The organism is Cesiribacter sp. SM1 (assembly GCF_020178975.1).
Lineage (GTDB): Bacteria > Bacteroidota > Bacteroidia > Cytophagales > Cyclobacteriaceae > Cesiribacter.
In genome coordinates this window covers 171367-226866 of the sequence record NZ_JAHXBU010000043.1, presented here as the reverse complement: position 1 = coordinate 226866, position 55500 = coordinate 171367, and the positions used below count along the sequence as shown (strand labels likewise).

The following is a 55500-nucleotide window of genomic DNA, read 5'->3' as shown; positions in this document are numbered from 1 at the left end:
AGACACTTTTTTGACCTGCTTAAAAAACACAGGTGTTCACTTTGCCCGGAATAAGGTGTTCACTTTCGACGGAACGCTATGTCCAGTTTCACCGGAATACTATGTTCACTTTGGAGCGGAATATCCAGCAAATCTCTTCTAATGCTTCTATTGTATCGCTCTATATAAACATTTTGTCATGGATTACTAAGCTATGAGCACCAAGTGAATCCTTTTATCGAAGCACCAGTATTCTAGGCCATTATCTACCGCGCGGCTGCCATTTTATCATTGTCGGTAAACCTCTTAATTCATATTGGTATCCCAGTACCTGATCAGGCGCAGATCAGTTTCATATACAATGCTTGAAAAAGTTAGTATTCAGGCACGTTTAGTTTATAGACGTTTTCCCAAAAAGGTTGGGTGTCATAATCTTTTGGGCTATAACCAAATTCATCATTGAAATAATTATAAAAGTATTCACTTCTATTGTTATCTATTATGTACGTGGTGAAGTCTTCTAATGCTTCAATTAAGCTTTTTACCATTGGTTGCCGACGAACGGGATCTCCATCTTCATCGATATAACCACTTCTTAAAGCTTTATCTATTTTACCTCCATGATTCTCACGGTTTGGGCTATATGGCTTACCATATTCATAAGAAATTATATAAGAAGATATTACATCTTCAAAATTATTAAGATTATTCTTCACCTTGGCCAATTTTGATTGGAAGGCTTTAATTTCTGGTGAATTATTAGAATCTATTCCTTCAGGTTCTAAGGGTTTATCTTTAGAAGGTGTATTAATACCATTTGTGACTAATTTATTGTTAATATTTGATTTTGCAGCTTGATTACTAATTATTGGGAGTTCAGCAAAAGAGAAATAGCCCTCAATCCTGCCTTCTCTGACGATTATTTGTTCTTTATCTATTTTCTTTGCTGATACCAATTTGATGGAACGTGCATAAACTTCTCTGGAGCAAACGCTGGCTAGCATATCAATTGATAATAAACCGTTTTGATCGTAATTTTTTTCATCAAGAATACCATCGATAAAACAACGAGTAAAAAGACTATTGCTTAGATCATCAGGCATATAAGCTACTCTTTCAGTGGGTGATGCGTATATGCCAAATGTGCCCTCAGAGTCAATATGTAACTTTCTTCTAAGTTTACTAATACTGAAGGATTTGCTTAAAATCTTAGCACCAACAAAACAGGCGTCAAATACAATGATAGTTTTTTTTGCGTGCAACTTGTCAATGTATCCTTTTATTTTATTTGTTGAAACTCGCTCTTTAGGAAATACTAAATATGATGCTTGTTTAGAATCATCAAACTCACCATGTCCTGAAAAATAAAAGAAGAGTGTATCACTACTGTTGATTTGATATTCTTTTTGAAGGCGTTCAATAGTGTTATCTAAAATAATGTGAGAAAGTGGAACTTCATTTTTATAGGGAGATTGTATTTTAATGATATTCTTAGGGCTAAAGCCGCAATGTGAAATTAGGACCTTGTAAAGATCATCTACATCTTTTGAACAATAATGTAAACCTTCAGGGTCTTGATCATCTATTCCTATTAAAATTCCATATTTATTTCCTTGCCTCATCTGCTGCTTATATGTTTAACTTCTCAATAATTTCAATATATTAAGAAGTGGTTAAAAATCAATGATATGAAACTATGTAATTTAAATAGTTATCCTTGATTAAACTTTACTGATATAGAAAATATCTTATACTGAATTTACTACAAAAGTCGTCTATGTTTCCAGTATATGTGACTCATAGACCCTCTAGATTCAGCAGTTCTGTATGTCACATACAGGGGACAATAATAGATTATTTGGTTTTAAGTACAAATCAATTTTACCCATACCGTTAAAGTTCTAAACATACACCATTAAGATGGTGATGCCTTTTTCTATTTTGACTAATACGCTAGGTATATAAATTTTGATGATTGATAATTATTGAGTAAAGCATTGTATCCTTTATGCCTTTGCTGTACTCCGGATTATATGAAGTGGGTTGTGTATAATATACAGCAGCTGGATATGAACATGCATATAAACACATAGCTAATGAGACGGTTTTAGGGCCATAGGGTGCAAGTAAAGCATTTCTTCTTCCCTTATTGCATATGTTGAATATTTGATCAAAAGTATCAGCAACATTTCCAGAATCAATATATTTGATTTCTTGAGACCTAATCTCTCTTGCATGGTTAATACTTTCTAAGAATGACCAAGTACGCTGGTAAAATGGTGGGCCAGGAGGAAAAGGAAATAGAAACCGTCTGTCAGCAGATGTAAACTCATCTTTAAGTAAATCAGGCAGATTGAATGGCATAAAACCTAAGCCAATAATAGCAACTTCAACTTCAGATTCTGTATCTGAATAGTCAAATGTAGGAATGTGAGCCCATGGTGTAGGATCGGTGGAAAGATCGTTTTCAGCATATTCTTCAGGTGAAGTATGAAGAACTAAAAGGTTTTTGATTCTAGCTTGATATCTTTTAGTTAAGAACTTTATAATAGGAAAAAAAAATCTCTTTGGGAGGGTGCTTATATCAACAATTAAGTTGTAGTCATTACTTGGGAGAAAATTTTCTAAACTATTAGTAATAATATTCAATGGTTCGAGTAAAGTATGATTTTCTATTAATACTCCACAATCAAGTTTTTCTATTATTATAGAATTGCTTTTTACAAATTTCTCATGTGTAGGGGTAGTTATGGGATCAGTGATATTAAAAAAGAGCGCATGAGTAACTTTTCTCAATTCACAAAGCTTCACAATTCCGGCTGTACATCTTTGTTCTGTTGATAAGCAGCCTAAATATCTCCATTCTTGGATATCAAATTTAAGCAATATAGATTCTAGGTCTCCCCAAGGCTTAAAGCTCATACTTAATCGTTATCAGCAAAAGCGCTTATTCAAAAAGTGAATATTGTCCACCTTGCTTGAAATTATTTTTAGTATCGATTTTATTTGTCTTCAACTTTGATCCTATTACATATTTAGGAGGAGCAAAATCAGAAAAGGCCCCAGAGTCGAACAATATATTCTTAATATCTTCAATATTATTAAAATATATCGGCTCCTTAGTACGAATAGCAGGTATCTTAAAATATGGAGAGAATATCGGATTTAAGTAAAACTTTTGCCTTGATTTAGCACCCTTATTTTTTGGTGTATGTCTAAAAGTTAAAATATCACCATAATCGCATGCGTCTAGCAAAAAATCTTCTATTTCAGCATTTTCAGTTATAACTGAAATAGGTAGTGAAAATCCATTAGAGCCAGGATAAGACATTTTATCATCAGAGGTCAAGCGGTTATAAAAATATGTCCCAAGATAAATAACAAATTTTTTTCTCTTATGACCACCCGGCTGCTTTATTATATCTTCAACCCATCTTAAGGATGCTTCTAAAATAGCAATAGTTTGTATTGGTGCAGGAAAAGGGTAAAAAACTTTTTCATGATATTTGTTATATTGTATATCCTGCTGAGCTGCTTCCCAGACCTGTTGACATATACTAAGAAATCCTAAAAGGCTACCGCTACTAAGGTTTAGAATATCATCTACTCCTTCCCAAATAATTTGCTGGCGATTACGTGATGCTATTTGTATGAGTGCTTGTGCAGTTCTTTCTTTAACCCAATATTTTTTACTTTCCCAAGGATAGGGTCTTTCAGTTGGTGTTGAATCAACAATTTGTTCTTTACCTTTTTGTTTAGCCCAAGCCTCAGCAAGTTTGGCTGAAAAAGGATCCGTTTTGGACAGAGAAAGTAAAAATTTTTTCCAACTTGCTGGCCAGGATGAATCAAACTTAACAACTTTGTCCCTGTCTTTTTTAACTAACTTAAGTGCTCTTTCCCTTGCATCCATTCCTTTGCCAAAAAAGTATTCTAAACAGTTTGTTTTTGGTAGTTTAAAATCAGGCATTTTATTTTTAAGGCGCCTTTTGAAAATATCCTCAGCTAGCTTTGGAAATATATAAGATCTACTATTTTCCTTTCTTTTTAGAACATGTTCCAATGAGACAACAGTATAATTACGATACTGCTCCAAAACTGCACTAGTGCCAGCAACTTCTTGTTTTGAATACTTCCAGGCAAATGGGCGAGTGCCAATTTTGTAAGACACAGTTACATCTCTAATCGCGAGGAGTTTATAAATTATGGATTGGAAGTTTGTTCCTAAATTAGGTATTCTATCATTTAGCCAAACTAAATCTTCATATTGATCAAGTCTTACATATAGTTTAACGTCGTTTGCTAAGATACCACATTCTCTGAGGTGTTTAGCCAAGACTATTATGGGAATTCCTATTGATGTTTTGGAATTAATGATAGAAGAGTCAAGGAAGTCTTTATTGTAATTAAGATATGATCTATACTCTTGAAGCCTACTTTTTAATTTGTGCTTTAAATTATCCCAATCTTTTACATCATTTAGATAACCAAACCAGCACTCATCTTTGATCAGAACTTTAGTAAAGGCATCTTTATTTTCTTTAGATAGATTAATCCCAATTTCTTTGTCAAATCCTTCATGAAGTTCTTCAATAGAATTAATTATATCTCTAGTGATTGAATAATTTATGAAATCGCCAAAGAATACTGCCAATTCTGATAATTCATCTTGTACATTTTCACTTCTAATTGGTCGTTGGCCTAAATCTGCTATACTTGATCGTTGTAGGTTGATACCTGCTCCTATGAACTTTGAATATTCTTTAGGCACTGGAAAGTTGATACCTGATTCTTTATAAGCTCTTCTTATACTTGGCTTAAGTAGGTTTAGCATCATACTCTTGCCTGAACCAGGTAATCCACTTAGAACCACATTACCCGGCTGAAACAGGGCTAAAGAAGGGCCTACCATGACATCGCTAAAGAGTTGAACGAATTCATTGGCTCCAATAGATTCCCCTAAGTATAATTCATGAAATGGGTTGTGGAAATTCATATTATATGTCAGACCGGTTTTTTCTAGGAAATAGTCCCTTCCATTTGTCCGTATTTACATGGATTAGAGGAGATGTGTTATTTGGTGTATTGGTATACATTACTACCAAGGAACCTAAATTGAATTTCTTAAGTTTGTTCCTTTTCTTTTCACTTAACCCTTCTGTGACTTTATCTATTAATTCTGTTTGCAATTTTTCAATTTCAGATGGCTGATTTATATCCTCATTTTTTTCATGCCAACTAATAAACGCTGCACTAGGTAAAACAATCACTGGTTTAATTTTTAAATTTAAAGAAGTTTCCTCAAGAGATTTCAATTCACTTAGCCCCTTTTGACAAATTAGAAGAGGCACAAATAGTATCCTATTTTCGGGGAATGTTTCAGTTATAGATTTTATAATTGGTTTGCTTTGCTTTCCAGTGCCAACAAAATCCTCAAGAACTACTATATATTTAACTTTTCTCTGCTGTACATAATTTCTCCAGTTTTCAATGTCTCCACGGTGTGTTTGGCCAGTATTGCTATTAGACATTGCTTTCGTAGAGCGCCAGTCTGCTTTGATTTCATGAGATGAACTCAAGCTATTAACTTTATAAAAACTGTTAATACGCATACTGTCGCTTAGGCTAGTGTACCATACAGCTTTTAGATGTTCCTCTAGTTTTATCTGTAAATTTGGGTCATCACATTTTAGATTACTCTCTTCAAATATCCAGCGCTTTATAATAGAAAGATAGGCTGTTCTATTTAAAGAACTGATGCCCTCTTGATTAATATAGAAAACTTTAGCTGCTAACTTAAATAGCTTTTTTTTTAACTCATCATCATTGATATTATCAAGCCAATTAGTCAGTCTAAACTTGTACTCAGGATAATCGTATTTTGTGGGTTCATAGTCATTGTATAGATTATCTGCTAAGTAGTTTAATTGCCGGTACTGGCGAATAAGATCATTACCATTTTCATCTGCTGACCATTCTATTACTGCTACCTGTAAATTTGTCATAGTAAACCTAAATCGAATTTTTAATTACTGTAGCAATCCATTTTGACATAGGTGGGGGTACAGCATTACCAATCATCTTAAATTTTTGATGGATTGATCCTGAAAATTCAAAATTATCACTAAAGCCCTGTATTCTTGCAGCTTCTCTAACACTCATACCTCTATCTTCTTCTGGATGAATGAAATATTTTGGATTTCCGAAATTTGTATCTACTGTATAACTAGGTTCATCCCAACTCAACCTTCGATACTTTCCATTGAAGGTTCTACTCAAGTCGACACATTCATTTTTGTATTTCAAATATCCTTTCGCAACTAACTCATCAATATTCTCTGTTATAGCATCTCCATAACATTCCTTAAGAAGTGCGATTGGTACTGGGTCGGCATCTCCATGATCTCTTATCCTTACCTTTCTCCTAATTTTACTTATTTCCTCTAATAGCCTTTTTTCTGATTCACTTGTCTGACCAAACACTTCTGGAATTTGCCAGGATTTTACCGCTCTCAAACCGCCTCTTACATCACACAATTTTTGTCCTGGTTTCATCACTTCAGCAATTGCTCTGTCATCTTTTTTATCAAAAGGGATGAAATCATCTTTGGATGTCGCAGGTAAATTGTGAAGAATGGTTTTTAAACTCTTCGCCTTAATATTCTTGTTAGTGATTTTTAAATCAAAAAAGTTTTTGGTTGCAATCAAGATGACTCTTTTTCTTCGTTGACCCATTCCAAGTTTCAAAGCATCTAAAATCAGCGTTTCAACTTTGTAACCATTAGAATTCAGAATGCTCTCTACTTGATTCCAGTATTGTTTATGAGCGCCAGCAATTGACCCCATTACATTCTCTGAAATAAAAACTTTAGCATCAAGTTCTACTGCAATCTCAGCACCTCTTATAAGTAGAGAATTTCTTTTGTCATCAAGCTTTCTTTTGCCAATGGTGGAAAAGCCTTGACAGGGAGAGCCAGAAAGAACAATGTCAACCCCTTTTTTTGATTTCAGAGTATCATATATTTCCTTACTTAAGTCGATATTATATGCTGGACTAGATAAGTTAGACCTATATGTTTCAAGTGCTATAGGGTCAAAGTCATAGGATCCAATTCCCTGAAAACCTACCTCTTCAAACCCGGCATCCATGCCTCCGCATCCGCAAAAAAGGCTAATAAAAGTTTTCAAATTTTAAACTACTTGTAATTATTTTACTATGTGTCTTGAAAGTATATCTAGTATTTAGGATATAGCTTCTTATTCTGATTGTTCTAAGAAGAATTCAATTAATTACGCAAAGTAAATATTTTATTCAATTACACTCTAGAGTCTGGAAGCAGAAACACTTTTTTTGTTTTTGAATACCCTAGCATGTAATTAGTACTTCTGCACTCGCCTAAATTTATTATGAGAAAAGAGGCATTATCCATGGATTGTTCCGGCCTTAGAATCTCAGCGTAGCCATGGTATTCATCTGTTCAGTTAAGCAAGGCTATGGAGAGAAATTCCCTGTCTAGCAACTAAATTCTGGGGAGAATCACCTGTCAACGAAAAAGATCCATTTCCATATATATATGGCATACTCTAGTCGAAATCCGTCTTCTCATAATATTTAAAGCATTTCAATGAATCTAGGTTATATGAGATCAAATTTTCGTCTATATAATCAATATCTGGACACTCAATTTCTAATTTATCAAGTTTTATAGTCCCAAATTTCACAGACCAATCTGATTTCGCCAGAATATAGGATTGTTCAGCCAAAATTTCTTTATCAATATTCGCTATAGTATGATCTTTCTTTTGTATTTTCTTGCATAGAACCTTCGAAATTAAGGCATAGTTGACTATTCTGTATTGCTTGTTTATTTCCCAAGCTTTATGTGAACCTGCGCTAGACCTTACTACAATAAGATTTATAAATTTTAAGGCATCCATAGAGACTTTGAAACTGTTATTGACAATGTCTAATTTTTCAACATTTTCGAGGGAATCAAATGTTTCTATTTGTTTTTTTGCTTCCATTGTTCGGCTTTGTACTCTTTCTACTGTTCTTGCGCTATCAGGTGCAATAGTCGTTTTCACTTGTATTACAATGCAGGTTTTCTCTGATTCAGACAAAACCATCATATCAACTTCACTTTTATTATATAGAATGTTATTTTTAATACGCACACCATTGATATGTGAAAAAATGTAGTTGAGTTGGTTGATCAATGCTGGTTCAAGATGAGGAGAGACTTTCTGATCAAATAGTTTTTTATTTGTCTTGTTTATGGAATATAGGATGTTGTTAATATTTAGAAACGACTTAATTGCAAGTGGGCTAAATACAATAAACTTATCGATCAATATGATCGGAGGTAAATAGCCATCACCACAGTAGGAGTTTGATTGAAATTGTTCTTTCGTTTTGTTAGTATATATTTCTAGAAAAAATGATAAGATTTTATCAAAAACTTCTCGCTTCAATCCACTAATCCCCATAAAAAGGCCTAGAGTCTTATAGTCTAAGACGCATACAGCCAGATCCTGATATGTTGCCAGCAGGCGTTGATTTATGGTCTCAGAATTATCCTCATTAATTTTAATGCTACGGGCTTGGAGAGTGTAAAAGTCGGCAAAAGCTCTTAAGGCTGCCATAAATGAATATACATCTTCAAATTTTACACCTACAGCATCTGCAAAAGCATTAGAAGGCAAAACTCTTACATCAAAAGTAAATTTTTTATAATGCTCATAAATGCTTTTAATCCAAACAAAGTCTAGGCCATTAGAAAAGGGATTGTCAGTTGATTTTCTTGTACCTAAATATTTTTTAAATGCATCTTCATCTTTATATGATAATACCATTAATAATGAAATATAGCTATAAAGCTTATCTATCAATTCAGAATGAATTATCTCTTCGTTTGAATAATTCAAATATATTTTATTTCCTTCTGTTTTAGTAACTACAAGGGTGCCTCGATGTACTTGAGGCATGAGCATTGAAAAATGGGCATAAGCAACTAAAAAGCTAAGTTCTTCTACATGTTGCTTGTTTTTCACTTCTGCTAGTGAGGTTGAAGTCCGTTGAATGTGTTTTTTATTAGCATGCTGCTTTATTGTTGGATAAATGAGGGAAATCCTGCTTAATAAATCTAAGGCTATGCCGGGTCTACCAGTTTGGTCTAATCTATCTGCTATTAGCAGAAGATAACTTATAATCGTTTGGAATGGAAGTTTCCATATACTTAAACTATAAAATTTTTCATCTAATTCTTTCTCAATATCAATTAGGTTAAGATTCATCTCTTTGAATATAAATATAGTATTTAGATCTATCTATCAAATTTATTACTGTCGTTGTTTTCCCAGTCGCAAATTAGCTGTTAGCTTATGTAACTTCAGGGCTAATTTGAGTAGGAGCTTACGTTGATGTTAGCTACTGATGCACAGCATCAGGATGTTGATTCAAAAAACTGCTTACCCTCTAATAAAATAAGGGAGCATAGTGTTTGATCGCTAATTACAGCGACTATTATCACCCCACCTCCGCATTCTCATTTACCCCATTGATAATGCTGATCACCTTTACTGCCATATCATCATCAAATACACACAGCAGGCCCTGATCATTGATATCAGTAAACGGTGGTTCGAAGAGAAGGCTCTTATCGATGGTGCCGTTTTTGGTGAGGTGCTGGATGATGTTGTTGATGAGGGGAAGTCTTCTTCTGATAGCTTTAAATTTAAATAGCAGCTATTCTTCAGTCATCTGAACAGCAGGCTCGAAGGGTATACCATGTGTTGAACAGGACTTGGAGAAGTCAGCCAATGCCTTCCGGCTACTTTCTTCATTGAAGAACTGTTGAAGGTCATATGCTTTGAAATATGTTGAAGCCTGCTTTCCATCAACTTCGATTATGCCCTCTTTTTGGGTGCTTTTCAAATTAGCTTCATGTAGTAGATCATTGTTTTTCCATATGTTTTTGCCAACAACCAGGAGAAGCCTAGTGGCAGAAATATTCACAGGTGCAAATGCATCTTCAGACAATTTAAAAGAGTGGTCACCGATATTTTTTGCGTCGTAATAGCCAGTATCTGATTGAATATATACAGCAAAGGATATGGCGTCTACTCCAACTTGGGGTTTTTCAAAGTTAAATTCGTAGAAATAAAGATTGAGCCAGTCCCAAGCCCAATTCTCAAGATTTCCTTTACCCCTCCTGGGAGTATTTTGACTGAATTTTGGATAGCCACCATTGTATTTACAACCATAATAGTCTCCTATAAACCTGGCTAGGTCCAGCACTCTCCGCTGATACTGATAGAGTAGACGGTAGGATGCTCTTACGTCCTGTAGAAAATCAGTTACCTGATTGGGGGTTAATTTTTCCATATGTTGCTCCCTACAAGGTGGCTACTTAAAGTTTCCATTCCCTTGGATTGAAGGTCTTTAAAATGTTATTATAGTTCGTCACTGGGTGATTTATTTTATAATATGTAAGATCCTCTAACCATTTACCAGTTGCATATCCATGTAGCCTGAATACAGTCACAAGATCGGCCAGAATGTTTATCATGGCATCATTGGCAGACAAGATGCCTTTACTATACTCTAATTGTGATTGAATGTGCTGTACCTGTCGCAGCAGTCTGCTCCAGCGGCATTTTATTACCTTTATAACTCTGCCTTTGACCTTAATAATCTCCTCTGTCTCAGTGGTTATTCCGCCTACAGCCAATAAGTACACAGGTTTATCAGCTGTATAAAACTCATTCAGATAGGCTCTGACTTCTCCTTCCCACTGAGCATTACTTTGTTGATTATTATCAAACCGCTTTGCTTCTACGATGATGTCAAACTCTGCAAAGCGTATGAATACATCCGGTTCTACATGACGGGAGTTTTTAGTACCACCTGCATTCCATTTAGGCCAAAACTCATATCCTTCAAGCCTGGATGTTGCAGCAGGTAGTCCATTTGAGTAGCAGGCTTCATTTAGGATACGCAGTAGCAAATCAGAGGGCAGGTAAAATAGTTTTCCAAAAACAGAAGAAGTCAGAGAATCTTCTGAGGCAGCAAAAAGGCTACGCCAGTTTATCTCACTTACTTTAAAGCTATGGCCTGCTTTATTACTGGCGATGGCGTGTATCATAGTTATGTAGTAGAAGAAGGGCTTATGTTATCTGATCTTTCACTGCAAATTTTACCAGTATCAGGCTTTGAAGGAGAGCCCAGCTTTTGGAATATAGTTAGTGCAATGAAGTAAGCAGATGTTGATGCCGTTTGCTGCTTAATGTTACGAAATTCTCCCTATATCCACCAGGTTCAAACTGAAATCTTGGAAAGAGAATGCCTAGGAAGAGGTGAATTTAATTTTTTATTAAAAGTCGGGCTTTAGATTTGTAGTGCTGCTAGCACTGGAATTTTTTATACAAAATCTCAAAGGGGTTCTTTAGGCAGGCAGAACCCACAGATAGTGCTTAGATTGAATTTTTTAATGGGAGCTTCCAAGATGAATGCCTGAATGTAGATTAGTTCTTGTCTTTGGAAGATGCCCAGCTTAAAGCTAAGGCCTGGAGGCATGAATACAACTGCTTCAGATCCCACAGTTCCTTGGGAAATTTAACCCCAGAAGAGGCGATTGAAAGACGACAATTAAGCCTGGTTTCTTGACTTTACAGCGGCCCTAATTCTGGGAGAACGTCAAAATCGATAACCATTTTTTTAGCATTCTCTTGCTGATCTTTTTTCTATTCAACCGATCAATAAAGCCATAAATAAGATCAGCACTGCCACCATCTACAACGTTTACTGAAAATTATAGATCAACCCTATGATAATTTACACTCGACATTATTTGATTTTCATTTGGTCAATTTTTGAGGATAAGGCAGCTATACCTTCAGACCCCGCACTAACTCCTAAGCCCCATATGATTGCTGTGATATATTCATTATAACCTCCCCAAGTTGCATTATCTACCCACAAGATTTTGATGCCCAAGGCCACACTAGCAGCCATTATAACCAAAGTAAAAACAATATCCTTAAGTAATATCCGCCAACCAGAGGCTATTGGATCTGGGTTACGCAACTGTTTACGCCTAATGAAATAATCCAAAAATGGAAAATCAACTGACTCGGGAATTGAACTTACAAAAGAACTATTTGTAGCAATTAGCCCTATATCAGTATGAATACGCATAACCCCCCCTTTATCCTGAGTAATTGCTATAACCTTTTCAATATCTTTAGTAACCTGCTCATAATGCTTACGCGCCTCTTGCAGATGTAAAGTGTCAATTTCAGAGAGGATAGCATCTAATTTAACAAGAGAAGACTTGAGCTGACTCGTTAGGTCAGCTTTTTCGTTTTCTGAAAACGTAGGGTCTTTCGAAATTATGTGTATTTTCGATTTTCCAAATTCCTGCAATTCATATACCAAACTTTGTAAGTATAAAGCATACACATTTTCATATGCTACTTTTGCCTGGTCAGCGTTATCCAAGTGCTTAATCTTTTCAGCAGCATCAGTAATTTTTTTCTTTATATAATTCCAACTAGTATTTTGAATGCCTAAGGGAGGATTAGATCCAAGGCTGTTAATTATATCATCTGTCAAGAGCAGGGTATACTGTAGTCGGGCTTCATTGTAACTTATTCTAATATTTTCAAAATTTGAATCATTACTTATTGCATCTAATAAGTCTTGAGCATATTTAATTTTTGGTATTACGAGAGTTTTTAAGCCTTCTTGCAGTGCTACAGAATTAGTTTTATCTATTTTACTTTCTAATTCATTAAGAAATTCTGTTAAGGTTAAACTTAATTCGCTTTTTTTAGCTGTGAGAATGTCTATTGGCAATTTATTGATAATATCTTCCTGTTCTCTTATCTCGTTCTCGGAGGGATTCGATTTCCTTAGCAAGTTTTCAATGGCATCAAGTTTACCACTGAACTGCTTTTGCAAAGCAGGTTGTAAACTAGCTATAGTTCGCCTTCCCTTTACCCAGTTATGGAAAATATCTAACTTTATGTGTATTTCCTTGATTATTGCTGCTGCATCTGTATCTGAAAATTTCTTTATGTTTTCATCAACTTCATTTAACCTTTGGCGAAGTAATTGAAGAACTTCCTGTTCTTTAAGCTCATAATTTTTTATAATACGAGCAACATCTTCTAGTTCAGCCATAACGATTTCTACTTGGTGTCGACGTATCAAAACAGGCCGTATTGTTCTAATATATAACCTGAGCAGGTAAGAAATCAACACACCCAAAGAGATAAAAAAACTAGCTAGCCACCAGCTTTCTTTCTTATATATAGTAAAAGCCTTATTAAGTGAATTAACATCTGGACCCGAAAATGTTAATATACCATTAAACTCACCTGACTGATGTAGTTCTTTGATGGCTAATATAAGGTTTATTGTTTCTCTTGGATTTATATTAACATTTGTTAAGACATCTCCTTTTTCATTTAGTGTAACTAAGCTGCTGTAATTAGCTTGAACTCTGTTTTTATCCGATTGAACTAAAGAAAGAGAAGAAAGACTTGGCTTAGAGAGCTTAACAACTTTACCAGCATTTTCTGTGAGTCTTACTCGTACCATCACATCTTCACTGCCTACAGATATACTCTTTACTGATTCTATATCTGAAACAACAATGCTAGGCTCAGGGCTCAAACGTTCAATTGTTAGAGGAATTGGCCAGGCTCTTCCGCCATAAATCAATATTATGCTACTTGTATAGGTGCCAGTATTTGGTAAAGTGGCTGAGATGGTTAATTTAAGAGAACTAAGCGCAGCTAGTTTAAAGGGATTCTTGAATAGTTGTCCGTCAATTTTCCAATCAGAATTAACAATTGATCCGTCCGGCGCTTTTAAAGCTAAAACTTGAATATTGATACTATCCACATTTTCTTTGATCGAACTTATATCAAATTCATAATTAAACTTTTTAAGGTATGACACCAATTTTATACCATCTGACACAAATTCACCTGTATGCCTACCATCAACAAGCAATAGAGCAGACTGGCTCTGTGGTGGTATTTGAAGTTGTTGAGATGAAAACTGTTGTAAAAGATGCGCTTGGTTTAAACCAATTTCATGGGCTTGAGAAAAAAAAGACAATCCATGAAAAATTATGAAAAAAAGTATTGACTGCTTTAGAATTAAACACTCTACCTTTAAAAATCGAAGGTTAACAAATGATAGGAGATATTTTTTATACATAATCTTCTATTGTATTACCGGATTACAGTTCTTGTTATTTCACCCAAGTTTAAATAAGAACATCTTCAAGAAACACAACAAAAGAAAAGGTAATGTATTAGATCTAAGGCTGACAGTTTATTAGACGGGTCAGAAAATGTTTTATTCACAACTGATTAAAGCAGTTTTACCATGGATGGCAATAAATCTAGTGAAGTCTTAGCCTTACATCTGATACACTACCATAGTATTTATTCAATTTTCAACGGTTCATTGGCAAAAGCAAAACTAACCCCTAACACAGCTATGATATTATCAACTTTTCCAAAATTCTTTCCATAACTTCCAGTAATATATAATTGATCAAAGATTTTATAATTAGCAATGATAGCTAAACGATGAGTGTTTATATTGGTCATCAAATCATTCCTGAAGATAAATTCCCCATTTATTGTAAAGTTCTTATTACTTTCAAATCCTAAACTTCCTCCAACATCAAAATATTCTGCCGATTGAGAAAATTCTTTTTGATTATTATTATTTATATATCTTGTTAATCCTATAACGTTCAAAGATTGAAAAGGCCTCCATAAAAAATTTGCCCAAACACCATTTCGTGCATTACTTAATTGATCTAAGTTGTTGGTAGGTGAATAACCTAACATAGCACCTGCAATTTCTACTAGAAATACCGGCTTGAGTTCATTCAGTGAATCACGCGCCATTTCAATAGCGTTCAAATCCAAAGGAAGTGGCTGATTGTTTTGATCTAGTTTAGGAGTTAGCAGGGAAACTATTCTATCATTTAAAATTTCTGCCTCTTTATTATAAATTCTGAATAAATGTAGACGAGCGCCAACTGATAAATAAGAGGTTGTATCTGATCTAAATGAAGTAGTAGATATGCTTAGAGTTTGAATAATAGGAAGTTTGTTATTTATATATTTACTGAAAGTTAAATCAGACCGCTTCTGAATTGGTAACAACCAATATGGTGACAATTCTAAGGCTCCTCCTCGTTGAAGCGTTAATAAACTTGCCACTAAGCTTCTTGGATTAGTCGGGCGACTTACACTCGAAGGAGTTTGATCTGATAAAACAAATCCAGGGCTGGTTGGAGTTTGTAAATCATTGATTGATATTTCACTGGTTTGACCATATACCCCCCCCTGAATCATTACAAAAACCAAAAATATAATATATTTTCTTTTCATAAGGCTAATTATTAGAGAAAATTATACTGCCTAGTAAAGCTTACAATACCGCCTTGGGGAGCAGTGTCCACATACATAAAGCTGTTAACATTTGCAAAGTGGTCTACTAGTATAACCCCATTATCTATGCTATTAACATCCAAAATATTTGTATATATTATAATAGACCTTCCTTTTAAATTTCCACCTGGTCCTAAATTTATATTTATTTTATCTCCTTTTGCAATCACATTATTCGCATTATCTACTACTAGTGAAGATCCAATTTGAGCATTTCCAATTGTAACTGTTAAATTCACGTTTGAATTAGTATTGATCGCCTGTGTGTGTGTTACAGGATTGACTTGTTTGACTGGAACTGGCATTTTTTAAATTTTATTAGATGAAAAACTCTAGAACATTAATATGAAATTCAGAATATACACGCAACATTTGATTCATTAAACTAGCAATGTGCAAAATAGAGATAAATTTTTCTTCATCCTGAAATTGATTTTAGATAATAAAATAGCACACTTCATCTCGCCTCAATCAAAAATAAACAAATCAAAGAAAAAAAATGTCTTATCAAAGATTCAAATCAAAATATAATATTGATTCATTGTCAATATATAAATTATAACATTAAACAATAAAAATCCATTACACTTTTTCATGACTTGATTAAAATGCTCCATTGTTACCATATTTAAACAAATACATATGAATATTCCATATCAAATTGGAATATCGCCGACAATTAATTATAATTTTACAGACTCATGTAATGTTATAAACAAACCAAAAAACATCAGCTTTGAAACTCATAACAATAATCTAGGTCCTGGAACATTTAAGCTACTCTAATTTTGAATGCATGAATAGATGTTAATACATAGAGAACAATCAGAATAATGAAAATTACAAAACAGTTAAAACCTATAATTACAATAAATCTATATATCTTGAATAATTTTTTGTCAAGTATTGATCTACTTATTGAATAGCCCAATATGCATCATTCCAACATTAAAAAAGGATATATCTTTTTTATCTTCTACAAAATAGCTAAAGCCAATAGTTGATTTGATTTCTAAATTGACTTCCTAGCCCAATCCAGTAAAAAAGCTTAGTTAAAAAGAGCCATGTATCATTGTATTATCAAGAACAGATATACTACGTTCATCAGAATATTGGCAATAAATAATTGCAAACAAAAAACATAATGCTGACCATGAGTTACTTCTGGAGCTAGGGGAAATATCGAGAGTTTATTTTTGTTATACAATACTTATTTAGTTTAAATTTTAATTTTTATCAAAAAAAGATAATTTATAAACTCGTTTACCCGTAAAGTCACAAGAATCAGTGGCTCGCTAAAGGATTCAGTATCTACTTTGATGATTTCTGCTGCAGCCAAAGGCTACTCTTTATTTCTATGCTTGCACGCCATTAGTTGAATTTTTTGTTTAGCCTCTGCATACCTTCTGGCTGTTTTAATTAAGTTTTTCAAAATGCTCATGCAACTCTCAATCAAGGGGAAAATCTTCTCCTCTATACTCATAGCTTTATTTCTTGCAAAGTTATGCCACAGTCAACTGCCGGTAAAAATTTACTTGGTTGGGCTGATACGTATTTCGGTCGAGCAATTTAAACATCATTGGGTGCAATAGTGCTTTTACTCTGTAATGAACCTAATGCTAATGAAATTATCAAAGCTTAATCGAAGATATTTCGTTTATCGTTGGTTGATGTTATGCGATAAAAATTCATTGGAATTGAATGAAGGTGTGAGCTCCACTGAAGATTTTGACGTCCTCTGACGTCCTCCCAGATTTAGGACCGCTGTAAAGTCAAGAAACCAGGCTTAGTTGTTGCTTCTCAATCGCCTCTTCCGGCGTTAAATCTCCAAGAGAACTATGGGGCCTGAAGCAGTTATATTCCTGCCGCCAAGCCTCAACTTTTTGCTGGGCATCTTCCAAAGACAAGAACCAGTTTACGTTCAGGCATTCATCCCGAAAGCTGCCATTGAACGATTAATATAGGCATTATCGGTAGGTTTTCCCGGTCTGGAGAAGTCTAAGGTTACTTTGTTATCATAGGCCCACCTATCCAAAGCCTTAGAGATAAACTCGCTGCCATTATCTACCTGGATACGCTCCGGAACAGTACCAATCTCCTGCTTTACCCTTTCCATTACTTCTACCACATCCATACCTTTGATGGACTGCCCTACCTGAATCGTCAGGCATTTTCTGCTATAATTATCAACTACAGTTAAGGCCCTGAATTTTCGGCCGTCAAAGAGCTGATCTGCTACAAAATTTATACTCCAGCACTGGTTCATATTAGAGAGCGGCAGTCGCTCCAGGCGGTGAGCAGCAGCCTTATTTCTCCTTGGCCGCTTTGACCTTAGATTCAGGCCCTCTTCCTTGTAAAGCCGATAAACACGTTTATGATTATCCGGCCAGCCCTCTCGTCTGAGTAAGGTAAAGATGCGCCAGTAACCATATCTAATTCTCACCTGGGCTATTTCGTGCATCCGCTTTCTAATCAGCGAAGAATCTCTTGCTTTGGATGCATAGTACCACATGGAGCGGTGTAACATCACCACCTTACAGGCCCGCCGGATTGGAACTCGGTAGTTTGTCATTAAGCTCTGGGCCAGGCCCCTCAATAGGCCTGGCCCTAAAGCTTTTTTTTCAGCACATCCTGCAGCATTTGTTTGTCCAAGCTTAGATCTGCTACCAACTTTTTGAGCTGCTGATTTTCCTCCTCCAGCTGGCGTAGCTTGCGCAGTTCTGATACTCCTAGCCCTCCATATTTCTTTCGCCCGGCGACCCGGTTCCAGTTGTAGAAGGTAGCTTCGCTAATGCCCATCTTGCGGCATACTTCTTCAACCTTCACACCCGTCTCGGATTGCTTCAGGGCAAAGAGAATTTGCGCTTCTGTGAACTTAGATTTTTTCATGGCAATCTCCTTTTTTATAAGTTAAGAAATTGCCCGATTCCTCTACTTTACAACGGTCCGATTTATTGGGGGGAGGTCATGATCTCCAGGCGGTTCGCTTATCTGTTAAATTTAATTAAAGTGAATGCTTGTGGTATATTTTGCTCCTGCGCCTGAAGTTGTTCTATCTCTCCGTTAGAATGATATAAATGAAAGATTAGGATTGTAGGTACCCATAACCTAATCATGATTTTCTATCCTATTTAAAATTTCAACTGTCTGACGATCGTAGGATCTGTGATCTTATTGTCTTCAGCCAGCAGGAATGCTTTGCTGATGATGATGGAAAGCATGCTGTCTCCTTCGAAAGGAAGGAACAGGTGATCCCCCTTAGTGGCTTTTCGGTCAGGTACAATACAAAGGTATTGGTCATTGGGCGACATCAGGATGTTGCCACTGCCCATGTGAATTTTGTAATCGCGCAGCTGGCCCCGAACCTTCAAGAACTTACCATCAAAGGAGCACTGAGGGGCAATCTTAAGGCAGGGAATCAGGTTCTTCAGCACCCCTTCCCGGATTTTGGCTGATTCTGAAAGATCGCCGAAAGAATACTCGCGCCAGTAGGTATTGTGTTGGTCGTTGCCACCATCCTGCCAGGTAGGATCATTGCCAATGCTGGTAACGCCAACAAACAGGTCTACGTCGCGCATAATTTCGCTGAAGACTATGGCAGGGACCTCGTCCATGTTCAGCTGGCGCCTGTTGTCGTAGAAGCGTACCTGATCGGTAAATACATGGTTGAAAATGCCTGATTCAGTAGTAGTACCATTACCATCGGCATCTACAAAATACTCAGCCCTGATGTTCCAATGCGGCACCAGTACAAAGGGGGTGTTATGAGAGTCCCAGTTTCCTTGCAGCCTATAGTGCCAGCCTCTTTGCTTGCAAAGGGCGGTGAACTGATGCTGGCGCAGTACATGGGCGGCAAATCGGTTGGAATAGCTCCCAGTATTGAGTTCAGCATCTGTCTGCAGGTATACTTCCCGGAAAGCCTGCTTGAAAGGCTGCACAATTTGCCGCTGCAGGAGTACGTTTCTCCATTCCAGCACATAGGATGCTTCAAAGCCAATGGGATGCCAGAGCTGTACCTCGGTTTCGGGGCCGATCCAATCCAGGGGCGCGCCGGTCACATCCCGCATGCGGCCGTCCAGGTAAAGGCCTTCAGCTTTCTGCTTTCCATCGGAGAAATGCCAGATCAGCTTTCTGGCCAGGATAGATACCAGGGGTTGATTTAAGTAATAAGTCTCCCAATTCGTAAAGCGGATGCTGCGGGGCTTCAGATACAGCTGTTCAATTCGGTCTCTTTGAGCCGGGAGCTGCGCCTCTATTTCTTTAATTTGTTTCTTAAGTCTGCCCAGGGCTTCTTTTTCACCTGTTTTAACGGCGGCGGGTACAGAAGCCTGTTTCTTCTCTTCCTTTTCCCAGCTGAGAGTATAAGTAGACATGCCTGTGATTTGAAAATGGGCTGTATAATCACCCATGCTGGTTAGCAAAAAGCCATTGGTGTTCAGGCCATAATCGGGCACGCCCATTTCTTCGAGCTCAGCCTCACTATATCCTTCTCTTTCAGAGATCTGTCTGATGCACTTGTCGATCTGCTTCAGCACGCTGCCATGCTTAATCTTTTTCCTGAACTTTGTAAGCCTGCTGATGCCATCCCTGAAAGGCAGGATTGAAAAGCTATACAGGCAGGCATTGCCGGTCTTCAGGGAAAGAACCCCTACACCAGGCATCTTTTTCAGCGCCCACTGTCCGTAGTCGTCCAGGGCACTGTTGAGGTCCGGATCATTGACTACCCCGGCTGCCCAGATCATTGCTTTTAGCAGGTTGTGATTCACATCCGTCAGAAACATGCTGGATGCCTGGGAGGGATACCCCAATCCCTCGTCCCAAACTTGCCTTGGGTTTTTATGATAGGCCTGAATACTTGCCTTACAAAGCTCAAGCCATGCAATGGCTTGCCTGGTAAAGTGGCTGTGCTCTAATTCCTCTAGTATTACATGGGTGTCCTGCATCCACTTTTTAGTAGGGGCTGCTTTATCCCCAACAGATGCCAGGTGGTCAATCAACTTTAGCCATTTTTCTTTTAGGGGCTCTTCTGGCAGTTCGTTCAGGTACTGCGCAATGGATTTGCCTAGCTGGTCGTTCTGATCGACCTTCAACTCCGATGAGCCCTTGAGCAGGTAGCGTATACGATTGTTGAGGCTACGAGCATCTGAGTACATATATTCGCTTTCTTTCACCAAGAGCAGTTCCAGTGCGGATTCCAGGCTAGTGCTCTTGCCTGTGCGGGTAAAGTTCTCCTCAATTTTAGAAAGCAGGGGTTTGAAGGGAATCCCCGAATAATAGTCGTTCACATCGAGCAGGCTTACGGTTGTGCGGACCAGCGTGAGCAGTTCCTCATCCTCATAAGGAAGCTTGCCCCGTACCAGTTGACTGAAAAGCTGCTGCAGGATTTCCCTGGAATAATAGTTATTGCCGGCGAAGGCTCCATTCCCCATCTTTTTTCTGAAATAGGCAATCTTTTCGGGAATGGCTTTGATAGCATCTTTTTTAAAGCTATCCGACTTATTCTTTATGTGCTGGTACGCTTCCAGCTTGCTGAGAGGGGGAAGGGAATAGGTGTCTTTTATTGTTAAAGCCTCCTGCACAAGCTGGTCTACCAGCTGTGAGGCTTCTGGGTTGAGCACAGGGCTATGCTCAGCATCGCCTTTCGGGCCCTTCTTAAAGAAATCTAGTATGGACATGGGGATGTGGATCAGCCGCCTACAAGCTGGGTTATTTTTATGAAACTAATGCTGGTTTGTGGATTCACAAGCACTTCCTGCTCCAGAGTGGTAGCTTGTTGGTTGTCAATGAGCACAAAGAACCCATTGCGCTGGAAAGCATTCAATGCGATAAAAACCTGCTGCTCCGGATCCACTTTTCTGATACCCTTCAGTTTGTAACCATTTAAGGTACGCTCAGCGTCTGTTGGCTGCACAAGTCCCTTAAAATATTCAGGAAGTTTGCTGTTGTGCATTTCCACTTCGGCGTACACCCTGGCTTCAATGATGTCTTTTACAGTGGTCAATTCCCGCTCCAGGGAGACAGTGATTTCATTGATGATGTTGCCTCCGAACGTTTTGTCTTTTATGCTGATGGATATAGCGGCCATATTTTTAGCAGGTTGATTATTTTGTTATGGGAAAAGTTAAGAGAACGAACTTCTTCTCATGCTTAAGCAGATTGGCCTCTTGTAAGGCTGCTCCTCTTAGGGCTGTAAAGGAGAGGTGTGCTAAGGGGCTGATAATTTTGCGATCATAATGGCAATCACAGACAGTAGCACCAGCGCAATCCAATAGCTGTTTCTTTTTGTTTTCCGATCGTAGTTCTTGCTGCGCTGAATCTGCACAAACGACCATAGCATGCTTCCTGTAAGCAAAGTGCCGCAAATACCCACCAGCAGCTTATTGCTACTTATGTATATCACGGCCATCAATCCCAAAACAGCAAAAGGAAGAAAGGAGAGTAGGCGATTTTTCAGACTTGTGCTACTGCTTGCAAGGCTCAGCGGACGAATTTGCTGAAGGGCTTCCTCCAACTGGTCAGGATCCTGGATGTGGATCGGCACTACAATGGCCGAGTGAAGGTGCTGTCCCCTGATAAGGTAGCTACCACTATGATCTTTGATGATTTCCCTGATTTCACTATAAGCAAGACGAATGGTAGGCGTGTTCTTTTGCTCCCGGATAACGGCATCTTCCGCGAAGGTGAGGGTATAGCTTTCCAGTAGCTGCTTTTGCTGATTGGTTCCTCTCTTAATGCCAATGATGACAAGGGCGATTCCTGCAGGAATGATAAAGTATAAGTTCTTGAGGCTGCTTTCAGGATTGGAAGAATTAAAGTAGCTTATGCCAACGCCTACGGTTAGGGCGATGAGCATGAGAGGAACTGATCTGAAAAGAATTTTCTTTTTGATCTCCCTAAAGGCATCTGGCTTTAATGTATACTGTTTCATGTGGCAAGCGACAACAACCCAAAATAGCACTTGCGCTGTTTGATAACAAGCTTTTGTTAAAGAGGTGTAGGATAATAGGAATAACTGCTGTTTTCTATCTCAGTCTTCGCAAAAACTGGCGCTGCCTTGACTTGGCTTTTTAGAAAAGACTGATCTATTGAAAGAAATTTACCTGCTCTTTATTTCCAGATCTATCAGTAATCAGTCCTTTTCTTCAGGCAAGCTACTCAATCCATTCTTCTAAAGATCTTACAGTTATTGCACCAATAGTCTCTGTCCCTGCAGTTTTGATAAGTAGGCTGAGATGGTCGTTTTCATCAATCTATAATAGTCTGCATTCCGTTTGCTTATTTTCTCCCTTGGACAACAGGCCAAAGAAGGGGGGGAGGTTCTGCGCCTGGTACTCGGGTTGACTTTTTGGAGGGAGAGGCTGATGGCAGGCAGGCTTGGATCTGCTAGATGCCTTTCAGCGTATCGGAAATTAAAGATTCCGCTAGGTGCTTTTTCCAGGAGACCTGCTAGCACACTGGTATAGTAAACTTCTGCTTTTCTATTCATAAATAACAACTTTCCTTATCTGCATTTTCAAGCGGTGACATTTTATTGGATTCCGGAAGTATGTTGCCGGTCAAGTTTAAAATAGATAGGTATTCTTCTTGTGAAGCCAGAAACCGGCATCATACTGCCGGTGTGCCGTTCTGTATCGCCGAAAGAGGAAAATTTCAAAAATCTGCTTATTATCTTACTTAATTATAAAAATTCTTTTGCCATAGCATACTAGCAAATTTGAAAGTCATGTAGCTGATAAATAGGATTCTATCCGACGCTGCATCTGTTAAATTTTATTCAGGTTAATGTTTTACGTATACTGAGTCAGCATTGCGAGCGGATAAAAATAAAAAAAGCTAGCTACAGAGCAAGGTTATGCTAGTATGGTAAAATTGTACTCTTAATGATTAAAAACTGCTTTTAACTTACCTGTTGACCTTTTTTGGTTTTGCGATTTAAGATTATCCGTATATTTGCATCAGTCACTCACAAGCAAGGCTTGCTGATGGCTTGCGCTTGGTGGTTCTACATCAGCGTACCTGGATCAACAAATAACCTATTCAGAGATCCTTCTCATAAGGTTGATCCAAAATTCCCGATTAGTATTTGTTCAGGATAGCAATCAGAGCTGGTAGTCATGCATGTACCAAGCATCTGGGCTTAGAACAAAACGGCAAGATGGATTATTCTACCCCCAAAGTAGTATCCTAGCTTTCACATCTGGAAGAAGAGAGACAGTCCGCTTTCTCTACAAACTACCTGCGCCCAATTTCCCGGGCGTCAACACATCTGCAGGTATAAAAATCACATTTAAAATATATATGAAAATTTTATTCAATTACAAAAATGAAAAATTTAAATGACAAGAACGAAACAGTGGTACTAATGTCCCTTGCTGATTTTGAAGAAGTGAAAGAGGTTTTAAAGTTTCTTAAAAGTAAAGCTGATGAGAATGATTCCCTCCCAAAACTAAAGAACTGGATCACTGAAAAACAGGCCATGTTACTTCTTGGTAAAAAAGAAACATGGTTTTGGAAAATGCGAAACTCTAATCAGTTAGCCTTCTCAAAAATGGGAGGAACTGTTTTTTATGAAATGGCTGATATTGAAGAATTGATAGCAAGAAACAAACGGTTTGCTGCATGAATCAACCTTCAGTTTAATAAATATTAAAGGCAAGCATTAACCCTCGCAAGTCAGCAATTCCTGCTGACTTCAAATCAACCAGCCTTGGCTGGACCTACACAATTAATTTCTAACCGAGTCGAATCCGACTTCTAAAAGCAAAATGGCATGTGTCAGAAAATTAAAATCAAAAACTGCATTCACTGCTTTGAGAGCTTTGAAGCTAAAAGAAAAAATCATCGCTATTGCTCGGCTTCATGCCGGGTAATGGCGTGTTACAAGCGCAAAGGCTATACTTATGTAAGTGGCCATTACCAAAAGGCTATCCATCCAGTCATAAATGCAATAGGAGCAGAATCCTTATATCCTACACCCATGCCTGCACCCTCTATGCCTTCTCAGGTGCCCGCTCAAAATGTGTTACAGGAAACAGCACCTCCTCAAACCAATGGAATGACTGGTTCCGGCATCATGGAATCAATGGTGGGTGCTGGTGCAGTAGCTCTTGGTGAATACTTTGCCTTTTATCAGCCCATGCTGGTGCAGATGAAGGAGATGCGACAAATGCTAAACGCAATGGGGCTTAAGCTGAACGCAATACAGCAGGACCGTCAAACAAATCCATTAATGAGCTTTTCTGGAATTCAACCGATCGACCAGCAGCCTCCCATAATAAAAGGAGGTAATCCACCTACCCAAGGCATTAAGCCACAGAAAGAACCTCCTCTTACGCCTCATCAGTTAACGATCCAAAGGTTGGGGCTCGATCCAAACAAGTATGGGAAGTGATGGAATGCCCTAACTTCTTTCGGAAGAAAACCAAAAGCTGATCGCCAGTGCCAAGCCTACAGTATTTAACTTGATACCTTTGTGGTTGTGAGTGTTAAAACACTATACTTGTTGCTGGGTTTGGTGCTTGAGGAGTTGTCATGGTTACGTAGACATAGAGCTGTGTATTAAAAAAGTATGGTATCTGAAGTTAATAAGCAGCGTCTCCTTCTGAACCATCGCAATAGCTTAAAGTTAACATAAGGCCAACATCAGTTCAGTATGAGATTATTATTATATTTTATGGTTTTCTTTAGCCTGCTGTCTTGCCGGGAAAAATCAGATACTACAGTTGCTGAAGATTCTACCCTAGAAGCGGTTGCAGGTGCAGAGGAATCCCCTGCTGATACTGCTGCAACACTTTCAGCTATCAATACGATTGAAGACATCGAAGAAGCCTATGCTTACGTGCTTTCCAAAATAGAGCACCATTCCATGGATTCTACTTCCTTTGGTTATAATTGTCACGGCGAAAAGCAGGGGAACGTTCAATACTTTTCAGAAAATGGACAGCTGCGCCTGATCAGGCATACCTACAACGAATATAGCCATCATGATGCAACGGATCATTACTTTGTAAAAGACAGTAGCCTGTATTTTGTATTTTTTGACCGTATGTCGTGGAGCTTTGATTCTCAGGCTAAGGAACCGGAGGCTGTCAAAGAAGAGATAACAGAAAATAGGTTTTACATAGTCGATAACCAGCCAGTACGGTGCCTTGAAAAGAAATTTACTACCAGATCGGCAGCGGCTAACAACCCTCGATCAGCATTGGTTGCTAACAAAGAAGTAGGCTGTACTTCGCTGGAGCTTGTTCGTGAAAATTTTCGTTTGCTGGTTCAACACAGGCATCAGCAGGATAGTCTTAGCTGCCTGGAAGACTGACGATGCCTATGCTCAAACTTTACCTATCTTCAGGTAATAAAGATGCTTTTTCAGCTAGTAGTGAGAAAAGCATTATTCTGCCGGTTTTATAAAATTACTAACCAGCTGCAGATACTCTGCTGGTGGTAGAAAAACCTACAGGAACATAAGCTTAGAAGCTACCCTAATGATTTAATTCTTCTTCTTTCTGCTGCCCCATTTCACTTCTTTCGCCTTTTTGGAACGGCTCTCTTTCAGCTCCTCATCAGCCTGAATAAAACGCTGATCAAACGGAAAAGCTTCCCTGCTGATTTCCCGGAGCTGGTCATACTCGGGATGTGTGGCATTGACAACGACATTATGGTCTCCTGGCACCACGGCAGAGGGCACACGCAGTAGGAGTGTTCTCTTTTTACTAAACCAGTCTGAGCCCAGCGGCTGGCTGATGGAATAGCTGGAATACAGGCGCCAGTCTTCGGGCAACTGGCTGCGACTTATTTCTTCGAAAGGAATTTTATCGGAAACTTCAAAGGTGATGAGGCTGTAGCCAGCAGAAAGAAAGCCCTGGCCCAGCCGGTGAGCCATGGTTTCCGACATGGCCAGGGCGGGAGAGGTGCTGGTGTAGAGTACACGCTCACCATCTAGATTCCAGCGTCCCGATTCTCCAGGCGCAAATTTCGCTTCAGCGTATTTAGAAAAGATAATGCGGTAGAGCAGCATGCTTAGGCCACGTAGCCGTGAATGATGCGATTGAGCTGCTTTTCAATTTCGCCAATGCCGGTAATAGAGTGCAGCAGCTCTACGGGTTTTTGGCCTTCTAGTCCCGGAGAGGGCATGTGCAGCCAGTCGGTAAACTCATCGGTAGAGCCAAACAACTCTTCGCCCAACGCAAACAACCGGTGAAGCTTCAGTAGCTTTTCGGCGGAGTCGCCCGTAAACTTCTTGTTTTGCTTCCGGTAATTATCCACAGTTGTGGGATCTACACCTACAAAATGCGCCAGATCGGCTTTAGGCATGCTGGTATAGTCCTGCAGGTTGCGGAAATACTGTACATCAATCCCTTCATCCCGCAAATGAATCAACTGCAGGTTGTCTTTCACCACTACAAGATCCGTATTTTGTGCTTGTGCTGCCATGGGTTAATTAGTTGCTTATTCAAGTTTACGGAAATTTCATTATATAAAACGGAAATTTCTAATAATCCTTTCCGATTAGTTTTTCCAAATATTGAACGAGGAGCGAAAACATGATTTTTCGCCCTCGTTTATTTTTCAGGAGTAATTATCGCCCTCGTTGAGTCTTGCACATATAGTAAACGATCAATGTATACAGCTTAAGTTTGAGGATGAAGATTTTGGTGGTTGCGGGTTGTCGTCGTTACTCAGCGAGCGACCATGCTGATCAGGTAGGCTAGTTGTGCGTTAGCGTTAAATAGAATTAAAGTTAACGCTGAAAAGGGAGGGGCACCTGAATACTTTGCTTAGGCGATAAATCATGATCGCTCCATCAAAGCAGATGACTGGGGCCTTTTTAACTTAACTTGGCTTGGTTACTATAAAATTATAGTCAATCACTTCGATACCTTAAGGCATCAAATCAAGCTTTCCTTTTTAAGCCTGGCTTTGATCTCCGCATGATTTTTCCAAAACTTCGTTTTTACTTTGGCAATGGCTTCCTTGCCTGCTGCTGTAGCAAACAGGGGCTCCAGCAGCGGATCGCACTCGATGAAAAGCACAACCCAGTACTGAATGTTTTCTTCCTGGGAAAACAGTTCTAATTGCTCAAGGGCCTGATGCTGATCGCGCATGTGCATGTGATATGCCGCCAGAAGAAGCGGTTTATAATTGGATTCATTGTTGTCGGCCAAGGTTTTGTATTCCTGAATATACCGGGCAGCTTTTTCATGATGGCCCATTTTTTTCATTACGGTGCCAATCAATAAATTTTCCTGTTGATAAATATCGAGTTGCAGGGCTTCGCGCCGGCTTACAAACCGATTATAGTACTGATAGGCAGCTTTGTAATCTTTCTGATAAAAACACACCTTGCCTAGGTCCTGCATAATATCCAGTCGGGTAGTATCCTTTTTCAGCTCCCTGATCAATAAAGCTCTCGTTTCATCTAAATCTTTGTTCTTGGCAAACAGAATAAAAGCCTTTAGGTGATTGGAATAGTAATTTGCCGGATTATACTCCAATGACTTGTCGACATACCGGATCGCTTCATCCACGAATCCACTTTGGATCAGGGCATTGCTCAGGTTCAGGTAAATGTAGCTGGTAATTACCGAATCATTGGCTGCTATATCAAGCTTAACACCCCTCAGCGCATACTCTATGAATTTTCCGGTATCGGGTATGATGGTGGAGTAGAAAAGGGACAGCATGTTGATGACCATCGCCGAGTTTGGATTGTATTCAAGCGCCTTTTCCAGATAGGCGGGGGCTTCCGCATATTCTTTGTTGTTGATGTAAAATAGGGCTTTTGCCAAGAGGCTCTCTGCCAGCTTTGGGTCTAACAACAGGGCTTTGTCAGCATGCACGTTGAGTTCCGATAAGTACTTTTTCTTATCCTGATAAACATCAAGGCTGGAATAGGTAATCGCCAGGTTTGCATGGGCCAGTGCAAACGCGGGGTCCTGGTCAATAGCTTTTTTATACTCCGGTATGGCCTTAATCAGATCGGCGCCACCCTTATTCTGATAATTAAGTCCCTTCAGGTAATAGTCGTAGGCCACCAGGTTATTGGTAGGTATTTTATCTATCAGCTTTTCCTCTTCCGGGGTAAAGACGGCCTGGATCTCCTCGGCTATACTTTTAGCAATTTCCTGCTGCAGTTCAAAAATGTCGCTGACCTGCCGTTCGTATTGTTTTGCCCAAAGCTGAGTGTCAGTAGAGGCATCGATCAGCTGAATGTTTAATAATATCCGGTCTCCGACCTTTTGTCCGCTCCCTTCCACGAAATAACTAACATTAAGCTCCTCGGCCATTTCGGGAATAGATTTAGTCGTATTCCGGTACTTCTCTGCAGAGGTTCGGCTCAGCACACGCATATCCTTAATTTTTTGCAGGTTGTTGAGCGTAGACTCCATCAGTCCATTGATCAGATAAATATTGGTGGAATCGCTGCTGCTATTTTTGAAGGGTAGCACCACGATGGATTTCTCCAAACTGGCTTTGGGGCTTTCCGGCTTTGAATAGAGAAATAGTGCCGCTACGAGTACCAGGCCAAGGAGTAGCGAGAAAATAAGAGGCAACTTCGATTTTTCTCTGCGAAGGGGCATTGTCTCCTGCACTTCAGGTCCCTCTGCCTGCACTTCTCTTTTTCCTACTTCTCCAGGAGAATATCCATAGTGCTCGCGGAAGCACTTAATGAAATAGGAGGTGCTGCTAAAGCCAACCTGGTAGGAAACCTCCGAAACATTCAGGGAATTCTGCTGCAACAAAATCATGGCCTTCTGTAGGCGTACCTGCCGGATAAATTGGCTTACCGAAAGATTCGTGGACTGCTTTACTTTCCGCAGGAGGTTTGAGCGGCTCATCCCAACGGCTATAGCCAGCTCGGATACCCCAAAATTTTCATCAGCAATATGCTTCTCGACTACTTCGGTGAGCTGATCTAAAAACATATTATCCGCAGCGGTAGCATTTTGCATTGCTCAATTCTATAAAAGACTGATACAAAGGAGCAAAATATTCAGATAGGTCACAAGCCCTGAAAACCGGCTCTCCGGCCCCTTTTTGCATCATAATTTATATGCTTGCGTCATAGTTTTCATCCATTCCTCAAAGTTTATAGCATCTGAATGAAAGTTGATAACCATCACGGCGGGGTTCTGCTGACCTTTACACCCATACATCGACGAGCCATTTTAACAAAAAAAAGATGCAATCCCTCAAGTTCAATTTCATGAAAGTAGCAACGCTTACCCTTATTGTTGCATTCGTAATTTTCGCCTATGCGTGTAATAGCAATTCCGAAAACCGCAAGCTATCACAGTCAGGTATAGCGCCTCCTGATGTAGACCTGCATACCGCCACTGTATCGGGAAATCTTGATGCCGTAAAGCAACACATTCGCGCCGGTTCTGATCTAAATGAAAAGGATCCATTTGGCGGCTCTAGCCCTCTCATTACGGCGGCTGTCTTTGGCAAGCCCGAGATCGCCAAAGCACTCATAGATGCCGGGGCTGATATCAACTTTCAGAACAATGATCAATCTACCCCACTCATCACCGCAGCCTTCTTTTGCCGGCCCAAGATTGTGGAGATGCTACTGGAAAAAGGAGCTGATAAAACCATGAAAAACAAGTACGGTGCCACAGCTTATGAGTCTGTAGCGGCTCCTTTTGGGGAGGTGAAAAGCGGCTACGAGATGATGGGGAAAGCACTCGGACCAATGGGTTTACAACTGGACTATGCCTATATCCAGAAAACGCGCCCGGTGATCGCTGAAATGTTAAAATAATTCCATTGACGCCGGGAAGGCCCGGCCGGGCCTTCCCGGCATTCAACTTTAAAACTTGGAAGATATGTTAGCAATAGAAAGAAGATACGATATCGACTGGATACGGGTGATTGCCATAGGCTTGTTGTTGATATATCACATAGCCATCGGCTTTCAGTCATGGGGAATCATGATTGGTTTTATCACCAACGAACAATCCTGGGAAACTTTGTGGATTCCTATGTCGCTCCTGAACGTTTGGAGAATACCCCTGCTGTTCTTTGTGTCGGGCATGGGCGTATACTTTGCAATCCAAAAACGAAACTGGAAACAGCTGATGCTGGAGCGGGCAAGCAGGATATTCATACCGCTCCTTTTCGGCATTTTTTTTATCGTGCCTGTTCATATTTACCTGTTACAGGACTACTACATGCAGGCGCTGAGCTATACGTTTAACATGGGGCACCTGTGGTTTCTTGGCAATATTTGCGCCTATATCGTCATTTTATCGCCCATTTTTATCTATCTGAAAAACAATGAAGAGGGGAGGCTAGTCAGAGGCATAAAGGGGATGCTTAGCAGTCCACTGGGCTTGATTCCCTTTATATTGGCATATATGGCAGAAGCCTGGATCATTGCCCCGGGGCTGTATACAATGTACGCCATGACCTGGCACGGATTTGTTCTTGGGCTTCTAGCTTTTTTCTTTGGTTATTGTTTTGTGCTAAGCGGTCCGCTTTTCTGGAACATGATCTTAAAGTGGAGAGGGCTGTTCTTGTTGGCTGGTGCTTTGCTGTTTGTTCTTCGGTTCATCATGTTTCAGCTCAACGCTACTGGTTACCTATTGGCGCTCGAATCTATTTGCTGGATTATAACCGTGTTTGCCTTTGGCTACCGGTATCTCAACAAGCCTGGGCGTGTGCTCACTTATCTGAGCCAGGCAGCCTATCCGGTTTACATTGTGCACATGATGTTCCTCTACCTGGGGTCTTATCTGATATTTCCGCTCAGCCTGCCAGTTCCCTTAAAGTTTGTCATTGTGCTAGCTTTTACCTTTATCGGATGCTTTCTATGCTACGATCTTATTAGAAGAGTAAACTGGTTAAGGCCTGTCTTTGGCTTAAAGAGGTCTAATAAAGGTTTTGTGGGGCCATCTGATATACGCAATATTTTGCCTTCTCAGGCAGTGAAGGCAGGTTGATAGCCCTCGCGAATAAATTGGCTTATCCTCCGTAGAAAATTTGGTTTGAACGCCGAGCCTTTCATTAACATGAATTAAATTTAACATTTAGATTGTTGTAAATGATCAGCACTGCCGTTAGTAACCCAGAAGTATTGTCGGATTCATTTGTCTGTTACCTATGAGTGAGAACCAGAAGCGAGATAAGGGTGCTACGCGAGATCTTTATGAAAAAACGCTGCCATTATTGGCCAACGGTATCCATGCCAAACTGGCCGAAATTACACCCCTGTTTCGCGATTTTCACCTGGAGAAAATGATGAATACCTGGTCAAGATCTTCTGAAGATAGGAGTGACCTGCCCATTAGTATTGAAAACGGGAATGTGCTGCAAATGGGTTTAAGGCTTAGGCTGGAGGACTTTCAGCGTGCAGGCGTGATACCCTTTTCTATTGTGAAGGATATGGTGTTTAACCTCGAGGATACGGTTTACCAGGTCGTTTCAGATAAAGGTGAGGTGTGGCAGGAAAAAGGATATTACCAGCAATGGTCAAAACAAGAAGTAGAAGATCTGACCAGACGTTGGTGCGATGCTCTGATTGAGGACATAACTAATCGCCTTGAGCAGTTGATGGGCTAGGTTAAATGGACGAGGGCGATTCTAATCAAAAATCTCCCTCGTTAAAAGATCGAGGGTAAAATTCGCCTCGTTATTTTAGTATGCTGCTTTCTATTAGTCATCTTTCTTCTTGCTGATATGCCTTTCAATTTTACCGGCTAGTTTATCCATTAACTTATCACTGTTCTTAGCATAGATCATGGTTAGTTCATCGCAAAGGTGTACCTGTTGATGGTTGTCCTGCAGTTGCCTCGCTCGGCGTTGGTTTACTAAGCACCTTTCGTAGGTGTACAAATACCTTCAGGCATAGCTGAAAAATTGGGCTTAAAATAAAAGTGTATAAAAAAGTAACGATAAAGACTGGCCCGCCTAATAAGAAACAGATCACCAGCACTACACACTCTACTATGATGCGCGCCTTACTGACCGATAAGCCAGTGCGATCAGAAATGGTGAGCATAAAACCATCGCGGGGACCGGCACCTATACCACCAGCTACATATAATCCGCCTCCAATGCCAACAATCACGATGCCAGCCAGCAACCAAAGGTAATCTATCCAGGTGTGGCTAGCTTCAGGTAGTATATCCAGCCATAGGAAAAAATCAAGTATAGGCCCAATAAGCAAGGCATTTAGAAAGGTACCAATACTGACATATTTACTGCCGATCACCAAAGAGATAACAATAAGGGCAATACCAACAAGTACACTCCAGGTGCCGATGCTAAGCCCGAAATGTTGGGAGAAAGCTACGTTTAGCACATCCCATGGATGCAATCCCAAGTGCTTCACCTTGATAGAAATGGCTATCCCTAAACCAAAACAAATGATACCCATCAGAAAAAATCCGTAACGGATTATCCAGTTACGAAGCGTATCATTTTTGAAATAATTTTTCTGCATCCAGAGATTATTTATGCAGATGCAAGCTTAATCAAAACCTGTCACTCCGCCACCAGAAATTTGTACGCTAATTCTTATGTTCCCTTCACTAGTAGAGAAGCTGGAGCCAGCTCCTGAGTATCCTGTTCTGTGGGTGCTCCGCTGAGATTCTGAGCAAGTGCTTAATATTTAGCCGGGGTTGCATTCATATTGGCCTTATTTCTAGTGTAGCAGGCTTTTTTGGCTTAGTTGGGCACAGCGAGCGGTTATACGTCCACTAAATTTGTGGTGACAGGCTTGGCTGAAGCATTGTTCATGAACGGGGTAAGGGATGGCATTTCAACATATGAACAGTAACTATAATTAAATTTAACGGTATGCCAGTAGATGCTGCGTTATTACAGATGTAATAAGCGAACGAGGGTAAATTTCGGCAAAATTTACCCTCGTTCAACAAACAGAGGTAAATGCGGCTCTCATTTACCCTCGAAACGCTGGATGTAGTGCTTACTTTTTCTTGATTTTGGTCTCAATTTGATCCGCTAGTTTTTCCATAAAGCGGTCGCTGTTCTTCGCGTAAATCTTTGTTTGCTTGATGTTGGTGTGTCCTAATAAGTTGCTAATGATTTCCAGGGGAATGTCATTGTCCCGCAAGATGGTGGTAGCGAAGGTATGGCGGGCAACGTGGTGTGTGACATTTTTCTGGATGCCCACCAGTTTGGTGATCTCTTTTAGGTTTACATTGAGCTTCTGGTTGGAGAGTCTGGGCAATACTTTGCCGGTAATTTTCCTTTCTTTATTGTCATAGCGATCTATGATATCCAGGGCTGGCTGAAGCAGGGGAATGTTTACAATCTCGCCTGTTTTGTGCTGTTTCATTTTAATGAACTGTTTCCCTGAGTCAGAGGTAACGATGTGTTTCATCTCAAGGTCCTGGGCATCCTGGTAACGTAGTCCGGTGTAGACAGAGAAGATAAACAGGTCGCGCACCCGCTGCAGGCTTTCATTGCCGTGCAGGTCATGTTCAATGATGCGCTCCAACTCACCCTCCGAGAGCTCCTCCCGGTTAACCTGTTCCTTTTTCATCTTGAAGTCCTTGTAAGGATTCTTCTCCAGGTAACCTTCGTTGATGGCGCGGTACAATAAGGTGCGGAAACGGCTGTGATGTTTGATTACGGTGTTTCTGGACAGATCATTTTTGAGGAGGAATAAGTCCAGGTCCTTCACGAACTTGAAGTCGATCTGCTTGATGAGGATATCGGAGGCTCTGTATTTTGACTTCACGAATGCCTTAACATAGTTAAAGGTCTGCTTATAGATGCTAACAGTTTCTGAACTTCGCTCTGGATGGTTTTCCATTTCATCCATATACTCCTGATAAAACTCGATGAGGTAGGGGGCTATCTTATCTTTCCCTATATATACATCTTTCAGGATTCTGGCAGAGACGGGACGTTCTTCATACTCCAGCACCGTCTTGATCTGGTAGAGCTTTGCTTCAATATCGGAAAGGGCCTGGTTGATGGTGGGGTTTTTCCTGGACCGCTGCTTTGCTTCGTCCCAGTCGGCAGGAGCGATGGCGTGGGCGGTAGCGATCTCGGCTTTCTTTCTGGCATAGGTAATCCTGAGGTAGATCTTGACCTTGTCGCCCTTCAGCTTGTCTTCGTTCAGGTAGAATTTGAGGGATAAATTGGCGCTCATACAGGTGAAACATTGGAGTAGAGGTGAAACATCGGTGATACTTTTAACGAAGAAAAGTGAAAAAAGATGAAACGCCAAAAAGCAAAAAACCCTTCAGAAATGATTTCTGAAGGGTTTCGAATTGTAAAAATACAATTTAGCAGAGGAGGAGGGATTCGAACCCCCGGAACCCGCAAAGGTTCAACGGTTTTCAAGACCGCCGCATTCGACCGCTCTGCCACTCCTCTGTAGCGGATGCAAAGGTAACAGATCTGTTTATTTTGTCAAATAGTTTCGGCTCTTTTATCTTTAAAATTTAAAGCACTGATGTGGCTTGTGCTTGTAAATGAGTACTTTAAATGTGTTTACTGGCTAAAATTATTTTAGACCTCTGCTTTATCAAATCACATACATCTTACAGATCAGGCCGTTCAGCCCTTAATGCGTTGGCTGGCCCATCGCTACACGCTCTACCTTCATGTTGGAGGGCATGTTGGCCTTAACCTTTTTGCGGTCCAGGGCAACGTCTATGCTGGCATTTACGGTGTAGCCCATCAGGATGATCACTGATATCATATAGATCCAGACCATCAGCGCAATCAGGGCGCCAATGGAGCCGTAGACCTTGTTGTAGAGCTGAAAGTTGGAGATATAGGCTGAAAACAGGAAGGAGGCGGCCAGGCAAAAGGTGGCTGCCAGAAATGACCCGGGAGAAAAGAAACTCCAGCGCTGCTGTATACAGGGTCCCAGGTAATAGATGGAGGAGATCGCCATCAGGAAAAACAGGAACATTATGATAAAGCGCAGAAAGATGATGAGGTAGAACTGGTAGTCTTCCAGGAGTGCATGCTGGTGATAGACCCAGTTCATAAACAGCTGCCCCACCACCAGCAGGGCAATGGCCATCACCAGTACCATGGCCAGGATCAGGGTGAGGAAGGTGGCGATGCCCCGGGCTTTCAGGAAACTTCTCTTTTCGATGGTGAGGTGGATGCGGTTAAAGGCATTCATGAGTGATACCATGCCGCTGGTGGCCAGGAGCAGGGCAAACACAACACCGAAGGATAGCAAGCCTCCCCGGGGCCTGCTTAGAATATCACGGATGGTATTGTCGATCAACTGGTATACTGATGCAGGTAACACATCCCGTAAAAAGGCCATGGTCTGCACATCGTCAACTACAGGCAAAAATGCCAGCAGCGCAAAAAAGAAGATAATGGCAGGAAAAACGGAGAGCGTAAGGTTGAAGGCTACGCCATAGGCTCGCTCAAACACATCGGCAGAACGTAGCTTGTCCAGGAACACCACAATGATCCTGAACAACGATACCTGGCGGTTGCGGATGCGCACGCTCACCAGGAAGCGCCTAAGCTTGCGAAGCCTGCGTGAATTAGCAATATGGTTCCTAACCCTCTGCATACTATTTGAAATAAGGCAGGAGTACTTTCTTTAGTTCCTCTGGCACCCTGCAGGGGCGGCCACTGCTCTTGTTCACAAAGGCCAGCGTAGTATAGCCTTCGTTTAGTAGCCTTTCATCTGCATTGTAAAGCTTGTACTCAAAGCGCATGCGCGATTGGGGTAGTTCCGGAATAATAACCTGCAGCCGCAGCTCATCATCATAGAAGGCAGGAGCTTTATACTGTACATGTAACTCCAGTACAGGCATCATTACGCCAACCTCTTCTTCCAGAGCCCTGTAGCTAAAGCCCAGCCTGCGCAGCGCCTCTACCCGTCCTATTTCATAATACGTAGCGTAATTGCCATAGTATACATATCCCATCTGATCCGTTTCGGCATAACGGACGCGCAGCTTTGTTTCGGCTACATACATAACTTACTGGTTAAGCTTACAGTCAGACCAGCGGAGCGGCCTGTTACCCAGCGGCGGTTGCCACTATATCAGCTTTAAATATGAGCAACAAATCTGCAATAGACAACTTTACCTGAAAATACCGCGCTTTTTGAGCGCGCTATGGTACTTTCTGGCATTTTTCATGTGTTCATTGTAGTTAGTGGAAAAGGTGTGATAACCCGAGAAGTCTTCCTTTGCCACAAAGTAAATGTAGTTGTGGGATTCGGCATTCAGCACAGCATTGATGGCTGTAGTGCTTGGCATGTTGATGGGGCCGGGGGGCAGCCCGCGGTACATATAGGTGTTGTAGGGAGAGTCGATCTCCTTGTCTTTGGCCAGGATGCGTTTGATGCTGAAATCTCCCAGGGCGTACACCAGGGTAGGATCTGCCTGCAGGGGCATGTTTCGGTTGATGCGGTTCAGGTATACGCCGGCCACCCGTGGCATTTCGTCGGCCTTGTTGGTCTCGGCCCGTACAATAGAGGCCAGGGTAACCACTTCGGAAGGAGTAAGCCCCAGTTGCTCGGCTTTCTGGCGGCGCTCTTCGTTCCAGAACTTGTCGTACTCCTGCTTCATACGATCCATAAAGTCGCGGGCCGTAGTAGTCCAGTAGAACTCGTAGGTATCGGGCAGGAACATGCTGATGATGGTGGCGGTGTCCATGCCGTACTCTCTGGCAACGGCAGGGCTGTGCAGCAGGGAGTCCATCTCCTGGCGTGTGAACATCAGCTTATCGCCCAGCCGCTCGGCCAGGTCGCTGCGGGTGCGAACGTTATTAAAGGTAATGCGCACAGGGGTTTGCCGACCGGCCCTAAGCATGCGCACAGCCTGCAGGTTGTTCATGTTTTTCTCCAGCACATAGTGGCCGGGTTTTACCTGCTCATCGTAATCCATGAGTCTGGCCAGAAAGCCAAAAGAAACAGGTTCCTGCACAATTCGCTCGTTGTAGAGCCGGTCTTGTATGCTTTTAAAGCTTTCGCCGGGGCGAATGATAAAGGAGCGGTCTTCCTGTTCTACCAGAATATTGGGGGTGAACAGGATCTGCCAGGCGTAGAAAGAGAAAGAGGTGAGCAGCACCGAAAAGATGATCAAACCTGCTAGCAGTATCTTTTTATTCTTCATATAATAATCAGCATATAAGGAGCACTGCAGCCCTTTTTTTTATGGGGCTTATGTAAACATTTGTATCAGGCTGCAGGGTTTACCCGGTAGTCTTAATCTAATTTGGGCTGTTAAAGTTCTTAAATTATTGTAGATTGTAAGTACACAGCCTATTTCTTTAACGTAAAAATTTTTGATTCTATGGCAGCAGAACTCTTGAAAATTCATCCCGATAATCCCGAGCAGCGTAAAATTGCCAAAGTAGTGGAGGTGCTACAGAACGGGGGCGTTATTATTTATCCTACCGATACCATCTATGGCATTGGGTGCGATATTTTTGATCAGCGTGCTGTGGAACGGGTGTGCCAGATCAAAGGGGTGAAGGCTGATAAAACGCAGCTTTCGTTTATATGTCAGGATATCAGTCATATTTCAGAATTTGTCAGGAACCTAAGCACGCCCGTGTTTAAGGTGATGAAGAAGGTGCTGCCCGGGCCCTATACTTTCCTGCTGGAGGCAAGCTCTAAGGTGCCCAAGATCATTCATGCCAAAAAGAAAACGGTAGGCATCCGGGTGCCGGATCATAACATACCCCGCATGCTGGTGGAGCAATTGGGGCATCCTATTATTACCACCTCCATTCACGATACCGATACTATTAAAGAGTATACCACCGACCCCGAAGAGATCTGGGAACGCTACAAAGGCCTGGTAGATATAGTGATTGATGGAGGTATGGGGAAGAACCTGCCCTCTACCGTTGTGGATTGCACCGGTGATGTATTTGAAATTGTGCGCCAGGGCGCCGGAGATCTTACGCCTCACCTGGTGTAGCAAGCGGATGGCCGGCAGGAAGTTTGTGTTTCCAGCGCTTGTGCGACCATAAATAGTTTTCGGGTTGCTGTTTAATAGCACGCTCAAGTGCATCTATGTAGCGGCTGGTAAGGGTGCCCTCTGGCATTGGTGCATAAGGCGGAAACCCCAGCTCTTCAAACCACAGCTTGTAACGGCCACGTCCGGTACGTTTGATGCCTACAAAATACAGTGGCAGCTCTTCTTTTTGCACCAGCTTTTCTGCTGATGTGAAAAAAGGGGCAGGTCTGTTCATGAATGGCTGCCAGTAATAGTTGTCACCTTTTTGAGGAGCCTGGTCTGCTACCATGGCTACATTGCGCATCTGGCCGCGGCTGCGGACCAGCTCCCTTAAGAGGCTGGCTTTTTCAATAAGCCGATTGCCATAGTGGCTGCGTATCTGCAGCATAAGCTTATCGAAGAACGGGTTCTCTACCTTCAGATACACCCCCCAGACATTCTTCATCTCCATGCCTCCGCGCAAAAACAGCCATTCCCAGTTTACAATATGCCCGGCCAGGCCAATGGTACTTAACCCTTGCTGCTGGTAGCTGGCAAGTAGTTCCGGATTTTCAATTTGCACCCGCTGGCGTATTTGTGCTTCAGAGAGCGTAAGTGACTTAAGCGACTCCAGCCACACATCTGTAAAGCTTGTGTAAAATTTGCGGACAGTTTTCCTGTGCCAATCTGTCGTCTGGTCAGGGAAAGCATGCCGGATATTATCAGCTACTACCTTACGACGGTAGCGAATCACTGCATATAAAAGCCACGCAAGTCCGTCCGACAGGGCATAAAGCAGCCAGAAAGGCATGCGGGAGAAGAGCTTTATGAAAAACATAAATGCAAAATTCGGAAGCTTTTGTCTATGCACCAAACAGGAGGTGGATTATGTATGAACTATATGAATTACGTATTGAATATAGGGATACTGGTGTTGCGTTCTGGTGCAAACAACTTGCTATTATTTAGTACTTCTGCTTCTTTTACAGTGTTGCTGCCAGGGCCGGTTGCCATACACCGCACAACACACTATTAGTTACTAATAACCCAATACCTCTCATCCATGCCCCAGGAAACTTTTACGCCGCTGCTGGCGTTGCATTACTTTCCCTGTTTAGAATATTTCACCTGTTTTACAAAGCCGGGAGAGGTTTTGCTGGAGGCGCATGAGCACTTCATTAAGCAAAGCTACCGCAACCGATGCTATATACTGGGGCCACATCAGGTAGAGAAGCTGACAGTACCAGTAGTGGGCGGAACAAAAAAGATTCTGGTGCGGGATATAAAGGTTGATAACAGCCAGCCCTGGCAGCGCCAACACTGGCGAAGCCTGCAATCGTGCTATGGCAAATCACCTTTTTTTGAACATTATGCACCACGCTTGGCGCCTGTTTTTCAGGAAGATTGGAAGTACCTGTGGGACCTGAACGAAAAAGTTCTGACACTTTGTCTGGATTTACTGCAACTTCCGGCAACACCTGCGGCAACCCATGCGTACATACAACAAACCGGAACCGGCCTTTATGACCTCCGGCAGGCCATACGGCCCAATTTACCGTTTACTGCCCGAGATCTTTACTGTTCGGTACCCTATACCCAGCTTTTTGGCGCAGAATTTGTAGCTAACCTAAGCGTGTTGGATGTTCTTTTTTGTGAAGGCCCGGCAGCTGCAACAGTAATTCGCCAATCGGCAAAGCAGAAATGAACATTTGAAAACAGGAATCTGTTTTAAAAATACCAGTTAATTACTAACTTAAAGGTGATTATCTAAATGCCTCTTAGAATTTGAGCATTATATCTTTTCTTACAGCGTTAGATAGTCGTTAGCCACTATAATATGGAAGCAAAATTTTCAAACCGGGTCAAAGAAGTGATCTCGCTCAGCAGGGAGGAAGCGCTCCGGCTTGGGCATGATTATATAGGTACTGAACATTTATTATTAGGCATGATCCGTGAGGGTGAGGGCGTTGCAGTCAGCATTCTTAAGAAACTAGGTGTGTCTCTGGATGAATTGCGTCAGTCTATAGAACGTGCTACTAAAGGTACAGCCACCCACCAGGTAAAAAATCTTGCCAATATTCCGCTGACCCGTCAGTCGGAAAAGGTACTGAAGATCACCTACCTGGAGGCTAAGATCTTTAAAAGTCAGCTGATCGGCACTGAGCATTTACTGCTGTCAATCTTGCGCGATGAAGATAACATCGCAACCCAAATCTTAGAGAAATTCGACGTTAGTTACGACGTTGTAAAAGAAATGCTGGAGTACCAGTCCGACGGACCAATGTCAGCCCACGATACTGATGATGACGAAGGCGACAGCTCTCGTATCTTCGGTGGCGGCGGTGGCTCTGGCCGCAGCGAAGCCGGTTCAGGCAAAGGTGCTGAGAAATCACGCACGCCTGTGCTGGATAACTTTGGCCGCGATCTTACCAAGATGGCCGAAGACAGCAAACTCGATCCTATTGTGGGTCGTGAGGATGAAATTGAGCGTGTGGCCCAGATCCTGAGCCGCCGTAAGAAAAATAACCCGATTCTGATTGGTGAGCCTGGTGTAGGTAAAACCGCCATTGCAGAAGGTCTGGCCCTGCGCATTGTGCAGCGCAAAGTTAGCCGCGTGCTCTTTAATAAGCGTGTGGTAACACTCGACCTTGCCTCTTTGGTAGCCGGTACCAAGTATCGCGGTCAGTTTGAGGAAAGGATGAAAGCAGTGATGAACGAGCTGGAGAAATCACCAGACGTAATCCTGTTCATTGATGAGTTGCACACCATTGTAGGTGCTGGTGGTGCTTCCGGTTCGCTGGATGCTTCCAACATGTTCAAGCCTGCACTGGCCCGTGGCGAAATTCAATGCATCGGTGCTACTACTTTAGATGAGTACCGCCAGTACATCGAGAAAGATGGTGCCCTGGCCCGTCGTTTCCAGATGGTAATGGTAGATGCTACTTCTGTAGAAGAAACTGTTGAGATCCTTACCAACATCAAAGATAAATACGAGGAGCACCACCACGTAAATTATACCGAGGAAGCAATTCAGGCCTGCGTTAAGCTGTCTGACCGCTACATCAGCGACCGCTTCCTGCCAGATAAAGCCATCGACGTGCTCGATGAGGCGGGTGCCCGTGTACACATCAATAACATACACGTTCCGGATGAAATCGTGAAGCTGGAGAGCGAGATTGAAGACATCAAGAACGAGAAGAACCGCGTGGTGAAAAGCCAGAAATACGAAGAGGCTGCCCGCCTGCGCGATTCAGAGAAGAAGTTGCTGGAGCAGCTCGATTCTGCCAAGAAGCGCTGGGAAGACGAGACCAAGACCAAACGCTATACTGTTGATGAAGACGATGTAGCCGAGGTAATTGGTATGATGACGGGAATCCCAACCAAGCGTATCGCCCAGAACGAGGGTGCCAAGCTGCTGGGCATGAACGAAGAGCTGAAGAAAAACGTGATTGGCCAGGACGAGGCCATCAAGAAACTGGTGAAAGCCATTCAGCGTACCCGCGTTGGCCTTAAAGATCCGAAGAAGCCAATTGGTTCATTCGTATTTCTGGGCCCAACCGGTGTTGGTAAAACCGAGCTTGCCAAAGTACTGGCCCGCTACCTGTTCGATAAAGACGAGGCGCTGATTCGCATCGACATGTCGGAGTACATGGAGAAATTCAGTGTATCCCGTCTGGTAGGAGCGCCTCCCGGCTATGTTGGCTACGAAGAAGGTGGCCAGCTAACCGAGAAAGTACGTCGCAAACCATACTCTGTAGTGCTGCTCGACGAGATTGAGAAAGCGCACCCGGATGTGTTTAACCTGCTGTTACAGGTACTGGATGATGGTATACTTACCGACGGCCTTGGCCGCCGCGTAGACTTCAGAAACACCATCATCATCATGACCTCTAACATTGGTGTTCGCGACCTGAAGGACTTTGGTGCCGGTGTTGGTTTTGCAACCTCCAACCGACGTGAGAATTCTGATGAGCTGATGAAATCAACCATACAGAATGCACTGCGTAAGGCTTTCAGCCCGGAATTCCTGAACCGTCTTGATGATGTGATCGTGTTCAACTCGCTGCAACGCGAAGACATTCACCGCATCATTGACATTTCGCTTGGCAAACTGTTTAGCCGTATGAAATCACTCGGTTACGACATTGAGCTGACCGAGAAGGCGAAAGACTTCCTTTCTGAAAAAGGATATGATCAGCAATATGGTGCCCGCCCGCTGAACCGTGCCATCCAGAAATACCTGGAAGATCCGGTAGCGGAGGAGATCCTGAAAGGCGATCTGACCGAAGGCGATGTGCTGCTGGCGGATTATAGTGGAGAAGGCGATGTGCTGACCATTACCCGCAAAGAGGCCGTAGCCGAAGAAGATAAAGGTTCTTCAGATAAAAAGTAAACACCTAAGTGTAACTGGACATAAAAAGCCCGGAGGTAATCCTCCGGGCTTTTGTGTTTTCTGCGAAAGCTGTTTGCCCGCCACGCTATGCTACCAGCAGATAACAGAGTACAGGAACAGCCCATAACTCCTAATGCCGGATAACGCTAAGCTGGGATAAGCACCTTCATCAGCTGCATGTAATCAGTTTCTGCTGTGGTAGGAGCGAGAGTGAAAATTAGAATTTACTTCCGTGCCAGCTCCTTACTCCACTTCCTGATGTATTCACTATGCCGGGAGGTGTTTTTAATGCTGTTGGGATCTGTTACGGCTACCTCCAGTCCCCAGCTGAACAGGCCACTGAATTTGCCGCGTTCTTCGTCATTAGTCATATCCATTAGCTTACAGTCTCCGTTATCCTGCAAGCCCCACGACCAGGCTAGCCAGCCAATTTCGTGCTGCTGGCATTGCTCCATAATGGTTTTGTAGTCGATGGATTTTGCACAACCAACACCCATGGGTGCAAACTCGCCTACAATCAGGGGCAGCTGCTGTGCGACCGATTCTTTAATTTCGTTTTTAATCCTGTCGGTGGCACCATCGGGTGCTGTCCACCACATATGAACCGAAAAAAGCAGGTTCTGCAGCGGGTCCTGTTGCATCAGGTGGGGTCCTGTGGCCTGTAGCATGTCTATACTCTGTCCCCAGCTGGCGGCATCAATCACCAGGGGACATTTAATGCCGGCTGCACGCATACGGGAAATGGCCTTTTCATATCCTTCTTTAAACTGGCTGTTGCTCACCTCATGGCCACCCACCTCGTTGGCAATGTTCAGCAGCAGGTATGGCTCGTGCTTTTTCAGAACCTTAAGTACCTCTGGCTTTACCCAGTAGTCTACCTGGCTTTGCAGCTTATCCCATTTGCCGGTGGCACCATGCAGCTCCGGCATGGGTATCATGCCGGCAGCAATGCAGTTGGTGATGGCCTGGTCCAGCATGGCAGCGGTTCCCCTGGGGTTTTCATCACTGCTTTGCCAGACAATGCGCACAACATTAGCGCCGGTTTTTGCAATTTCCGGAAAGGTCTGTTCACCCGTAAGATCATCAGACCAGATAAACATTTCATTAACACCGCGTAAAATTAACTTTTCGCCGGTGGGGGTGTATAAAAAGCGGCCTTTTACCTGAAGGGTTTTCTGTGCAAATGTATGCGCACAGCAAAAGAGTAGCAGCAGGGCTGTGAGAATAGTGATTCTTTTCATGATAAGGAGAAAGGAGTAGCGTTAGAGGAGCTAAGCAGGAGCATCGATATGCTAACGGTGCTCCTCATATACAACTGGTTTTGCACTGTTTCTTAGCTTTTCAAGATCTTCTGCGGATAATGGATTGGCCAGGGAAATGGCTATGGCATCGTGCAGATGGCTGCGGATACGGATGCCTAACACTGCAGAGGCCACTGCCGGATGATGGAGCACATAACGGCCAGCCACCTGCGCGGCAGTGCGGTTGGTGTCGGCCAGGGATCGTATTTTTCTTGCCGCTCTTTCCACCTCTTCTGCAGTGTGTGCCAGGTAAGGCGTTGCAGGTTTACCAAGCAGCAGGCCCTTGGCATAAGCGCCACGGGCAAGCACGCTCACCCCATGCTGCTGTGCTAAATCCAGGCACTCTTCCTCCGGCCTGCGGTCCAGCAGGCTATATTGCATCATAAGGCTTACAATACTGGAGCGCTTTACCCATTCCCTGATTACATTTGGCCTGATAGAAGATATGCCGTAAAAGCGAATCTTGCCCTGCTGCTGTAGTAGCTCAAATGCTTCTATTGTCTCATCGATAGGATCGTCGATGGTGCCGCCATGCAGCTGGTAGAGGTCAATATAATCGGTTTGCAGTCGCTTCAGGCTGTCTTCTACCGCTTTCAGAATGTATTCTTTGCGTGGGTTCCAGTCCCAGCCGCTGCCGTCGCTACGCCATTGGTTGCCTACCTTGCTGGAGATGATTACTTTGTCGCGAATACCCCTGAAAGCCTTGCCAACAGTTATTTCATTATTGCCTTTATCATAGAGATCGGCTGTATCAAAGAAATTGATGCCCTGCTCTACAGCAGCCAGGAGTAATTTTGCATTCTTTTCATGATCCTCCCCCAAAGACATACAGCCATAGCTAACTTCACTTACCTTAAGATCAGAGTTTCCAAGGGTATTGTATTTCATAATTGGGTTTGCTGAAAGTTTTTCGAGCTTTTGGCAGTAGGAAATTTGCTCTTAAAGCCAATCTACGAAAAAAAAGAGTACTGAATATACAATGCAGAATTTTGAAAATGGTTTATTGATGGAGCGCTTCTGCTATTAAAATTATGGCATTTTGGCCGGAAGTCCGGCTACTCCCGGTAAAGCTGGTCCCATTTAAAGGAAACAAGGGCCAGCACAACAGCCTGTTCATATAGTTGCTTTCTATCTACCACATTACCAGTGAGCAAACCCACAGCGCCACCGGCTTGTTTGGAATTTTTACTGCCAAAGACCATGTCATCGGCGGTACCCAGCTCTATGCCCTGTTCTACCAGCTCTGTCACTGCTCTTGGTAAAAAGAATGTGCCGGTTCTGGCCTTGCCTGTCTGTTTTTTAGAACGAACTACTATCCAGGCAAAGGCAGTAAGCTCGCCTGCCAGGGGCTGAACGCCTCCTTCTATGCCAATCCAGTAATCGGCGTCGGGTTGCTCCTGCATGGCATTGGCTACCCTGTTGGTAGCGCCGGCTAGTGTTTCTTCATCAGACATAGGCTGGTCTGCCACATCAGAGGCCACACTGATTGGTTTAGTTATAATGTTTGCTCCGGGATGCATTTTTTGAAAGCCCGCCAGGGCCGCCTGCACTTTAACAGGATTCGCAGAAGCAACAACAAGCGTAATCTTTTCAGGCATGGTTAGTTTCTTTGGAGTGTTTTCTTGATAAGCCCATAAATTAACGAAGCAGCACTTAAATGCTGCTTCGTATGCCGGTTAAATAAAGTTAAAATTTTCAGAACCGCTTACCAGAGTGCATGTACAGAAGGTTTGATGTACTTATCATACACGCGTGCTACTCCCTGCATCTGTTCATCTGTAAGCGGGGGTAATTCCGAGGCGGTAATGTTTGGCTGCACCTGTTCCACACGGGATGCTCCAGGGATAACCGTACTAACTTCGGGGAACATCAGCACCCAGCGAATGGCCCAGGCTGCCAGCGATTCCTGCCCCGGGAATATTTCTTTCAGCTCTTCTACGGCTTCCAGCCCCAGGTTAAAATCTACACCAGAGAATGTTTCTCCTTTGTCGAAGGCTTCGCCATTACGGTTAAAGCTGCGGTGATCTTCAGGGCCAAAGCTTGTATGCGGACTCATTTTACCGGTGAGCAACCCGCTGGCCAGCGGCACACGTGCAATAATGCCAATGTTGTTTTCCCTGGCTTTGGTAAAGAACTGCTCGCTGGGTTTAAGCCTGAACATGTTGAATATGATCTGCACCGTGGTTACGTTGGGGTATTGCATGGCCATCAGGGCTTCATCGACCATTTCAACACTTACGCCCAGGTTTTTGATCTTGCCCTGTTCCTTTAGCCTTTCAAAAGCTTCGAAAATCTCGGGCCTGCTGTATACTTCCGTAGGGGGGCAGTGCAGCTGTACCAGGTCCAGGGTATCGAGCTTCATGCGCTGGAGGCTTTCCTCTACATAGCCGGCCAAACGCTTTGCTGTATAGGCTTCTGCAGTGTGGGGCTGTATCTGCCGGCCGCACTTTGTAGCTACAAAAACTTCTTCAGAACGGTTTTTTACCACCCTGGCAACAGCAGCTTCGCTTTGGCCGTCGCTGTATACATCGGCAGTGTCTATAAAATTTACGCCCGCATCTATGGCGGTATTGATGATGTGCTCGGCATTTTTATCGTTGAAAGGATCGCCCCAGCGGCCGCCTACCTGCCAGGTGCCCAGTGAAACCTCCGAAACTTTAAATCCTGTTTTGCCTAATTGTCTGTACTGCATCTATTTCTTTAAAAAGATTGGTTAATATTAGGGTATACAGCTACACTTCCACAGCAGCCATTCATCTGTTGATGATAAAAATGAAGGTGCTGGTTTGTAAGCAGAACTGCAATACTACTTTATATAACCTAACTCGCGAAGCCAGGCCTCTTGTTTTGCTTTTGCCTGATTATTGAAGTATGGAATGGCCCATAGGTGATGGGGGCTTCCCTCCAGTGTCAGAAACTCAATGGGATTACCGGCAGCTTCCATTTTTTCAACAAAGGCTTTGGCGGTAGAATAGGGTACAGACTGATCTTCGGTGCCGTGTATAACCAGCATGGGAGGCAGGCCTGCACGTACATGTTCGGTAGGATTAACCTGCTGCACCAGTGCCTGATCACTCACGTATTTGTCCCACCAGTTGTTTACCGTAGCATCAAATCCTGCTGCCTGCAAAATAACAGCATTTGGTGCGGGGTTTAATTCTTCCCCTTTTTTAGCAGCAGAGGTTGTTGCTACATCACCAGAAGTTGCTGCTACAGCAGCAGAAGCCTGCAGCTTTTGCACAAGTTGTGGGGGTGCCATGGCAGCATTCAGAAGTAAAAAGCCGCCATTGGAATTACCCGATGCCACAATGCGGCTTGTATCTATCCCCAGCTCATCGGCATGCTGGCGCAACCAGCGAAAGAAAGCCCTGATATCTGATACCTGCTCAGGGGGTAGCGTGCCCTGGCGGTCGCGTAACCTGTATTCAACAGCAATGCTAACAAAGCCGTGGGGGGAGTTGGTAAAATGCCAGTCGGGCTTGCCCATATTGCCACTGCCGCCGTGTACATATACCATGGCAGGCCTTCGCTCGCCCTTTTTCAGGTCTTCCGGCTGGGTGATAAAAGCCAGCAGCTTGTGTCCGTCTACCTCGCGATACACTCTGCTAAGCATTTTTTCCCGCTCCTGCTTTTGCTGTTCGTACATTTCCTTTATGGTATTGCGATAGGCAGGATTTCGTACCAGGGAGGTAAATGCCGTGTAAAGGCTGTCGATGTTTTTAACCCCATAGTCTTCCAGGTGACGGTACATATAATCGTAGAGCCAGAACTCCTGCACCGGCCTGTTTTTTATAACCCGCGGCACCGTTTTGAAGGCAGCATAGAGCCATTTGTTATCCATGCCCTTTTTATCTACATGGGTAATAAACTCCTGCTGAACAATCTGGTAGAGGTAGTCCCTCACAAAGTCTTTGTAACTCTCGAACTCCAGCAGCCTGGGGTCGTTCAGATCGGCTTTGTACAGGTGTGCTTCTGATTTAGGGCTAAGGCTTACCGTTTGGCCCGTATACCGGCGGTGTACCTCGGGGTACATCAGCAGCCATCGGTCAAAGGGATAGGTAAGATCGGTACGCTGCTGTGTTAAAAACCAGGGGTGCAGGCTGCGGTCTTTATAGAGCAAATCGTTGAGGGGCTTTAAATAGAGGTTGCGTAGCGAATCCAGGGTTGCAATAAATGCAGGCTCCTGTTTAGAGAAAAGTGCTCCCCAGTGCTGACTTAAGTACTGCTGTACCTGCTGGTTAATGTCTTTTTGTTGCAGCAGGTACTGGTTTACAATAGCCAGCTCCCCACTGTACCTAAGGCTAAGAGGGAAGTTGTTTCCATCAAAGGATAAAAGCAGGCTTTTGCCAGGCTCCAGGTATAGCTCAACAGCCTCCTGGCCATAGGTTAATGTCTGGTACTGTGGCTTTTGAAGCTGTGGTTTAAAGCTAAAGGATCCATTAGCGCCTATGGCCACTTTGGTGTTGCCAAGTGCAATGGAATCAAGAGCATTGCCCCTGATGGTACCGCTGATGCTTACCGTATTCTGTGCAAAGCAGAAAGTGGAAAGCAGTAGGAGGAGCAGGGAAAAAAAGACGCGCTGCATAACAGGTTATTCAGGTGAACAGCTTTTTAAAAAAGGATATACTGGTTAGCTGCCATAGCGGCTACAGCCATCGAAGTAACCAAAGAGCCATGACCCAAGCTACTTAAATTGTTCCCAAAACAGAAATAAGTGAGAAAACTAATATCCGCCGTTATACTTTCTTACAAACCACTCTGCACTGATGAGTAAAAGAATCAGGACCAGGAGCCACTCCAGGTTCAGTACCGATTCGTAGGCTTCGTCTGCCGTAATCACATTCTTTGCTTCCAGTTCCTTAAGTTCCTGTATCAGCCCGTCTTCCTGCTGGTAATGATAGTACCGGCCGCCTGTTTTATCTGAAATGGATCGCAGCAGGTTATGATTGGCGGTTAGTTCCAGTGACTCGAGCTGCAGGTTTTGCACACTGAAGCGGCCGCTAGCGGTATGGGTTTCTCCATTCAACTCGGTAGAGGCCCTGTACTGATACACGCCTGCGGGCAGGTTTTGTACGGTGTAGCGTGGGTTATTGCGGGTGTTCTGATAGCTGTAGCGGTACTGTTTTCCGCCTTCGTCGGTAATCAGCAGGTTTACAGCCTGTCCCCAGATGCGTTCATAGGCCTGGTTGTAGACTTCAGTTTCAAAGGTTACTCCTTCGGTATCCAGCACTTCTTCTTCCAGCGGGTACACCTTAAAGCGGCGGCGGTCGTCTCGGGCAGACAAGAGCTGAACGGTTTTGAGCACCATTTCATCGAAAGCCTTAAAGTCTTCGGTGGCGGCAAATTCCTGCAAGCGCCACTGCCACATGCCTTCTCCCAGCATTACGGCAGTTTTCTTTTCTTCCTGCACCCCAATCACCAGCAGTGGCTTATCTGTATCTACCCTGCCTATACGTTGCTGCAGCAGCACTCGGCCCCAGCCGGCTGTCTGGATGCGGCCAAAAGGAACCTGCACTGGCGGGTAGGCAGCAATGTTGCTGCGGTAATCGCCCGGGTAAGTGAAGAGGTCAAAATTACCATTCAGGATCGGGAATACTTCATCGAACTCGCGCTGCAGGCTTTGGATCTGCACCAGCTCCTGTTGCTGGTTAAAAGCACGCAGATCTGTCTGGTTGCTTACTATGTACCAGCGGGCGCGGGCATTTTTGAGGATCTGATCCATTTGCGGAATATCGCGCCCGCCCGGTAAACCATGCAGAATAACCAGGTCGTAGGTTTCTTCCTGGTAGTCAGAGATGCCTGGTATATACAAAAAGCTCTGGTAGTTCTTGTTTTTTTCTATGGCCCTGCGGAAGGCTGTAATATCAGGGTGTGGGCTGTTGGCCACAATCAAAATCTTTTCCCTACCTTCTACTACCTCTATGTAAGCATGGCGGGTGTTATTTTTCTGGGTGTACTCATCGGTGGCGCCGCTTACCTCAAACACATAATGTTGCAGGCCGGCCTCATCGGCATCCAGCACAACTTCTTCCTCCAGCAGGGCAGCTCCCTGGCCAAAGCGTATGGATTTTTGCTGCAGCACCCGGTTTCCACGCCGCACCGTTAGGGTAAGGGGCTGGTTTTCATAACCATTCTGGGTAATCTCTGCCCGCACCCTGAATTGATTGCCCTGGTAAGCAACCTTGTTGTAGTACAGGTTTTTCAGATTTACATCTGTTTTGGGCAGTGTATCGCCAAGACCCAGGCTATAGACCGGAAAAGGGTAGGGAACAAAGGCCGGAGAAATACCCTGGTTGTAAATGCCATCAGAAAGCAGCACTACGCCCGCCAGATTACGGTTCTCATAATCGGAGCGCACACCGCTTAGCAGGTTGCTAAGGTTAGTGGTCTGGGCATCAAAGCTCAGACTGTCGGTTTGGGTGATTGTTCCTTCAAGGGTGCGAAGCTCAATGCGGCCTTTATCTCCGAGCTCCTGCTGCAGGCGGTCAATGGTCTGTTTTAGTGAGGCTTCGGTCAGTCCTCCACCTTCAGGCACCGATAAGCTGTTATCGATGGCAACAAGGTAAACTGGTTCTTCTACGTGTCGGGTAAGTTGTTTCAGGAAGGGCTCCAGCAGCAGCAGGCATACCAGGCTGGCCAGTACAAAACGCAGTGCAAACAGGCCCCAGTTAGTGGTGCGGCTCCAGAGGGTTGGGGTACGGCTGTAGAGTAAACCTGCATAGAGTAATCCTGCCAGCAGGCACACTAAAATCCACCAGGGAGAAGCTCCCCACAACAATTGCCGTACATCCATTTATCTTCTTTCTCTTTTTTTACTCCAGTTAAAAGTAACGAAAAGCTTTAAATGTTCTTGCGTTGCTGAAGTATGTAAATGTGATAATGATACAATGTGTTAACAGGGAGGCATCCTGGATAACCGTATTGAAGGATAATAGCCTAACGAAATTCCTCTCGGAGAAGGGGAATTTCGTTAGGTGTGGTCAGTTACTGCCGGTTAAGCTTCTTGTTTTACCCCAGCAATGCTAATGAGTATATGGATTTGTTAAGTCAACATCCCGCCATCAACCTGCAGTACCTGGCCGGTAATATAGGCGCTCATGTCGGAGCCTAAAAACACGGCACAGTCGGCAATATCTTCTGGTCTGCCGCCACGCTTAAGCGGAATGGCATCCCGCCAGCTCTGTACAGTTTTTTCGTCCAGTACTTCGGTCATTTCGGTTTCGATAAAGCCTGGAGCAATAGCATTGCTGCGAATGTTGCGGCTGCCCAGTTCCAGTGCCACCGATTTGGTAAAGCCAATGATGCCAGCCTTGGAAGCAGCGTAGTTGGCCTGCCCGGCATTGCCTTTAAGCCCAACTACAGATGTCATGTTGATGATGCTGCCGCTCTTTTGCTTCATAAAGGTGCGGGTGGCAGCCTTTACGGTGTTAAAACAGCTCTTCAGGTTGGTATTGATTACCTCGTCCCACATCTGCTCGTTCATGCGCATCAGGAGGTTATCGCGCGTAATGCCGGCATTGTTTACCAGGATATCCAGTTTGCCAAAATCTGCTACCACTGCATTGATCAGTTCTTCGGCAGCAGCATAATCGGCCGCATTGGAGCGGTAGCCTTTGGCATTCACCCCCTGTGCTTTCAGCTCATCTTCCAGGGCCTGGCCCTTTTCTACACTAGAGAGGTAGGTAAAAGCTACGGCAGCACCCTGTTCTGCATATTTCAGGGCAATGGAGCGTCCTATTCCTTTTGATGCACCTGTTACCAGTGCCACTTTCCCTTCCAATAATTTCATTTGTTTTTAATTTAAGTCTTCAGTGAGTGTACTCAGTTGGTATATAATACAAGTATATGGTATATGGAAAGTAAGCGGTAATGATCATAAGTGGAAAATCTCAACTGCCGGCAATCTGTATACCATGTACAATATACTCTAATCTTCGCCAACAGGCCGTTGTTCATAAACAGACGGCTGCTGGCAATTCGGGCACAAAAAACGCAAAACATCAGAAACGTACAACATTAAGTTTTTTTAAGCTCATGTTTTGCCTTAAATTTGGCCTCTGTTAAAAAGCAGTATTTATCCGTAATAATTTTTATGGCAACTCAATATGATCTTATTGTTATAGGCAGCGGCCCGGGCGGGTACGTAGCAGCCATCCGTGCCTCTCAGCTGGGTATGAAGGTAGGGGTGGTGGAAAAAGAAAGCCTGGGAGGTGTTTGCCTTAACTGGGGGTGTATTCCTACCAAAGCCCTGATAAAAAGTGCCCAGGTGTTTGAATATATCAACCATGCCAAAGACTATGGTATTTCTGTAGGCGAAGCCAAGGCCGATTTTGGCGCCATCATCAAGCGTAGCCGCGATGTTGCCAACGGCATGAGCAAAGGTATTCAGTTCCTGTTCCGTAAAAATAAAATTGATCACATTGCCGGCTTTGGTAAGCTTAAAGCCAAAGATACGGTAGAAGTAACTGACGAAGGGGGCAAAAAGCAGGATTATAAAGCCAAGCATATTATGCTGGCTACCGGTGGCCGCAGCCGCGAACTGCCCAACCTGAAGCAGGATGGTAAAAAAATTATCGGCTACCGTGAGGCCATGAGCCTGGCAGAGCAGCCAAAAAGCATGATCGTAGTAGGCTCTGGTGCCATAGGTGTTGAGTTTGCATATGTCTACAACAGCATTGGCACCAAGGTAACCATCGTTGAGTTTATGGACCGCATTGTGCCGGTAGAGGATGAGGAGGTTTCTAAACAGCTGGAGAAGAACTATAAAAAATCAGGTATCGACATCATGGTTTCTTCTGAAGTAACCAAGGTGGATACCAGCGGCAAAGGCTGCAAAGTAACGGTTAAAACAGCCAAAGGCGAGCAGCAGCTCGAGTGTGATGTAGTACTTTCTGCCGTAGGCGTAAGCACCAACCTGGAAGGCATTGGCCTGGAGCAGGTAGGGGTTAAAACCGATCGTGGCCGTGTGGTGGTAGATGAATTCTACCGTACTTCTGTGCCAGGTGTTTATGCCATTGGCGATATAGTACCTGGTCCGGCCCTGGCACACGTAGCCTCTGCCGAAGGTATCATCTGCGTGGAAAAAATTGCAGGCCACAGCCCCGAACCACTGGACTACCGCAACATTCCGGGCTGTACCTACTGCTCTCCTGAAATTGCATCAGTTGGCTATACCGAAAAGGCTGCCCGGGAAGCAGGTTACGAAGTAAAGGTGGGTAAATTCCCATTCTCGGCTTCTGGTAAGGCAAGTGCCGCTGGTGCCAAAGATGGCTTTGTAAAAGTAATTTATGATGCCAAGTATGGCGAGTGGCTAGGCGCTCATATGATAGGTGCCAATGTAACTGAAATGATTGCCGAAGTAGTAGTGGCCCGTAAACTTGAAACAACCGGCCATGAGGTACTGAAAGCAGTGCATCCGCACCCAACCATGAGTGAAGCTGTAATGGAAGCAACTGCAGCGGCTTACGACGAAGTTATTCATTTGTAAGCCAGATAGATATGTTTTGGTTGAGTACCCGGCCCCTTTGGCCGGGTATTTTTTTTGAGAAATATAACGTTCTAACAACAACTTCCGGCTGCTGAAGAACGTATTATGTGTATACAAGTTCTTTGAAGCCTTAGGGCATCAATTTTTTAAACTACAGTAATTATTGGGAATGTATGGAGCGGAAAATTACTACCATTAAGTCCACTATAGTGGGACTACTCTTCTTTGCCGTGTATATAATAATATTGATAGGTTAATGGTTAAGGGTGAACAACGAGGCTCGCAGATCGAAAGACTGCGGGCCTTTTTTTTGTTCTGATTTTGGATCTGCATACACCTGGGTAGCTGCCAATGTTTAGAAATAACTTAGCTATGTAATGTTTGAAAAGAGATAGGCCCCGATCTGAAGGGGCCTTTTTTTGTATTCAGGTCCAAACCCATCTATTTTGTATTCTGCAAATACCATAATGGGTCTGAAATGAAATACATAGCCTCTCTCTTAGCTTTTTTGTGTCTGCTGCTGCAGGGGAATCTCCTGTTGCAGGCTCAGCAAAAAAACAGCAGTGTCTTTTTTATTGAAACCTTCAATGCACAGGGAAGCCGCCTGAAAGCGGGTACAGGCTTCTTTGTTGATGATGCAGGTAGAGGCGTAGTGCATGCAAGCCTGCTGGAAGGTGCAGAAACAGCCCGTCTTAAAACTGTAGACAGCACCACTCATCAGCTGCAGCGCATCGAAGCGGCCGACCCTTATACCGGCCTGGTACGCTTTACGATTGATAACAACCAGAGCACCAAATTCAAGCTCCTGCTAGCAGGTAACGGCAACATACCGGCACAGCTAAACTGGTACACAGCTCCCGAGCCACGTGCTGTTTCTGCAGGAACTGCAAAAGTTACCACTACCGATGTAACAGGTTACGGTTCTGTTGTGCTCCTCAATGCTACACCCGAGCTGGTAAGCGGTGCGCCGCTTGTGCTGGCAAATGGTGAGCTGGCGGGCATAGTGGTAATGCTCGAAGAAGGGCCTGCATTTGTAGTAACAGCCGATAAGCTCCGCAAGCTGAATGATGTAAATAGTACCTTAAAAGCCTGGAACAAAAGCAATCGCTTTGACTACAGCTATATCAGGGGCTTAAGTGCCCTTGCGCGTAAGCAGGAGGGTGATGCGCAATCTTATCTAAAGAAGGCCACCGTTGTGTTTCCCCAGGATGTGCCCCTGCGCCTGTTGCTGGCCCAAACCTATGCCAAAACCGGCAGCGATAATGAGGCTGTTGCTGCTTTTACAGAAGTAATAAAGCAGCAGGCTACTGCTGGTGAAGCTTTCGCAGGCCGTGGTTTAATCTACACAAAGCAAAAAAGCTGGGAGAAATCCCTGGCAGACCTGAACAAGGCCATAGAACTAAGAGTGGCCGGCACCGAAGTATTATATGCCCGAGGGCTGGGCTTCTACGAAACAGGCAATGCAGCCGCTGCTGCTGCCGATCTACAGCGTGCAATTGATGGAGGACTGAAAGAGCCTGCCGCGCTAAAGATGCTGGGAGATTCCTATTTTAAAGCAGAGCAGTACGCAAAAGCGGTAACAGCCTATGATAAAACAGAAGCTGCAGGCCTGGCCGATGCAGTGCTCTATAACAACCGTGGCAAAGCTAAACTGCTCCAGAACCAACTGGCTGGTGCAATAGCCGATTTTGGCAAAGCCATTCAGCAGAACCCACAATATGGCAAAGCCTATCTCAACAGGGCAGATGCTTACTATCAGCAAAAACAATGGAAAGAAGCTGCCGCCGACTACGAAAAGGCCATTGCCAATGGCGAAAAAGAGGCCGATACCCATGCCAAAGCCGCAACCGCTTTTCTGGAGCTTCAGCAGTGGCAGCAGGCCATCAGCTATTACGATAAAGCCCGTTCTGCAGGTTATAATAAAGAAGACCTCTTTGCAGGCAGGGGGAAAGC

Annotated in this window: 41 protein-coding genes, 1 tRNA gene and 2 pseudogenes (1 of these 44 only partly in view); 12 read left to right on the top strand and 32 right to left on the bottom strand. The window is 43.0% G+C overall.

All coding sequences use genetic code 11. The features are described from left to right. Positions 1-353 precede the first annotated feature (353 nt). The 8 genes from KWJ01_RS08255 to KWJ01_RS08220 form a co-directional block, all read right to left on the bottom strand. On the bottom strand, positions 354-1601 hold the full coding sequence (locus KWJ01_RS08255) for a caspase family protein (protein WP_224995954.1): 1248 nt from the start codon (positions 1599-1601) through the stop codon (positions 354-356). Positions 1602-1932: 331 nt separating this feature from the next. Then, positions 1933-2901 (bottom strand): hypothetical protein, encoded by a 969-nt coding sequence (locus KWJ01_RS08250; protein WP_224995953.1) that lies wholly within the window; start codon positions 2899-2901, stop codon positions 1933-1935. A 25-nt stretch (positions 2902-2926) separates the two neighbouring features. Then, on the bottom strand, positions 2927-4972 hold the full coding sequence (locus KWJ01_RS08245; protein WP_224995952.1) for a hypothetical protein: 2046 nt from the start codon (positions 4970-4972) through the stop codon (positions 2927-2929). 1 nt (position 4973) lies between these two features. Then, positions 4974-5981, bottom strand: a complete 1008-nt coding sequence (locus KWJ01_RS08240) for a hypothetical protein (RefSeq protein ID WP_224995951.1) — start codon at positions 5979-5981, stop codon at positions 4974-4976. Between the two features lie 7 nt (positions 5982-5988). Next, positions 5989-7164, bottom strand: a complete 1176-nt coding sequence (locus tag KWJ01_RS08235) for a DNA cytosine methyltransferase (RefSeq protein ID WP_224995950.1) — start codon at positions 7162-7164, stop codon at positions 5989-5991. 396 nt (positions 7165-7560) lie between these two features. Next, entirely contained in the window at positions 7561-9270 is a 1710-nt protein-coding gene (locus tag KWJ01_RS08230; protein WP_224995949.1) for a hypothetical protein, read from the bottom strand. Between the two features lie 451 nt (positions 9271-9721). Further along, positions 9722-10360 (bottom strand): hypothetical protein, encoded by a 639-nt coding sequence (locus KWJ01_RS08225; RefSeq protein ID WP_224995948.1) that lies wholly within the window; start codon positions 10358-10360, stop codon positions 9722-9724. A 25-nt stretch (positions 10361-10385) separates the two neighbouring features. Then, on the bottom strand, positions 10386-11120 hold the full coding sequence (locus KWJ01_RS08220; protein ID WP_224995947.1) for a hypothetical protein: 735 nt from the start codon (positions 11118-11120) through the stop codon (positions 10386-10388). A 302-nt stretch (positions 11121-11422) separates the two neighbouring features. Here KWJ01_RS08220 and KWJ01_RS08215 point away from each other — a divergent pair. Then, positions 11423-11641 (top strand): annotated as a pseudogene (locus tag KWJ01_RS08215) (transposase); the annotation flags it as partial. A gap of 180 nt (positions 11642-11821) precedes the next feature. On the opposite strand, the gene KWJ01_RS08210 reads toward KWJ01_RS08215, so the two are convergent. The 7 genes and pseudogenes from KWJ01_RS08210 to KWJ01_RS08180 all read right to left on the bottom strand — a co-directional run bounded on the left by KWJ01_RS08210 (position 11822) and on the right by KWJ01_RS08180 (position 22387). Then, positions 11822-14206, bottom strand: a complete 2385-nt coding sequence (locus tag KWJ01_RS08210; RefSeq protein WP_224995946.1) for a hypothetical protein — start codon at positions 14204-14206, stop codon at positions 11822-11824. A gap of 230 nt (positions 14207-14436) precedes the next feature. Further along, entirely contained in the window at positions 14437-15399 is a 963-nt protein-coding gene (locus tag KWJ01_RS08205) for a hypothetical protein (RefSeq protein ID WP_224995945.1), read from the bottom strand. A gap of 11 nt (positions 15400-15410) precedes the next feature. Next, on the bottom strand, positions 15411-15764 hold the full coding sequence (locus tag KWJ01_RS08200; protein WP_224995944.1) for a hypothetical protein: 354 nt from the start codon (positions 15762-15764) through the stop codon (positions 15411-15413). A gap of 1467 nt (positions 15765-17231) precedes the next feature. Next, a pseudogene (locus KWJ01_RS08195) lies at positions 17232-18348 on the bottom strand (IS3 family transposase). A gap of 242 nt (positions 18349-18590) precedes the next feature. Then, positions 18591-21134 (bottom strand): DUF4132 domain-containing protein, encoded by a 2544-nt coding sequence (locus KWJ01_RS08190; protein WP_224995943.1) that lies wholly within the window; start codon positions 21132-21134, stop codon positions 18591-18593. 11 nt (positions 21135-21145) lie between these two features. Next, positions 21146-21544, bottom strand: a complete 399-nt coding sequence (locus KWJ01_RS08185) for a hypothetical protein (RefSeq protein ID WP_224995942.1) — start codon at positions 21542-21544, stop codon at positions 21146-21148. A gap of 120 nt (positions 21545-21664) precedes the next feature. Next, entirely contained in the window at positions 21665-22387 is a 723-nt protein-coding gene (locus tag KWJ01_RS08180; protein WP_224995941.1) for a hypothetical protein, read from the bottom strand. 1395 nt (positions 22388-23782) lie between these two features. On the opposite strand from KWJ01_RS08180, the gene KWJ01_RS08175 reads away from it, so the two are divergent. The 3 genes from KWJ01_RS08175 (at position 23783) to KWJ01_RS08165 (ending at position 25774) form a co-directional block, all read left to right on the top strand. Beyond that, the gene (locus tag KWJ01_RS08175) at positions 23783-24082 is read left to right on the top strand and encodes a helix-turn-helix domain-containing protein (RefSeq protein WP_224995940.1); all 300 of its coding nucleotides are present in this window, start codon (positions 23783-23785) and stop codon (positions 24080-24082) included. Between the two features lie 147 nt (positions 24083-24229). Next, entirely contained in the window at positions 24230-24850 is a 621-nt protein-coding gene (locus tag KWJ01_RS08170; RefSeq protein WP_224995939.1) for a hypothetical protein, read from the top strand. A gap of 261 nt (positions 24851-25111) precedes the next feature. Next, on the top strand, positions 25112-25774 hold the full coding sequence (locus KWJ01_RS08165) for a hypothetical protein (protein ID WP_224995938.1): 663 nt from the start codon (positions 25112-25114) through the stop codon (positions 25772-25774). Between the two features lie 171 nt (positions 25775-25945). On the opposite strand, the gene KWJ01_RS08160 is transcribed toward KWJ01_RS08165, so the two are convergent. The 3 genes from KWJ01_RS08160 to KWJ01_RS08150 form a co-directional block, all read right to left on the bottom strand. After that, the gene (locus KWJ01_RS08160) at positions 25946-26473 is read right to left on the bottom strand and encodes an RES family NAD+ phosphorylase (RefSeq protein ID WP_224995937.1); all 528 of its coding nucleotides are present in this window, start codon (positions 26471-26473) and stop codon (positions 25946-25948) included. Positions 26474-26475: 2 nt separating this feature from the next. Further along, positions 26476-26889, bottom strand: a complete 414-nt coding sequence (locus KWJ01_RS08155) for an antitoxin Xre/MbcA/ParS toxin-binding domain-containing protein (RefSeq protein WP_224995936.1) — start codon at positions 26887-26889, stop codon at positions 26476-26478. A 455-nt stretch (positions 26890-27344) separates the two neighbouring features. Next, positions 27345-29408 carry a helix-turn-helix domain-containing protein gene (locus KWJ01_RS08150; RefSeq protein WP_224995935.1) on the bottom strand — a complete coding sequence of 688 codons (2064 nt, stop codon included), beginning with the start codon at positions 29406-29408 and terminating at the stop codon, positions 27345-27347. A 230-nt stretch (positions 29409-29638) separates the two neighbouring features. Between KWJ01_RS08150 and KWJ01_RS08145 the strand changes: the two genes are divergently transcribed. The 3 genes from KWJ01_RS08145 to KWJ01_RS08135 all read left to right on the top strand — a co-directional run bounded on the left by KWJ01_RS08145 (position 29639) and on the right by KWJ01_RS08135 (position 32019). Continuing rightward, positions 29639-30220: an ankyrin repeat domain-containing protein gene (locus tag KWJ01_RS08145; RefSeq protein ID WP_224995934.1), complete on the top strand. Its 582-nt coding sequence runs from the start codon at positions 29639-29641 to the stop codon at positions 30218-30220. 64 nt (positions 30221-30284) lie between these two features. Beyond that, positions 30285-31400: an acyltransferase family protein gene (locus tag KWJ01_RS08140; RefSeq protein ID WP_224995933.1), complete on the top strand. Its 1116-nt coding sequence runs from the start codon at positions 30285-30287 to the stop codon at positions 31398-31400. Between the two features lie 160 nt (positions 31401-31560). Continuing rightward, positions 31561-32019 carry a hypothetical protein gene (locus KWJ01_RS08135; RefSeq protein ID WP_224995932.1) on the top strand — a complete coding sequence of 153 codons (459 nt, stop codon included), beginning with the start codon at positions 31561-31563 and terminating at the stop codon, positions 32017-32019. A gap of 187 nt (positions 32020-32206) precedes the next feature. Here KWJ01_RS08135 and KWJ01_RS08130 read toward each other — a convergent pair whose 3' ends face one another. The 6 genes from KWJ01_RS08130 to mltG form a co-directional block, all read right to left on the bottom strand. After that, complete coding sequence (locus KWJ01_RS08130; RefSeq protein WP_224995931.1) at positions 32207-32902, bottom strand: YitT family protein; 696 nt, start codon at positions 32900-32902, stop codon at positions 32207-32209. Between the two features lie 486 nt (positions 32903-33388). Beyond that, the gene (locus tag KWJ01_RS08125) at positions 33389-34582 is read right to left on the bottom strand and encodes a site-specific integrase (RefSeq protein ID WP_224995930.1); all 1194 of its coding nucleotides are present in this window, start codon (positions 34580-34582) and stop codon (positions 33389-33391) included. Positions 34583-34722: 140 nt separating this feature from the next. After that, positions 34723-34809: transfer RNA gene (locus KWJ01_RS08120), tRNA-Ser, on the bottom strand. Positions 34810-34999: 190 nt separating this feature from the next. Beyond that, positions 35000-35980, bottom strand: coding sequence for a YihY/virulence factor BrkB family protein (locus tag KWJ01_RS08115; RefSeq protein WP_224995929.1), 981 nt, complete (start codon positions 35978-35980; stop codon positions 35000-35002). A gap of 1 nt (position 35981) precedes the next feature. Beyond that, positions 35982-36392, bottom strand: a complete 411-nt coding sequence (locus KWJ01_RS08110) for a thioesterase family protein (protein ID WP_224995928.1) — start codon at positions 36390-36392, stop codon at positions 35982-35984. Positions 36393-36500: 108 nt separating this feature from the next. Then, positions 36501-37535, bottom strand: coding sequence for an endolytic transglycosylase MltG (mltG, locus tag KWJ01_RS08105; RefSeq protein WP_224995927.1), 1035 nt, complete (start codon positions 37533-37535; stop codon positions 36501-36503). Positions 37536-37715: 180 nt separating this feature from the next. On the opposite strand from mltG, the gene KWJ01_RS08100 reads away from it, so the two are divergent. Beyond that, positions 37716-38348, top strand: coding sequence for an L-threonylcarbamoyladenylate synthase (locus KWJ01_RS08100; protein WP_224995926.1), 633 nt, complete (start codon positions 37716-37718; stop codon positions 38346-38348). Here the strand turns inward: KWJ01_RS08100 and KWJ01_RS08095 are convergent. Next, the gene (locus KWJ01_RS08095; protein WP_224995925.1) at positions 38329-39204 is read right to left on the bottom strand and encodes a lysophospholipid acyltransferase family protein; all 876 of its coding nucleotides are present in this window, start codon (positions 39202-39204) and stop codon (positions 38329-38331) included. The two genes, KWJ01_RS08100 and KWJ01_RS08095, sit on opposite strands and share 20 nt — an antisense overlap. Before the next feature lie 225 nt (positions 39205-39429). Between KWJ01_RS08095 and KWJ01_RS08090 the strand changes: the two genes are divergently transcribed. Beyond that, the gene (locus KWJ01_RS08090; protein ID WP_224995924.1) at positions 39430-40071 is read left to right on the top strand and encodes a WbqC family protein; all 642 of its coding nucleotides are present in this window, start codon (positions 39430-39432) and stop codon (positions 40069-40071) included. A 132-nt stretch (positions 40072-40203) separates the two neighbouring features. Then, on the top strand, positions 40204-42759 hold the full coding sequence (locus KWJ01_RS08085) for an ATP-dependent Clp protease ATP-binding subunit (protein ID WP_224995923.1): 2556 nt from the start codon (positions 40204-40206) through the stop codon (positions 42757-42759). Positions 42760-42983: 224 nt separating this feature from the next. Here the strand turns inward: KWJ01_RS08085 and KWJ01_RS08080 are convergent, their stop codons facing one another. The 7 genes from KWJ01_RS08080 to fabG all read right to left on the bottom strand — a co-directional run bounded on the left by KWJ01_RS08080 (position 42984) and on the right by fabG (position 51849). Continuing rightward, on the bottom strand, positions 42984-44000 hold the full coding sequence (locus KWJ01_RS08080) for a glycoside hydrolase family 5 protein (protein WP_224995922.1): 1017 nt from the start codon (positions 43998-44000) through the stop codon (positions 42984-42986). A 51-nt stretch (positions 44001-44051) separates the two neighbouring features. Then, positions 44052-44948, bottom strand: a complete 897-nt coding sequence (locus KWJ01_RS08075; protein ID WP_224995921.1) for an aldo/keto reductase — start codon at positions 44946-44948, stop codon at positions 44052-44054. A 167-nt stretch (positions 44949-45115) separates the two neighbouring features. Beyond that, positions 45116-45658, bottom strand: a complete 543-nt coding sequence (gene yjjX, locus KWJ01_RS08070; protein ID WP_224995920.1) for an inosine/xanthosine triphosphatase — start codon at positions 45656-45658, stop codon at positions 45116-45118. Between the two features lie 107 nt (positions 45659-45765). Continuing rightward, positions 45766-46752: an aldo/keto reductase gene (locus tag KWJ01_RS08065; RefSeq protein WP_224995919.1), complete on the bottom strand. Its 987-nt coding sequence runs from the start codon at positions 46750-46752 to the stop codon at positions 45766-45768. Positions 46753-46866: 114 nt separating this feature from the next. Continuing rightward, the gene (locus tag KWJ01_RS08060; protein ID WP_224995918.1) at positions 46867-48645 is read right to left on the bottom strand and encodes an alpha/beta hydrolase; all 1779 of its coding nucleotides are present in this window, start codon (positions 48643-48645) and stop codon (positions 46867-46869) included. A gap of 138 nt (positions 48646-48783) precedes the next feature. After that, positions 48784-50853 carry a hypothetical protein gene (locus KWJ01_RS08055; RefSeq protein WP_224995917.1) on the bottom strand — a complete coding sequence of 690 codons (2070 nt, stop codon included), beginning with the start codon at positions 50851-50853 and terminating at the stop codon, positions 48784-48786. A gap of 249 nt (positions 50854-51102) precedes the next feature. After that, positions 51103-51849 (bottom strand): 3-oxoacyl-[acyl-carrier-protein] reductase, encoded by a 747-nt coding sequence (gene fabG, locus KWJ01_RS08050; protein WP_224995916.1) that lies wholly within the window; start codon positions 51847-51849, stop codon positions 51103-51105. A gap of 303 nt (positions 51850-52152) precedes the next feature. Here fabG and lpdA point away from each other — a divergent pair, with 303 nt between their 5' ends. Beyond that, complete coding sequence (lpdA, locus tag KWJ01_RS08045; RefSeq protein ID WP_224995915.1) at positions 52153-53547, top strand: dihydrolipoyl dehydrogenase; 1395 nt, start codon at positions 52153-52155, stop codon at positions 53545-53547. 478 nt (positions 53548-54025) lie between these two features. Further along, a protein-coding gene (locus tag KWJ01_RS08040; protein WP_224995914.1) for a tetratricopeptide repeat protein crosses the window boundary here: on the top strand, positions 54026-55500 show its 5' portion. 2659 nt of this gene lie beyond the right edge of the window; only the first 1475 of its 4134 coding nucleotides appear in the window; the start codon lies at positions 54026-54028; its stop codon lies off the right edge, out of view.

Excerpts from the sequence above, each read along its gene's own strand:
- KWJ01_RS08190 (WP_224995943.1), bottom strand. The coding sequence starts at position 21,134 with ATGTCCATACTAGATTTCTTTAAGAAGGGCCCGAAAGGCGATGCTGAG.
- KWJ01_RS08090 (WP_224995924.1), top strand. The coding sequence starts at position 39,430 with ATGCCCCAGGAAACTTTTACGCCGCTGCTGGCGTTGCATTACTTTCCC.
- KWJ01_RS08210 (WP_224995946.1), bottom strand. The coding sequence starts at position 14,206 with ATGTATAAAAAATATCTCCTATCATTTGTTAACCTTCGATTTTTAAAG.
- KWJ01_RS08060 (WP_224995918.1), bottom strand. The coding sequence starts at position 48,645 with ATGCAGCGCGTCTTTTTTTCCCTGCTCCTCCTACTGCTTTCCACTTTC.
- KWJ01_RS08100 (WP_224995926.1), top strand. The coding sequence starts at position 37,716 with ATGGCAGCAGAACTCTTGAAAATTCATCCCGATAATCCCGAGCAGCGT.
- KWJ01_RS08240 (WP_224995951.1), bottom strand. The coding sequence starts at position 5,981 with ATGACAAATTTACAGGTAGCAGTAATAGAATGGTCAGCAGATGAAAAT.
- KWJ01_RS08200 (WP_224995944.1), bottom strand. The coding sequence starts at position 15,764 with ATGCCAGTTCCAGTCAAACAAGTCAATCCTGTAACACACACACAGGCG.
- KWJ01_RS08220 (WP_224995947.1), bottom strand. The coding sequence starts at position 11,120 with ATGATACACGCCATCGCCAGTAATAAAGCAGGCCATAGCTTTAAAGTA.
- KWJ01_RS08140 (WP_224995933.1), top strand. The coding sequence starts at position 30,285 with ATGTTAGCAATAGAAAGAAGATACGATATCGACTGGATACGGGTGATT.
- KWJ01_RS08170 (WP_224995939.1), top strand. The coding sequence starts at position 24,230 with ATGTGTCAGAAAATTAAAATCAAAAACTGCATTCACTGCTTTGAGAGC.
- KWJ01_RS08145 (WP_224995934.1), top strand. The coding sequence starts at position 29,639 with ATGCAATCCCTCAAGTTCAATTTCATGAAAGTAGCAACGCTTACCCTT.
- KWJ01_RS08110 (WP_224995928.1), bottom strand. The coding sequence starts at position 36,392 with ATGTATGTAGCCGAAACAAAGCTGCGCGTCCGTTATGCCGAAACGGAT.
- KWJ01_RS08185 (WP_224995942.1), bottom strand. The coding sequence starts at position 21,544 with ATGGCCGCTATATCCATCAGCATAAAAGACAAAACGTTCGGAGGCAAC.
- KWJ01_RS08150 (WP_224995935.1), bottom strand. The coding sequence starts at position 29,408 with ATGCAAAATGCTACCGCTGCGGATAATATGTTTTTAGATCAGCTCACC.
- KWJ01_RS08225 (WP_224995948.1), bottom strand. The coding sequence starts at position 10,360 with ATGGAAAAATTAACCCCCAATCAGGTAACTGATTTTCTACAGGACGTA.
- KWJ01_RS08080 (WP_224995922.1), bottom strand. The coding sequence starts at position 44,000 with ATGAAAAGAATCACTATTCTCACAGCCCTGCTGCTACTCTTTTGCTGT.
- KWJ01_RS08255 (WP_224995954.1), bottom strand. The coding sequence starts at position 1,601 with ATGAGGCAAGGAAATAAATATGGAATTTTAATAGGAATAGATGATCAA.
- KWJ01_RS08230 (WP_224995949.1), bottom strand. The coding sequence starts at position 9,270 with ATGAATCTTAACCTAATTGATATTGAGAAAGAATTAGATGAAAAATTT.
- KWJ01_RS08135 (WP_224995932.1), top strand. The coding sequence starts at position 31,561 with ATGAGTGAGAACCAGAAGCGAGATAAGGGTGCTACGCGAGATCTTTAT.
- mltG (WP_224995927.1), bottom strand. The coding sequence starts at position 37,535 with ATGAAGAATAAAAAGATACTGCTAGCAGGTTTGATCATCTTTTCGGTG.
- KWJ01_RS08165 (WP_224995938.1), top strand. The coding sequence starts at position 25,112 with ATGAGATTATTATTATATTTTATGGTTTTCTTTAGCCTGCTGTCTTGC.
- KWJ01_RS08130 (WP_224995931.1), bottom strand. The coding sequence starts at position 32,902 with ATGCAGAAAAATTATTTCAAAAATGATACGCTTCGTAACTGGATAATC.
- KWJ01_RS08055 (WP_224995917.1), bottom strand. The coding sequence starts at position 50,853 with ATGGATGTACGGCAATTGTTGTGGGGAGCTTCTCCCTGGTGGATTTTA.
- KWJ01_RS08095 (WP_224995925.1), bottom strand. The coding sequence starts at position 39,204 with ATGTTTTTCATAAAGCTCTTCTCCCGCATGCCTTTCTGGCTGCTTTAT.
- KWJ01_RS08115 (WP_224995929.1), bottom strand. The coding sequence starts at position 35,980 with ATGCAGAGGGTTAGGAACCATATTGCTAATTCACGCAGGCTTCGCAAG.
- KWJ01_RS08175 (WP_224995940.1), top strand. The coding sequence starts at position 23,783 with ATGAAAAATTTAAATGACAAGAACGAAACAGTGGTACTAATGTCCCTT.
- KWJ01_RS08075 (WP_224995921.1), bottom strand. The coding sequence starts at position 44,948 with ATGAAATACAATACCCTTGGAAACTCTGATCTTAAGGTAAGTGAAGTT.
- KWJ01_RS08160 (WP_224995937.1), bottom strand. The coding sequence starts at position 26,473 with ATGCTGCTCTACCGCATTATCTTTTCTAAATACGCTGAAGCGAAATTT.
- yjjX (WP_224995920.1), bottom strand. The coding sequence starts at position 45,658 with ATGCCTGAAAAGATTACGCTTGTTGTTGCTTCTGCGAATCCTGTTAAA.
- KWJ01_RS08245 (WP_224995952.1), bottom strand. The coding sequence starts at position 4,972 with ATGAATTTCCACAACCCATTTCATGAATTATACTTAGGGGAATCTATT.
- fabG (WP_224995916.1), bottom strand. The coding sequence starts at position 51,849 with ATGAAATTATTGGAAGGGAAAGTGGCACTGGTAACAGGTGCATCAAAA.
- lpdA (WP_224995915.1), top strand. The coding sequence starts at position 52,153 with ATGGCAACTCAATATGATCTTATTGTTATAGGCAGCGGCCCGGGCGGG.
- KWJ01_RS08250 (WP_224995953.1), bottom strand. The coding sequence starts at position 2,901 with ATGAGCTTTAAGCCTTGGGGAGACCTAGAATCTATATTGCTTAAATTT.
- KWJ01_RS08205 (WP_224995945.1), bottom strand. The coding sequence starts at position 15,399 with ATGAAAAGAAAATATATTATATTTTTGGTTTTTGTAATGATTCAGGGG.
- KWJ01_RS08125 (WP_224995930.1), bottom strand. The coding sequence starts at position 34,582 with ATGAGCGCCAATTTATCCCTCAAATTCTACCTGAACGAAGACAAGCTG.
- KWJ01_RS08085 (WP_224995923.1), top strand. The coding sequence starts at position 40,204 with ATGGAAGCAAAATTTTCAAACCGGGTCAAAGAAGTGATCTCGCTCAGC.
- KWJ01_RS08180 (WP_224995941.1), bottom strand. The coding sequence starts at position 22,387 with ATGAAACAGTATACATTAAAGCCAGATGCCTTTAGGGAGATCAAAAAG.
- KWJ01_RS08155 (WP_224995936.1), bottom strand. The coding sequence starts at position 26,889 with ATGGCAGCACAAGCACAAAATACGGATCTTGTAGTGGTGAAAGACAAC.
- KWJ01_RS08065 (WP_224995919.1), bottom strand. The coding sequence starts at position 46,752 with ATGCAGTACAGACAATTAGGCAAAACAGGATTTAAAGTTTCGGAGGTT.